Source organism: Paracoccus sp. IB05, assembly GCF_016405985.1.
GTDB lineage: Bacteria > Pseudomonadota > Alphaproteobacteria > Rhodobacterales > Rhodobacteraceae > Pseudogemmobacter.
The window spans coordinates 1-57,671 of the sequence record NZ_JAEFCF010000029.1; the positions used below are offsets into that span (position 1 = coordinate 1).

The following is a 57,671-nucleotide window of genomic DNA, read 5'->3' on the forward strand; positions in this document are numbered from 1 at the left end:
ACCCGCTGACTCACAAACATGAATCCGCAGATCAGAGGAATAGCGCAACAAAGCCCACTGGACCACACAAAGGGGGCGCTTGGTGCGGTTCCCATTGCCGCCCGCCCTATCCTTATCAAGCGAGACGGCAACCCGATTAGCTACCGCTACATGGCTGATTTGATGCTGAAAGAGCGCAAGCGGCTGGGGCTGGAAGCCTATGACCTTCACGCGCTGCGCTATCGCGGGGTGAAGGAATTGGCATGGGCCGGATGCGATGATGACGAAATCGCCGCATATTCCGGCCATGCCACCAAAGAGATGATTGCGAAGTACGCAGGCGAGGCCCGGCAGGAAATGCGGGCGCGTCAAGCGCGGGAGAAACGGCAATGAACAGAACAGGCACAGAACAGCAACCTGATACCCTGGGTGATACCCTCGGGCCGGTCATGTCTGCTAAGTCATTGAAAAATATGGAGGCGGGTACCGGAATCGAACCGGTCTTCACGGATTTGCAATCCCACAGCAAGCGTTGAAATATAAGGGAAACTCTTCAAAAGGCATGGTTTTTGTCATTCCAGAAATCAACGGCTTATCCCGTAGTTACAAAACGCGGACGCGCCTATACACTGTGAATGTAGTTCTGCGTCATTGGATGTCCCATCAAACGGCCTCTAGCTTTGTCTGACCAAGGCAGGTCGCGCATAGTAAGCAAGAAACACAGTGCTTCGACAGCGTGGATGACGCGAGCAAGATCGGCAAACTCTTCCTGACTGCGAACTTCAATGTGGTTGTGCGCCGCTTCTCCCCTCAATCCTTGGGATCGCTTAAGTTCTGCAACAAACTCATCTCTCGACTTTGACACGTGGTTGTTCGGCCAGACCAAAGAGACCAACCGCCGGAACCTCGCATCGTGAGATTCCTTTATGAGCGGTTTGAGAATGCCCCGGATTCGCCCCAAATCTACATTAAGCCCATTTTCAACACCCGCCACCCGGGCAGCGCCAGCCATCGCTTCGACAACTAAGTTATCAGTAACTAACTCAGGGATGGCGGTTGGTATTCGTTCAAGCCATTTGCAAGCTGACAGCAATCTTTCTGATGAAATCTCACGGTGCATTCGTAAGCAGCCCGCCATATGCACATAGGTGTTTTTCCAATCATCCAATCTATCCATCCACGCAACAAGGCACTTGGTAAGGTTGGAAATTTCGTCAGAGGAGTTCCCCCATGCGGGGCTTCCGTGAAAAGATATATGGCTTGGCGGGTCATCGAGGGGGTGACCGAGGCGTATCTCGTGATGTTCGTGAATTTCGGCGTGACTTTCAACCGATGCAATAAATTCTTCCTGAGTTTGCCTGCTTATTTTCCGATCAGTGTCATCCAGCAAGAAACCTAAGCAACCAGAAAAGAACCATTTGAGAATGCTTAAATATTCAAGATGCTCCCCAAGGGGAACGGCATCGTGAAACTCGATCTCAAATCCACAGTCAAAGTCTGTGTAGCCATCTCCCCATGCCATTCCCCTTGCGGTGTAGTAAGCTCGCAAGTTTGCCAGAGAGGCCGTTACTGAGAATATCTCGAAGCTCTCTTCGGTGCGCCTGCCTTGACTGAGGGATCTTAGTTTTTCGCCGTTCCAGAACATTCGCATTGCATTTGGCATCCTGAAGTTGACGCGCCTAATGCGATCAGTGGGTATCCACTCATTTGTTCCAATTATTGCGCAGTTGGAATATATTGGCAGCCAGAATGCTGTGGTTTGTGCGTTCGGCCCATTTCTTCGGCCCGGTCCGCCAATAATGTTGTTGTATAGAGAAATTACTTTCAGCTTTTCAGATAGAATAAAAACTGGCTGATCTTCTTTGACATGGGGGAAAATCATCAAATGTGTATATTGTCGCCAGAATTTCGCTAGAATCATATTTAAATGTGCAGGGGTGGCGTTTGCCACTCACAAGTTCGATGCACTGCACCGTTTCTTTAGGCTGAATGTCGAAGCTGCTTGTCAAGGTTATCCGCTCCCACCTCTTGGCTCCCTATTTTCGATAGCTCACGTTCGCAAGCCTCGCAACGCCTGTTAACTCCGCCGCGCGGCATCACAGCCCCGCGCCCCCTCATTGCCAGACCTGAACTGATCTGCCCCGATATTTGACATGGAGATAGGATATAATGCCGCCCGGCATCCGCCGGGCGAAGAGGGTGCGAGGCGAGAACGGGGCATTGTGGGGCAGATAATGCCTAGACGGGGCAGCCGTGGGGCAGTGTCAGGGGCAGGCTGAACTATAGTTTTCTGTTTTTTTATATATACTTATATGATCCTGGGGCAGATGGGGCAGTAAACCATAGCGGCCAACCAAAAAAATAGCGCAACTCGGTAAAACGCTAGAAGCTAATAGGGGGAAGTCGCTGCCCCATCTGCCCCGGATTCTCTTATCTTGTTGAATTGGCGTTATAAACCGGACTTTCGCATTGCCCCCCGACTGTCCCCGCCACGCCCCGGACTACGCTGCCCTTGCCCTGTTGCGGTAAGTGCCTGCCGCATCGCGCGGTGCCGATACGGCTCTTAAGGTTCCCTCCTGCATCTTGATCCGGTGGCAGTTGATTGCCGGGCCAGAGGGATGGGACCATGGAACAGATGCACGGCGGGGCGGCGCTACAGCGGGCAACCGGGTTGAACCGGACCCGGTTCAAGTCGCACCGCGAAGGCGCGGCAGCGCCGCTGTTCGTGGCGGCCAGTGTCGAGGGCATCGACCTTGCGCCCCTCATGCAGACGGATACGCCGCGTAACCAGTATTCGGCCGAGTTCGTGATGGTCGCGGCCATTGCCCGCCCTTTGCTGGACTGGGGTGTTTTGGCAGCCGATGCCTACCGCATCGGTATGAAGTTTGCCTTCAGTGCTTTGGGGGCCGAGGGCCACCCGCCGCGCTTCGACCCGCTCTATGATCTGGGCGAAACGCTGCTGATCCTGACCGATCCCCGGCCGTTCCGTGATGACCTGACCGCCCCCGGCGTGGATGGGTTCGCCATCGTGTCCGATCACTACGCGCCGGGGTTGGCCGCCGCTGCCATGCAAGCGCGCGGGGATGAAGCCGAGCCGGTGCTTATCGTCAACCTGTCGGCGCTTTGCCGCCGGGTTGCCGCCGTGCTGGGGCTGGACCCTGCAACCTTTTTGCGCCCGGTGGCGCAAGTGGCCGCGTGATGCTGGCCGCAGCAAATACCATTCGGGCGGTTCTTCAAGGGTGGCCGCCCGGATCAGCGCCAGCGGGGTTGTGGTGTCCCGCGCTGGTGTCGCGGGGGGGGGAAGGCCGGGCGAAAGGTCCGCGCCCGTGTCGTCGGGTGCGGCCCGGCCTTCCCGTTCCGCCCCTGACAGAAAGCGCCCTGGACTCGCCCCCACCCCCGTTAGGTTCTTCCCGGAAAAAGACATGTGGGGGTATTCGCGACCGCATGACTCGGGGCAATGTGAAGAATTTGCGTGGCGGGTTTTTGGGTTGGGGTTGTTGTTATGAAAGGGAAATTCGGATGCTGCGGCATGATGTGAACCAGAATACCCCACCCGGATTTATGGCGGTGGATCGGGCGGACGTGGTGGCGGCCTGTCTGGCCGTGCTGATCCGCGAATTGCATGGCCTCGGCCTGAAGCGCGAGGTTGCGCTGGCCGTGCTGCGCGATGCGGCCGACCGGATCAACGCCGCCCTGACCCGTGGGCCGCGCGCCCTTGTGCTTTACCGGCTGGACCGGAAGGCCCCGATTGGCATCGTCTCGGACGATGACGCCCGCCTCGCCACCTTCACCGCCGAGGCTGAAGCCTCGGGCACGGGTTTGATCGGGCTGAACCCCTATCGGGTCGCAGTGCTGGCCGCCAAGGCAAATTCCGAGGGTTGCGCCACGCTGAAGCAAGGGGGGCAGTATGACCGTGCGCTTCACTGATCCGGGCGCGGGTTCTGCCGGGGGCGTGGGGGCCGAAGATATGGCAACCCGCATCGGTGCGGCCGTTCTGGCTGAAGCCGAAGCTGGCGACGAGCGCAGCGTGGCGCTGTCATTTTCCTCGGAAGCGCCGGTGCTGCGCGATTACCACTTCGGCACCGGCTGGGAAGTCCTCGGCCATCTGCCCGCAGAGGTGGATCTGGCCCGCGTGGCGGCGAATGCCGTGCCCCTCTTGGCCGATCACCGCCGCAGCCTTGACGCGAAGCTGGGGTCCGTGACCTCGGCCCAGATCGTCGGGGCGCGGGGGCGGGCAGTAGTCCGCTTTGCGGAAACGCCCGAAGCCGATGCAATGCTTGCCCGCGTTCGCGCGGGCGAGGTGCAAAGCGTGTCTGTCGGATACGCGGCCCACGCCTTGGAGGTGGTGGGCGATCTGGACGGAATCCCGGTGGTCCGCGTGACCCGCTGGGAATTGTTGGAAATCTCTCTCGTCGCCACCCCGGCCGACCCTTCGGTGGGTATCGGCCGTTCACTTGCCCCCGCCCTGAAAGGACTGACCATGACTACCCCGAACCCCGCGCCGGTCACTCCGGCACCCGCCGCCCCGGCCACGGCCGTGATGGAAGCCACGCGCGCCGAACGCGCCCGTGTCCGCGAACTGCAAGCCGGTGCCCAGCGTTTCGACCTCCCCGCCGATATGTTGGCCGCCGCCATCGAAGACGGCACCACCGTTGGAGCCTTCCAGCGGCAGGTGCTGGAACACATCGGCTCGGACACGTCCACTGCCACCCGCCAGCGCATGAACGCCCCGGCAATTCGGCGCGGTGGCGAACGTGAATATTCGCTCCTGCGCGCTGTCGCCGCAGAGTATTCGGGCAACTGGTCGGAAGCCGGGTTCGAGCGTGAGGTGGCGCAGGAAACCACCCGTGCCGTGGGCAAGTCCGCGACGGGCTTCTATGTTCCCCCGGCGGTGCTGGGCCGCGCTGTCATCACCACCGCCACCGCGCCCTCGCTGATCGGCACCGATCAAATGGCATCCGCCTTCATCGACGCCCTGCGGCCCGAAGTGCAGGTGATGAGCCTTGGGGCCACGGTTCTGCCGGGGCTGGTGGAGAATGTGGCGGTGCCCCGCATGGTCTCGGGCACCGGGGCCGAGTGGGTGGCTGAAGGTGTGGCTTCGACCGAGTCCTCGCCTGTTTTCGACTCGGTGCCGCTGTCGCTGAAGCAACTTTCGGCCCGCAGCCAGCTTTCGCGGCGGCAACTGAAGCAGTCCCTGCCGGGGCTGGACGTTCTACTGAAGAACGACCTGCGCCGGTCAATCGGCATCGAACTGGACCGGGCGGCAATCTCGGGCGCGGGAACCGCGACCGTCCCGCGCGGCATCTTGAACACCGTGGGTATTGGCAGCGTGGCAATCGGCACGAATGGCGGCACCCCGCACTTCCCGTTCCTGACCCGGCTTATGGCCGAGGTGGAAGCCGACAACGTGGCGGGCACGTCCTATGGCTGGCTGACCAACCATTTCGTGAAAGGCTCGCTGCTTTCCACGCAGACGGCGGACGGTGCGCAACAGATGATCCTGCAACGGAACGGCACCGACTGGGCCATTGCCGGATACAAGGCCGCCTTCAGCAACCTTGTGCCCGCGAATGGCACTAAGGGCACCGGCACCAACCTGTCGACGCTGATCTTCGGCAATTGGTCGGACCTGCTGATCGGCCAATGGGGCGGCATCGACCTTGTGGTCGATGACATGACCGGGGCCGATACCGGCAACGTGCGGATCGTGGCCCATTCGGAATGGGACATTGCGGTGCGGCACCCCGAGTCCTTCGCTTCCATCCGCGATGCCGTAACCACGGCCGCCTGATCGGAGCTATCTGCCCGCCCCTAACCGGGGCGGGCTTTCCCCATTTCGGAAAGGGCCAGCTATGGCAATCATTCACGGCAAGGACGGGATTGTGAAGATCGGCGCGGCCGATTTCGGCCATGTCCAAAGCTGGAATCTGGACGTGACGGCCGATGTGGCCGAAGCCTATTCCATGGGCGAGGACTGGAAGGATGCCGGGGTGGGCGTGAAGGGCTGGTCCGGTTCGCTGGAATGCTATTTCGATCCGGCGGACGGCACCCAAGACGACATCGAGGTGGGCACCGTGGTGGCGCTGAACCTCTATCCGGGCGGCGATGACACAGGCGCGGCCTATTACAGCGGCAATGCCGTTGTGTCGGGCATCCCGCTGTCGGGGGCTAAGGACGGGTGGGTGGCAATCACCTTCAACTTCACGGGCAAGGGCGCGCTGGCGAAGGCTGTAGCCGCCTGATCGGCCGCCCTCGGCCTTCACCGCCTCTGTGCGGGAAGGTCAGGGCAAGGCGGGGAAGAAAAGGCGGACGGCCTTCTTCACATGGGCGCGGGGATAAGGGTTTCAGGGCGGCCGCCAAGTGGCCGCTTTGTCATTTCCGGCCTCGGCCGATCCGGCCGCAGGGCGCGCGCTTCCAGCGCCAATAGCGCGCGGGCATGTACAAGCTGCCCGGTGGCCCAGCCGATACCCTGCCGGGTGACGATATAGCGGCCGGGTGCCACCGGATGAATGAAGCCCTGCCGCAGCGCCATGCCCACGGCCATATCGAGGCCGTAGGGGTCAAGCCCTGCGGCGCGGGCCAGTGGGATTTTCGGGGCTTCCTGCACGGCCGCTACGGCACAGAGGAAGTCCAGAAGGTTCCGGTTGCTAAAGCCCCGGCGCTCACGCATCCAGACGCCCCACCTCTTCGCGCTTCTCTGCCTCTGCACCGGAACCGGGTACCACGCCGCCCCATGCGGTTAAACGCCAGATGCGTTCGCGATGCTGGCGGGCCTGATCCATCGTCATCACCTCGGCCCGGCCGAGGCGCAGCAAGGTCACTGCGGTGCGCAGGCGGCCCAAGGCCCCGCCGTTGCGGGTGGTGGCCGGATCGGCGGCAAGTTGGACGAAGACCTGTTCCGGGTCTTCCATGTTCACCGCTACGGTGAGCATTCCGCGCGCGGCACATTCCTGAAGCCCGGCCCATAGCTGCGCGGGCGTCAGGTTGTATTCGCCCGCCGCCTCGGCCAGATCTATCCATGCGGAAGCCTGCTGCATGTCCGCGACGGGTTCGCGGGCCGCCAAGCTGTCCATGGCCTCGGAGAAGTCGATAGACAGGGCGAAGACCCCGGCGGCCGCGTATTCGTTCAAGCTGATCCGGCGGCCGTCTGTCCCGGAAAGCCGGGCCTGCATTTCCGTATAGGCGCGGCGGTCAAACTGAAGCGTTTCCATGATATGCACCTTCCTTTCGCGTCTAGAAACCTAGCGGTCTAGCCGTCTATCCGATTATGGGCTATCATCACCACTACGGTGACAAATGCACTATGAAGGACATTTTCGTGGTGACAAGCGCACAAATTAGGGCCGCTAGGGGTCTTCTCAACTGGACCGTGCGCGATCTTGCCGAACGGTCGGGCGTTCACCGCAACACGGTGACGCGGGTTGAAACCGAAGCAACCGGGCCGGGCCATTCAATCGCAGCGATCCGGGTGGCGCTGGAAGCGGCCGGGGTGGAGTTCATCCCCGAGAATGGCGGGGGTGCCGGGGTGCGTCTTGCCAAGCCGGGCGGCGCGGGCGCGTAACAGGGCTTCCCTAAGATTGCCCTAGCGAAATCGCGGTGCGCGCTGGCGATTTCAGCCGATTTCCTTAACTGCACCTTGCCGAGTTCTGTTGCTTTTTAAGGGCATCAAGACGCTTGCAGGCGGGACGGTGCGATGCGGACGGCGGCACAACGGCAATCGACATTTCTTTTGCACGATGCGTCACTACCGGCGACCGGCACCCCTGCGTCGGAGGTGAATGCTCATGTTTGAATTGATTTCAGGCGAAGACCTTGCCCGGCAGATGCTGTTTTCCGGGGTCAATGGCGCTTTCCGCGACTGGTGCGCCCTTATGAAAATCCACCCGGTGCCGGGACGGCGCGGGGTATATGACCCGGCGCTGGTGCGGCTCAGGCTGGATGAAGCGCAGGGCCTTGCCACCGGCGACGGGGCGGCCTCGGGTGCGGGTCTGGTGGCCCAGCGGCGGGCGCGTCGTGGTGCGTAACCGCCAGCGCCTTCCCCCCGAAATCAACCGGGTGCGGGCCAAGCTGGCGGACGGCACGGTGCGCTATTACTTCTATCTGACCCACCGGAAGGGCGCGCGGTTCTGGGTTGATAGCCAGCCGTTCCCCACCGATCCCGCCTTCTTCGCCGCCTATGTCGCGGAACAGGAAAAGGGGCGGCCGAAGGTCGGGCACCTCGTGCCCGGCATGGTGGACGCCTATCTGTCTTCGGCCGAGTTCAAGGCCAAAAGTCCCCGCACCCAAGACGATTATCGCAAATGGGCGCTGCGCTTCGCGGCCGAGTTCAAGGACGATCCGGTGGCGATATTCGAGGAACCGGCATCGCGGGGCGAGGTGAACGAATGGCGGCAACAGTGGGCACATTCGGCCAAGCAATTTGACTATGCCGGAACGGTGGTCACGCTGATCCTGAATTGGGCGCGGGATGCCGGGAAGATCGCGGAGCATCATTGCGACCGCTTGCCCAAGGCATACAAGGCCGACCGGGCCGAGGTGGTCTGGACGGAAGCCGACCTTGCCACCTTCACCGCCCTTGCGCCGGAATGGGTCTCGCGCATCCTTCTGGCCGCCTGCGAAACCGGGTTGCGGCCGGGCGATCTTATCAAGCTGTCCCGCGCCCATATCGAAGAGACGCCGGGCGGGCGGCGCATCCGCATCAAGACGAACAAGCGCGGCCGGGTGGCGCATATCCCGGTGCTGCCCCGCATGGCCGCCATTTTGGACGCCACGCCCAAGGACCGGCTGTTGATCCTGACCAATGCCAACGGCCAGCCGCTGACCGAACACCGGGCTTCAGAAGGCGTCCGCCAGTGGCGTGACAAGGCCAAGCTGTCGGACACGCTGCGGCTTCAGGATGCCCGAGGCACGGCCGCCACGCGGCTGTTGAACGCGGGCCTTAGCCTTGCGCAGATCGCGGGCTTCATGGGCTGGGGGCTGCGCCATGCGCAGAACGTCATCGAGCATTATGCGCGCCTTGCGCCGGGCGAGTCCGACCGCATCCTTGAGGCCCTGACGGCGGCCAAACGGGGCGTAGCATGAACAGGTTTTCAAAACGCTTTTCAAAACAGGCCCCCGAAAGGGTCGCGCATTTCAGCTAAGTGTTTGAAAAGATTTGGAGGCGGGTACCGGAATCGAACCGGTCTTCACGGATTTGCAATCCGGTCAGAAAGCCAATGAAATCAAAGCCCCTCTGTTTCAAAACAGGCCCTGACAAATCAGGAACATAAAGCGAAAGTTTCAACGCCTGTCTTGGCACGAATCGTCGCCAAATCCGTGCGCGGAGAATGGGCGCCTGCCGGATACGTCGATCCGCATGCCGCCTTGCTTGCCATCAACTCATCCCGCCCCACCCGCCGGGATGCAGGGTTTTGCCGTCCCGCTCCACGCGCGGAAAGTAATCGCGTTTCGGGATCTCCAGTTGCAGATCCAGCGCGGCCAGCACGACCTGCGCCTGGGCATGCAGCCCGTCTGCGAGTGACTTGCTTGCGATCTTCGGGGCCAGGTCGGCAATCGCACGGACTGTAGCTGCGACAACCCTCAATCCCCGTTTGGTCGACGACTTCGCAAACCCGAGATCCGTCATCAGCGCAGCGAGCGCGTCCTGGTCAAAATCCTCGGCGAACCGGGCTTTGCCATGGTCGAACGAGAACTGGTGCGTGACTGTTGTGTCCATGAAGACAGGGACGACATCGTAGAGCGGTGCCAGCCAGATCCCCTGATCCTTGTAAAGCAGGCTCGCATTCTTGGCATGATTGTCCGTATTGCCAACCAACAGGTTGAAGATCGTATGTTCGAAGAACCCTTGGGTCATAATCCCGGGAACCGTCACTTGGCGCGCGATCTGCGCTACGGCGGCTGCCGAGAAACGATGTTGGGGGTTTGAGCTCTTGCGTTCGTATTTCAGCTCTGCCGCAAGACCCAGTGCCTGGCAGAAGTCCTCGGCATGGACCCGGCGGATCAGTTCCACCCCGTCTTCGAGCCGCTGCTCGCGATCGAAGCGCCGCGACTGGAGGGCGTTGATGTGTCGCCCATCGATATCGAAGGTCAGGGCCAGTGTGGCGGCGGTTTCGATATCTGCGGCCTGCGCGATGGCAAGCAGGGCCACCTCGTGCTTCGTGATCTCGGGATCGGCCTGTGGCGAGACTTTCAGGATATGCGTGGTCGGCGCTCGGGAGCCTTCGCGCGGTATGTAGAAATCATCCCCGTCAGCCACGACCGCGATCTTGCCCTGGACGCCCGCCACCGGCGAGGGATCCCGTTCGCCTTCCGGCATCCGGCGGTGCAGGTGCAGCGACAGCACGATCTCTTCGAGGCGCTTTCGGTTGAGAAGTTCGTAATCGCCAGGGAAACGACCCGGCATCTTGCCCGGCCCAGTCCCTTCTGGGGTGATCGAGATGGCGCCCGGGCAGTCAGCCCCGAGATGGAAGAGCAGCGCACCGTAGTCGTCACGGTCAACCTTGAAGCTGGAGAGCACGCGGTCGAGCTGCGGCCCCTCGAACAACAGATTGGCAAAATACCCTCGGCAATCGGCATCGCCATATGGCTCGGGCCGCACAGGAAGCGAGAGCGAGATTTGCCCGCCGTTGGCAGCCCCCTCCGTATAGGCGAAACTCAGGGTCTTGTCGTCGGCACGGGTCAGCACGCCGACGGGCGTCTCTCGCCCCTCGATCCAGACATCCATTCTCATCCCCGGCCCTCAGCGAGCAGGTCTATGCCAAGCGCCTGGCAGAGTCGCAGATAGGTGTCAAACTTGGCGGTGGCCGCTCCGCGCTCGATTTTCGAGAGGTTCGCCTGGGGGATTCCGGTGAGGGATGCGAGATCTTCCTGGGTCATGCCGACGGCGTTTCGCCGGTCACGAACGACCTGCCCCAGTTCGGCTTCAACGGTGATCTTCATCTTTGCCCTCAATCCAAACGTGCCGCGCGAACGCGCAGGATCCATGGTGATTTTGCCATATTATTGCGCAAGAATCGCTGCCAGGCAATCAGTATGGTAATTTTGCCATGCAACGGTGTGTAACGGGGCGCTCACAGTAAAATATGTCGAAGCCACCATATTCCTCCGGCAACGAGGCGGGCGGGCAAAAATGGCTGGCCAGATCATCTATGCCGGGCAGAGCCGCTGCAACTGCAGTGTCGGTCGGTGTCCGCCATCGGGTAGCAAAACGGCCTAACAACTGCCGCCGCCAAGTTGGTTGTCCCAAACGGTTAGACCCTAATGGCAGCTGCAAGGACGCGGATAATTAGGCATACTCCAACGCCCGTTGGTGGATTCGACCCGAACTGTAGCGTCTGGCAGCGAACTGCCGATGCACCGCACGCATAACCTATATGGGCTGGCAATGAATCCATGGGCAGGAGCAGTAACCCTGTGGCCACCATTTCGAACCAAGATCTGCTGCGTCTGATGGCCAACCCAGTCATCAATTATGCGGTAACTCTCATCGTTGTGACTCGAGGCGTGGTGCGGGGCGGTCACGATCAGATTTCTGTGGCTCGGCAAGCCTGTTGTGGGCTTAGCAAAAGGTGTGCCTTGGGTAGTGAGACGTGAATCGGCGGTGAAGAGCACCGCTGGCTCCTTTTCATCCTCATGACGGAGGAAGGCCAAGCACTGACGGTTCGCGCGCGATAGTGTCAAGGCGTAGAAAATCTGTTTCGGCGACACTACGCTTGGCACTGGCAGCACTTCAACCGCATTGACGGGCGTCAAGAATCCGTGATCCCCGCCACTCGCGCCGCCGCCCGCGTTCCTGCGGCCTTGCTCGAACTGTTCGAAATCGAACCAGCGGATTGGAATCCCGAAAGTAATGCAGCTTGCGACCGTCTGAGAGATCCGCTCATGCGTATCGAGCGCATCGTGTGCTAACTTCATCGCAAGGCCTTCGTCCGGATGCGCATTCGGCAGCTCGTCCCGCTCACGCAAGTCTATGGCCAAACTGGATGCCAAACATTCGTGGCTATTCCAGATCGGCGCGTTGCCCAAAAACACGCGCAGGAAGGCATCCGGGAAGACAGATGCATCCGGCCCTTCGACTTGAAATGCCTCTTCGCTGTGTCCGACCGGGCGCTCGTCCTCTCGAATCAGAAAAAAGTTGCTAAATAGGTCGCTTTGGGAAGCCGCGCGGCGAATGGCCTCTTCAAAGTGCTCATGGTCCCGATCTTCCGGTAACGGCACCCGATCGTGTGCTTTATTCCGCTCACCAGAAATTTCGTGCATGGCTTTCGCGATCTTCGGTGCCGCTTCGAATGCTCCTTTGACTATGCGGCTTCGAACCCACTTCGAACGGCGTGGCCCGGCGCCAGCCGGAGCCCATAATGCGGGCAGCCAAACCTCTTCGATACTGCGGCCAGTCTTCAACCAACTTGCTATGAACTGCGGCGCGCCCTCGCAATGATCCGCGTCTTCGTGGCTGAGGATCAGGCGATCGATCTTACGAAGATCCGGCATCATGCCAGTCAAAAAAACACAAAGTGAGTTGTCGAGATCCCCCTTCCCAAGGCGCCAACCTGTGTCGACCAGGACCGCCTTGTCACGGTTTTGGTGGGTTGTCCGCAGCAGGAAACTTTCTCCTTTGCGAGGTAGCGGGATCGCCAGAAACGTAGAAGCCATGGTTCCTCATAAGGAAATGCGTGGGCGGTGCCATCGGATCATAGTTTGGTGCCGGCTGAAAATTCTGATTATACGGTCTGATTGTAGCCGTCCTCCCTAGATGCGTATTTCGAAGACATCGCCCGAAGCAAGCATCATGTGATGTCGTCGCAAGCCATAAAAACCTTGCCGAGGGGCCATCGTCCTCGCACTACAAATTGACCCGCGACCGTAACCTATAGTCAAATCCTGTGTATGACTGGTAGGGTCACCTCAGGATTATTTGACTTGTCGACCACCTTTATCGTCGAGTTCCGAGCGGAGCGGTCAGGAGATAGAATGCAAAATCTTGACGTGACCGCCAACATCACACCAACAAGTATTGCCGCCGGATTCGGGCTGGCTGGTCGCCGCGAGATTTGTGGCTTGCTGGCACTACTCGAAATCGCGGGAACCACCGAGATCCTGAAAGGGCTTGCGGCAGCGGCTCAATCCAAACTGATCAAGGCGCAGGCAGCTGACAGTGACCGCTTGGCCCAGATCAGCGAGGCTTTGCTCGTTACAACGCGTTCCACTGACGCACTCCGACTCCAGCTTTGGTGCGAAGTTTCACAGATCTTGGGGCTTCCGGAGAGCATCCCGCTTTCTATGCGCAACATTCAAGGCGCAGCGGCTGCATTGGGTGTTCGAGCGGCCGAAATATTGAAACCATCGGTTCTTGCGGCGCGCGCGGCCGCTGCTGACGCGGGCACTGCTACAAAAGTCGGGCGGAAGTTTGTTAGGGCGCTTCCAAAACTTCAGCGCAATTCGCGTGATGAGGGGGTCAGCTTTCCGGATGTGGTTGCTTCGGAACTCATGGCGCTGATGGGCGGGTTGAGCCAGTTCGATCTGGCAGGGACCGTTGACCCTGATGTCGCCGCAGCGATTCAAAAGGGTCAGACAGCTATATCCGCTGCTGCGGTCGCCGGTGGTGGATGGGCGGCTTTCGCCACCGCCGTGGGGTCAGCGGGGTTCGCACCCTATATAGCCGCAGCGCAGCTCTCGGCGGTTGTGCCATTCGTCAGCGGACCGGCGCTGGTTTCCTTCCTTGCCGTCATGACCAACCCGATGACAGTCGTCGCCGGAACCGCTGCCTTGGGATATTGGGCCCTCAAAGGGCAGAGCGTATCGGCGAGAGAGACGGCCGCTGCCCGGGTTGCAATCCTGCTGGCCGTGGGAGGCATGCAAGATCAGAGCACAGGAGTGGAAACCCTCGCGTCCGTGCTCCGCCGCGGCCATCGGCTTAGTGAAGCGGAACTGAGCCACCTGAGCCAGAAGACGCGTGACGGACTGATCTTGCGCGGAGGCCAACTCGAACACCGCCTTTCCGGCGAGGTTCCGTCGCCAGCATCTTCGGCCCCGGGAGCTTGGGGTGTTCCCATAAAACATGCGCCTTTGCCCGCAGGAGCAGACGCAGCCGTGGTTGCGGGGTTGACCGCAGGCGACATGCTTTACCATGCAGCCGCAATTGACCCAGCGGTGCTGAGGGCAGCTGATTTTTCCCGGACAGTCGATCTTGACAGCCCGCTGGACCTGGCTGCCCACGTGGCCTCCTTTGCCACAAACGGAGCACAAATTGCGGTCCGGGGCTACGCCGCCGAACAACTCGTAATGGCCAGCCTGGTCGAGCAAGGGCATGTCGTTGAACTCGCCGCCAGCAGCACGATGCCGGGCTATGATCTGCTTATCGACGGCAATCCCGTGCAGGTGAAATGCGGAGCAAGCCTGTCCCTGCTGCAGGAGCACTTTTCGAAGTATCCCGATATTCCGGTGATTGCCAACGCTGACCTTGCCAGAATGGCTGAAGCGTCAAGTGAGCCATGGGCGCATATGGTGAGTTCGGTCGAGGGCTTCGACCTTGATTACGTTCAAAGTATTCTGGAAAGGTCATTGGATGCCGCAGAAGCGATGAGCGAGAGCATGGTGCCAGCCTATGCCATGATCGTAGGCGGTGTGCGGGCTGCACGTAAGGCCTGGACAGGAGAAATTCCGGTCGAAGATTTGCCAGCATGGCTGGTGATTGATCTCGCGATCCGGGGTGGGCTCTCGTCCGTCGGGCAAATCGGTGGTGCTTTTGTCGGCATGTTGGTGATTGGCCCTGCGGGCGCTCTCGTCCTTGGGCCAGCGGTAGGTATTGCGGCACTTTTTGGCACTGGCCAGTTGCACGGCCTGCTTGACCGGGCAATCCGCAACCCCTGGCACTCATCGGTCATGGAGGCGGCCGAGCGCCTGCGTCATGCCCTTGTGGCTTCCTGCAACCGGCGACTGGAGATGATGCTCGAACGACAACTCCGTCTGAGAGATTCCGCTGAAAGCTTGCCTGGGGAGTTGAGCGGTTGGCTCGACAGGCGCATGGCCGATGATGTCATACACGTCTGGGAAACGCTGGATGGATACGGGCCAGTTTCGACGATCCGCGATGCGATGGAACTCTTAATACACGCCTCCAAAGTTGGGATGGCAGACCCGGAGGTTCTTACGGCACGCAGGCACCTGACATCGCTCATCGAAGCAAAACCGTCGACTGTGGCCTCGCTGCGGCAGGTTGGTGAGAAGATTACTACGCTTGCTCAGACAGTTCCTCGACGCGGTTAGTTAGCGACACCCTCAAAGTTCATGACGGCTCAAGATTGAACAGATCGAGCAGAAGGTCTGGATTTGTCCCACGACCTTCTAACTCTTCCAACAACTGTAGCAAGATTGGTTTATATCGGGAAACTGCCGCAGTCTTTTGATGGTCGCGAAGCGATGTCTTGCCGAAATCCGCGAGAGTCCTATGAATTGCCTCAGCCAACTCATCGGCCAGAGCATCTCGCCCAACGACAAGTGCTCCGGGATATTTCATTCGCCAGCGCAGCAATCCGGCAAGCAAGAATGGTGCATATTGGAAACGAGTATACTTCGTCCCCAATTCCTGTCTGAACTCAATCAATACCCGTTTGCCCAGTAAATCTACATGCTTTCGTTCCAGCCGGAGTGGCGCAGTTTCAGACCGAGACAAAAGAAACGCGATCGCAGCGGTTTCACAACGATAGCTCCACTCTTTGATCGGGACTGAGAATAGCAGAGAAAATGCGCGACTTTCGTCCCGCTGTGAACGACAGGTCCGACCAAGCCCCTGAAAAATAAGAACCCAGTTCATCGAGTGTGTCACAAAGGGATGCCGAAACAGCGGATTGCGGGCTTCCCATGCATCCAGTAGAAGGCCGGGAAGCTCTGGTGGAGAACGTTTGAACTGCCAGGTCAAAAATTTCAGGGATTCATTATTCGCGACCGTCTTTCCGCTGATCCGATCTCGGATATGCAGCATCGCACGTTCCGTCATCTTATCAAGCAGTTGAGTGGTGTCGTCGGGCAGCCCTTCCGGAATTCCTCCATCGCTGGAGATACAATACTCCCGGTTCGGGCGCGATGCGATGCGAGCCGCAAGACTGGCCCAGTCGACGGTCTCCTTGTCATCATTTTCCCGCAGGAGAGTGTAGAGGCCAGAGGCGCGTGTGCTATCCTCCCACGCCCCCAAACCACAGGGCAGAACCATCCGGTTCGGAATGGTTGCAGGGGCTGTGCCCAATTCCGCGATGAGATCATCCCATGGCTTTTGCACCTCTTCGGCGCTATTCCAGTCGATGGTGAACTGGCGGGAAATCGTGGGGGCGTCGATGATCAGCCTCGCACGTCCGGCCGCAGGCATCTGCTCAACTCTCAGTTCAACCTGAACTGCGGTTGGCACACTTGAGCCAATCTCAACCCGCGCCTTGCGCGGCCAAGGTTCAAGATCCTTGCACAAATGCACGCTGAACTCTGATTGATTGGGCTGGATTGCAAACCGTGCCGGGCGTGGGGATCGATAGATTCGCCCGGCGGGAAGCGTCTCGGTGCTCTCGACGAGATCATAGTTTGCCGCCCCATCCTGACCAAGGACAATGGTCGAGATGCCCGGGAGAAAGTCAAAATAGACCGGCTCACCCGCAGCATATCGCTTTGCAGCCTCGAGTGCGCCGTTGGCTACATTCGCAGAATCCGGGATAATAAGGGGACACGAAACCATGTCGCGCAGATCCTGCGCAATGGCAGCTCTGATCTCGCCCGTTGTCAAGGTTTCGAGAATGACGAAATCACAGCCTTCAAGTGTATTCAGATCGCTTGCGTTGAAATCCACTGCATCAAGGACAATGTCGGAGTTCATGGCGACCTGAGAAAACCCACCCCGCGCGTTCCGGATCAGTTCCGGCTCGCAATCCGCATCAAATGCCCAGGCCGATGGAGAGCGCGCGTGTTCTTTCCAGCCTGGATCGGGGGCGGAGCCTGATGTCTGAAGTTGACTTCCGATACGGGAAAGCAGGCCAGCATAGCCAAGGCAGGAATTCAGCAGCGTTGCCGCCTGCTGTCGCTCGGGCGCGAAGACCGACAACCGTGCTTCAGCTTCAAGGCGCAATGTCAGCTTCTGGATTGTAAAACCTTCACCAACGTGGCCAAGGACACCAATTTTCAGACCGTCCTTGGGTTTCACTTGGTCTGGCATGGTGGTCAGCCAACCCAGAACACTGAGCACAGAGCGCCAGACCAGCAAACCCCGCCCGAGCCGGGCGGAAGCGACTGCCGAAAGCAGGCGTTCTTGCAGTTGTTCGCCAGTGCCGGGGTGATCGTCAATCGAGATCGCACAGTATTTCGCACCATGCGCATGCCCTGACAGTGCTGCCGCCAGAGCTGTGACCGGGGTTGCGTGATCCGCCAGCATTGCCCGCACCAAACGTCTGCGATCAGATGCGCCGACATCTCCCCAGCCGCCACCGCGACCATGGGGCGCAAGCGCTGCTTGTGAGCCACCAATCCAGCTTTCGCTGTGACCTGTGCCTATCCGAACAACCGCAGGATTGAGGATTGCCCCTCCAAGATGCTGCCCTTCGATGACCTCTTCGCCATCTTCCATGACTCGCCAGTTGCGAGCGGCACTGTCCTTCCAACCGTTGAGATCATACCCACAAAGTTTTCGCGACATCAGGTTGCTCCCCAGATGTCGCGCTGCAGGAATGCTCGGATAAAATTGCGCCCCGCATTGAGTGATGGCCCTGCAGCATCAAAGGCGATGGCCTGAACAAATGCTCCATTCCTATCCGCCTGTGCGGCCTGCGGTTGGTGGTGCCCGGGCGTAAGGATAAGACCGTGGCGGATGCGCTCCTGCTGGTTTGACACCTTCATGAGCTGAGAAACGCGCAGCCCGGCCTCCTCTGCTGCCGTTTCGAGGTCCAACCTGTCCATTGCGTGGGGGGTCCAAACCGCAACGCGATGAGGAAATGCGGTTGCATCGAAAGGGTTTGAAATGCGTAGTGCGACATGCGCACGCGCATGAGTCAACAAGGTTCCGGGAACCTCTGGTCTGGCCATGACTTCGACAACGCGGCCAAGAGACTTCACCCAGAAAACCGCAATCGGACGTTCCTGTTCAAACCAAATTCCGTTCGCTGCCTCATCCCGAAATTGGATTGGAGCCTGTGCAACGAGTTGAGCACCGTCCATCTCGCCTAATGCCAGGACCATCGCCAAAACTGTAAAATCCGTCCATGTCTGCGCTTGCCAGGCCCAGAGCTCGTCCAGCGCCTTTTCGCGCCGCAACAGCGCTTCCCATGCTTCGCGTATCTCGCGGTAAACCCTGTCCTCAAGCAGGACATAGTTTGGAGTCATATCAGCCGAAGAAATGCCGACACCGAGTTGGACAAGCTCTGCTGCAAGGCTTTTGCACAGCTTCACATAGCTCAGCACTGCCTGATAGCGACTGCTGCCCTGCGCCTTGGGATGTTCGCGTATCCATTCGCGGCCAACATCGCCTGCCAATCGCAGATAGGCATGGGTCACGCGGTTTTCGAGCGTATCGAAATTCTCGTGTCGGACAACCGCCAAGATGCGCTGTGCTGCACCTGCACGTTCTGCAGTTGATCGTCCCGGCTGTCGTGAAAGCCATTGCATGGAGCCGCGGTCCATCTCCTGCACGCGATCAAGAGGTGTCAACTCGCGGTTTCGCCTCAGAACGCGACGGATGCGCTCCCGAAATTGCTTGAGAACGGGTGACATCTCTCGTGCCTGCCGCACAATTTCGGCCATACGAGGGTCTTCTTCCCGTTCCGCCCGGTCCCAGGCCGCAGCAAGGTGCCGCCAAAGAGTAGAAGGATCATCAAGTGCTTCGCCAAGTTCCTGCACGCGGGCGGTGACCTCGTTCATTCGGGCCAGAGCCGCAAATGCATCAGGATCGGCTTCTTCTCCGGCTTTTCCGCGCGGTCGAAGCGGGAACCCCTCACGAGTTGGCGCTTTGGAGGAGTGCCTTTTCGGATAGGGATGCTGGAGCAGATCTCGCCGGCGCTCACCGATCTTGCCGCGCATGATGACGACATGTTCGCCAGCCGACTCGACGCCATCACTCTCGGACAATAGACAATGGGAACGTCCGAAGGACTCGGCGTCCGGCAGTGACGCGTCCGACCAAGGCCGCTGCAGCCGAAGCATCAGCGAATAACCCCTTTCCAGACGAATTGCCCGGTTCCTTCTGCGGCATCAACCGATTGCCGGATAGCGTCCGCAAGCGGCTCATCCCCCAAGTCCTCGGAGAGTTTGCGCAGACGTTCAAAGTTCTGGCTCATATCCTCCACGTCGACCCCCCGGAGCTTGGGAAGCAGCCGCATCTCGATCTGATCAGCAAGTGCAACAGAAATCCGATCCGAAACTCCCTCCACTTCGGGATAGGCCACGGTGAATGCAAGGATGGCCCGGCCAAGCCGATGGCCAAAAGGCTTGCCAAAATCCTGCATCATAGCGAGCATCTCTTCGATCCGCCCCTGGGCTCGGTTCAGATCGGCAGGTGGAAGGCCGCGGGCACACCAGCGATCCCATTGCCTACGGCTGAGCGCGCGCTCTTCGGGGGGCTGGCTCGTCACATTGGCCTGAACCAGATGCCGGGGCGCCCCGAAGCGCATCACATTGGCACGGTCGACGACCTTGTCTGACAGGGATTGCGTGCTTTCATCCTCGTTCATCGTGCCTGCAAACAGCAGATTATAACCCGGAAAAATGCGCTGCTGTGCCTTGGGGATTTCCAATTCGATTTCTGCGTCCTTGCGCAGGTTCGCATCGGACTCGCGCCCCTTTGCAGGACGGCTTTCAAGACGACTGAGGAAATCAGAGAAATAGTATTCGACGCGCGCCAGATTCATCTCATCGAGAAGGATCATCAACATACGGTCTTTGATCGCGGCCTCATTATTCTGCTCATCAAGCGCAAAAAGAGCGCGGGCCATGTCCGTGGGACGGAAACGCCCTTCGATATAGTTGTAAAAGCCCATCAGATCCTGAGGGCTGTCCCATCGGGGTTGAACAGGAACCTGCAAAAACCCGATCCCCATGCCAGCAGCATATTGGCGAGGCAGCTGGCTTTTCCCCGTGCCGGAAATACCCGCAAGGACGGCCATCTGTGTGGTGTCGTTCACCTTCATGGCGGTGTGGAAAGCGTGCAGAATCCGGTCTGGATAGGTCAGGCCGAAAGCCTTGAAGCGGTCCTTCACGCGTTTCAGCGCATCGCCTTCGTTCATGGCCTCTGCCTGCCGCCAGGACATCAGGCCGGTCACGACTTGGGGTGCTTGCTTCAGCTCACGTAGCGGATCGGCCTCGCCCGCTCCCCCTGCGGTGAGGCCGCGCGCCTTTTCGATGTCGCGCTCAAGGCTGGCCTTGCGGGCTTCGAGAGCGTTGATCCGATCTCCTGCTGCTGCCTGTTCCTGCGCGAGATCGTTGCTGCGCTGCCGTGCAGCGGCAAGCCCAGCTGCAAGCCGCTCGGATTCATCGCGCTGAGTTCCCAGATTGGCGCGAGAAGCCGAAAGCCGCTCCTCAACTTCGCTAAGCTCAGCTGATTTTGCTGCAAGTCGCCCTGTCAAAGTAGCAGTTTCTGCCTCCAGTTGACGTGCTTCCTCGGCCAACGATGCCACCCGCGCCTCTGCCGCCTGCAAAGTCTGCAATCTGTCGCGGAGCTCATTGACCTGTGCATCAAGCCTGTCGCGTTCCTGGTTGAGAGCTTCAATTCGATGATCGATCGCTTCGGCCTTGGCCAGCCTGTCCTTCACCTCATCGTAATCGGCTCTTGCCGTAGCCAGCGAGGCATCTGCTTCAAGCTTTTCTGTCCGGGCAGCTTCTGTCTCATGGCGGATGGCTTCAACCTCCGCCCGCCGGGCTTCGGATTGGCTCCACTCCGCCAGCAAGTCATCGCGCTTCCGCTCCAGCGCATCAACTTCGGCACCAATCTCGGCGACATGGGCAAGTGCCTGACGGCGCTTCTCCAACTCCGCCTCGATATCTGAGATGGTTTTGCGTTTCTCTTCGATACGGGCAGCGACCGCCCGCTCTTCCTCCAATGGCCCAGCCAGTGCCACGGCCTTGTCATGTTGGGTGGCCAGAAAAACCGTGACCAGAGCCAGGACAACAAGTGCCACCGCAAGTGCAAGAAAAACAAACATGTTTGCTGTAAACATCTGTCCCGCCTCAATCGTTCGTTTCGCCGGGCGCAGACGCCGGATCGTTCACTGGTGTCGGAGTTTCACCATTTGCCGCCGGGAGCACGCTGGAGGACTCCGCCGCAGCAATCTGGGCCTGCAGCATGGAGAGCCGCGCTTCCAGCGCAACAACTTCTGGTGTCAGAGCGGCACGCCGTGTTTCCAATCCTTGGACTTCGGCATCCAACTGGTCCTTTGATGTCTTGCGCAGGGTGATTGCCTGACGAACGGTGACCTCGGCAGCTCTCGCATCGGAGAGGCGCCCTGCCGCCGTGGAAATATCAGCCTCAACGGAAGCAAGGCTGACGCGGGCAGTTTCAAGCGCCGTGGTCCGCTCTGCCAATTCCGCAGCCACGGCCGAACTCCGGGCCTCAAGCGCAGATATTTGCTGCTCGGCGTCGACTATCCGTGCGAGGATGGCACCTCTGTTGGCAATCTCAAGCGAAAGCCGCGAAATCTCATCCCGCGCCGCATCCCGTTCAGTCACAGCACCTGCGGCCTCCTGACGTGCAGTGGCAAGAGCTTGTTGTTGCTGGGTGATGCGGGAGGTCAGATCATCCAATCGAGTTTGAAGCGTATCACCCTCTCTGCCGAGCTCGGCGACACGCGCTTCTGCCATGCCAACATCGGCAGCCAGACGTTCACGCTGCGATGCGAGCCCCGATATTGCTTCCACAAGACTGGTGCGATTCGCACTGGATTGGCCAATCTCTGTTCGCAGGGGGCCGATTTCACCTTGAAGGCGTGCGAGTTCGGCCTCCATGGCCGCAACCTCTTGCTGTCGCGCAGCAAGCCTCGCCTCGATGCCATCCAACTCTTCGGCGCGGGCAGCCAAGGCGGTCATGCGAACGGTGAGTGCATCAAACTCTGATCTCAGTGCTGTCAGCTCGGTTCTTCTGGCCGCAATTTCGGAATCCAGGCTCGCGCGTTCATCCCGCAGACCAGCGATTTCCTGGGTCAGCCCATCGCGCGAAGATATCTGATCAGAAACGGCACGCTGAAGCGTGTCCCGCTCGGACGTCAGGACGGCTATGCGTTGCTCAAGCTCACGCACAGATCGTTCCAACGTTGTGATTTCTCCTGTGAGACCGGCTGCTTGCGCGATGGTTTCGTTGGCCTGGGCAAGCCGTGCAGCAAGGGCATCAATCTCGGCAACCGAGGTATCACGCCGCGCGACTGCTCCGTCACGCTCTGCAGATATGCGCGCCGCATCCTGTGTAAGGCCACGCAGTTCGTCTTGCCGCGCCGACAGGTCGCCCTCGATTGTCGCCCGATCCGCCAGCAGGGCATCACGACTGGTGCGAAGCCTGTCACGCTCACCAGAAAAATAGTCGATATCACCGGCGATTTCGCCATAGCGCTGATGGAGGGCGTTGGTTTGGAACCCGAGCCAGCCAACCCCGCCGATTGCAAGAACCGCAAGCACCGTCGCCACGGTCGTATGGGTGCGCTGCCTACGCGAGGTCTCGTTCGATGAGGTCAAGACATGCCTCCATATCCTTGGCTAATTCATCCACCCAGAACCTACGCACGCGCCAGCCGAGTGATTTCAGTTGATGGTCACGCCAATGGTCGGACAGCTTCCGTCCACCGTCTGTGCCTTCGTGAAAAAGGCGGCCGTCCACTTCAAGGTCGAGCTTGATGTCACCGGCGCCAAAAAGCGCGAAATCGAGTCTTCGGCCTGCAATTTCGTATTGCGGCTTCGGAGAAAGACCGCGCCCCAGAAGGGCATGATAGAGCCTGCGCTCCCAATCACTGTCAAAGACGCCTTCTCCGCTACGTTTTCGGGGTTCGGTCGCTGCGGCTGCAAGCGCCGCAAGAGTTCGGACCTTGCCGCTGCGGGCATAGTCGAGATCACCAAAAACATGGGCAACCGCCCTTGCGCGCGAAATGGCAACATTCAAACGCCGATGGTCTTTTTGCAAGAATGTCACGGCTGACACCCGGCTGCCCGCCCCGAGAGTCGGAGAAAACAACATGACATCGCGTTCCTGGCCTTGAAAACCATCCACCGTCGCCACGCGGAACTCAGCTGCCTCGAGTTTGTGGGCGGGGATCTTGCTCCGAACGGCCTGCTCGATCGCATGCACCTGGCCCCTGAAGGGGGAAGTCACACCTACGGTTCCGTCATAACCTTCGCGCAGCAGGAGAGCCTCAAGATGACTGACGATGGCTGCAACCTCGGCCGAATTAACATTGCTCGCGTCCATCGCCATCGGTGCGAGAACATGCGTCCAATCCAATCCCGGCTTGCACCCCTTCGGTGGACGGATCGTCGCCGGGTCATACGCGGTCCGCAGTGCCTGACCGTAGAACTCCCGGCTGATATAGTCGACGATCGGACCTGCGGAGCGATATTGCTGCCGAAGCAGAATCCGTTCGCACCCCGGCACTCGCCGCGCAAAGTCGAACAGGGAATTGCGGCTTTGGGCGTAACGGCTCATACGGGTGACCGGCAAACCTTGCGCCTGCATAAGATTGCGATCCTGTGCCTGTCCCAATTGGGCAATAAAGCTGAGCTGTCTATTGTCACCAACAACAACCGCACGGCGCGCCCTTGCAAAAAGCGGCAGGGCAGATGCGATGTCACACTGGCTGGCCTCGTCGAAGATAACCAGATCGAACAGACCGTCATCCAGCGGAATACGTTTTGGTGTGCCCAGAACGGAAGCCAGCCACAGCGGCCGATGCTGAACGACGGCCTGGGTGAGATCACTGGGCAGCGGCCCCTTGGCCCCGTGAAAATCGAGATCAGCCTTTGCATGGTCAAGCTGCTCGCGCTTTTCCGAGGAAACAGCAGTGCGTCCTTTCAGAACAACCGGCAGAAGTTTCTTTGCCAGTTCGGCGATGGAACTGCTGAGCGCCACCGTGTCACCCGGTATGGAAAGGCCGTCTCTTTCTCCTCGCCGGAATGACAGTTCCCGCACGATATCAACGCCTTCTGACGCGGGATGGGTGTTTCTTGCGCTTTGACGGAGGAAAAGTCGACGTAACCAGGCGATCAGTTTTGCTATGCCCCGGACTGTCTGGGGGGCATCGCGGCCGCGGTCTGCGATGTCGTCCGACTGCAGATGCTTGATGCGGGCCTCGAGGCGCTCGATAAGGTCCGCGATTTCGCATTCAAGCGCAGCCCGCTGTGTCATGATGTCCAAAGCGGTGCCGCGGTCTTCGGCCATTTGGCAAAGCCGGGCGAAAAGCGCTTCGTCATATGGGCGTGCAGAACCATCCTGTCCTGCGATGATTTCAGCAAGAACAGACAAGAACGACCTGTCGATATCGCGCGCCGGATCGAGCGTGCGGACCAGGAATGGTGTATCCGATGCAAGCGCGCCGATCCTGTCCTCAACGGCATCAAGTGCCTGGTGATTTTTTGAGGCGACCAGAACCGATCCGCCCGCAAAGAGCACGGAAGCTGCAATGGACACGATGGCTTGCGATTTACCGGTCCCTGGAGGGCCAGTGACGACGGTCAACGCGTTGTGGCACGCTGATCTGACCGCAGCGATCTGTTCGGCATTGACCTGACCAACGTTGATCGCAGGAAATGGTTTTTCTGACGCTGGCGCAGAGAGGCCAAGCACGGGGCCGAGGGCGGTGCGGGCAAGCCGCTCATGTGGCCAGGCTGCGATCTGGTCGAGGTCACGAACCGCACCTGCCGTAAAGCTGCTGTCATCCGGCAGGAAAAGTGCTGTCGCATCATAGATGCCCTGGCTGTCCGCGTCGACTTCCGATGCGGCCCATTCTCCCGTGACCTTCATGCGGATCTGACCTGCGGCGGCATCACCAAGCCGCGACAGGAAATCTTCCCCCATGAGGCCGACGCCATCGCTTTGAACAAAGACCTCAGCCAGATCCTTTGCCCGCCAGCCTGTCATGCGAGCGGCACCTTTCAGCCAGTCGGGATTGACCAGAACGTCATTTGCAGCGATCTCGACATGCAATTGCCCATCGGCGCGTCGCCATTCTGCGGCTATCAGACCGACAGGCCAGATTGCGGGCACGCCTGATCTGCGCCCGATCGCGATAGGCCACCCGATCGCAAGAGCGTTTTCGTTGGCCTCTCGCCGCAGGAGGGCAGCCCGGAAGTCCGATGACAATGCATCGAGATCAATTGTCAGGATCGTTGTCTTCCCCTTCTCGGGGAGAATGGGACCCCGACCTGCCACCAGATGCCAGGCGCTGCCGTGACGATCTGGGGCTTCTGTAGTCGCACCACGCGGATCGGCACGCAAGGCAGAGCGCCAATAGCGCAACAGCGCCTGTGGCTCGATCTGGCTGTCCGCCTCACCGTCTGATAGATCCTCTGCCTCTACGATATCCCGGACAGAACGGCTGAATGGAGCTGCGACGAGCGTGGACCTCTCACCTGGGGCTCCATTGTCTTGCAGGCGCGGTTCCTTCAGATTCTTCAGTGTCGGCGGAGCAACGGGTATCCATTTTCCATCGCTACGGCGACGGATGGCGCCATTGGCGGACAGATGCTCCAACTCGGCAATAACTGCCATACGCCCATCGTGCTGAAATGCCGTGCCCAGAAGGACTTGAAGCTCCTCGACAGTTCGTCCGCGCGGGAACGCCTGAATTGTGCGCAATACGGCTGACATTAATTCTCGTTGACCCGGATAATATTGTGAGCATCTCGGCCACGCTGTAGTTCCCCCTCGAGGCTTTCGGCGCAGACGGATCCATATTCGTCAATAGGTTGCACGTCCGCGTTACTTTCTCAACGAGAATGAGGCGCTGAGCCTGAAAAGCGGTGCCGCCTGAGCATACATGTTTCCAAGCTCGATGCCCCCGGAGCCACGGTATTTCGTTAATTCTTCAGGTCATCGGCACATCCGCGCAAGACCTCGCCCCGCAGTTCCGGCTCAGCACTCACTTGATTTCACAGCACAAGTCATCGAGATCCTGGCTGCGATCGGCCAGCGACACTGCTGCCCGATGTCGTCAAGCACAAAGGCATCGGGCTGGATGTCCGGTCTGGCACTGGCAAACGCATGAGGTGCCATGGAAATCTACCAGATTCGGCCCTTCCATACCGCAAAATTGTCCAGTCCGACGAAGGCGGTATCCTTGGATACGAGCGGGCACGCCATTTCGATGGCTGTTGCCGCGATCATGCGGTCGAACGGGTCCGGGTGATCCCACTCCATTGACCCGGACAACATTGCCATCCGGGCCGTATAGGGGGCGATGCGGAACCCCTGGGTGGAGCACAGGCTGTCGAGGCTGCCCGCATATGGCAACATCTCATCCCACTTGCCTTTCCGCACCTTCAGCGCAATCTCATGGAGGGCGCAGGGCGGAACATGGATCGTTGCACCGCTTTCGAGCAGGGTTCTGACCCCGGTCGACAGGAATGACGGCGCAACCAACGACCAGGCCAGCACATGGGTATCAATGACGGCATGGCTCAACCGCCCCACTCCGCAAGGTCTTCTTCGCTCATGGGCTCCAGAAAGTCGGGAATGGACCCGGGGCTGACGACGCCTTCCAGAAGGCCCAGCCGCACGCCTGTCCTGGCCACCGGCACAAGCCGCGCGGCAGGAACGCCGCCCCGGGCGATAATCACCTCCTCACCCGCATCCACCGCAGCAAGAAGCTCTGACAGCTTCGCCTTCGCTTCGGCGACATTCATCTGCACAGTCATGGCGAACCTCCATGATTTCATATGGACCAAGCATGGTCTATGCGGGGTGCGGAGTCAATCTGAAGCGCATGATGGGTTCTTGCGGGAACGATCCTGATCCGGTTTAGTGCCCGGCACATACCCTGTGGCCGAGATGGACCCGATGGAGCGAGCGATCATGCCTCGACAATCGGCCGCAGGCCTATCTGTAGCCGCTCAAGATCGAGACCCTCATGGTCAGCCTTCAACCGTGACAATAGCGTCATAAGATCGTCCTGCCGAGGCTGTCCGAAAGCCAGGCGGTAAAGCGCAACTGAGCGTTTCAGCCAGCCAAGCAAAGCAGCTTCCTTGCTGAATGGCAGCGTCAGGGTAAAACGCTCGACGCTTGTGCTTCCCTCAAGGAGCCAGAATGGCTCCAGATCACCCGGCCTTGCAGCCATTTGATGGGCTCTCGTGAACATTTGCGCCCAAGGGTCCGACTGCGGATCAGCCTGCCTCAGCCACCCTGCCTCCTGTTTGGCCAGATTCAGCCGCACGGCGTGGTTTTTGTATCGATGAACGCGGCCTTCACGCTGCTCCATATCAACAGGGTTGGTTGGCAGGTTCCAATGCACCAACCTATGGCAATAGGGGTGAAAATCGAGGCCTTCCTGCCCGATCGAAGTCGAAGCCAGAACGAACGGCCTGAAGGGAGAATTGAAAGAGGATCTGACGGTGTCTGTCCTTTGTGCCGCCCCTCCCTCCTGGGCTTTTTGCAAAAGACGTGTCGCGAAACGGCCGCGCATGTGGAATGTGTCCGTGATCTGCAGGCGATCCGCGCGCGCCTTATAGGTGCGAAGGCTGATCGTGGCCGGTCGCAAAGAAATCGCCTCTTCAATGGCTTCTGCGATGCGGGTGACCACCTTGTCAGGGCCGGTATCGGCAAGGCCCTCTGCTTCCAGCAGGATGTGAACATATTCGTCCAGAACCGATTGAAGATCATGGTCCTGGCTATAGCGCAGGACAGAACGCCAATAGACGCCGCTGCCGTCGCCGCGTAAAAGAGATTGGCTCTCGGGTTGGTTGAAAAGCCCCCGGAAAGCCATTCCAACCTTGCCCGCCGCGCTTAGAAGCACAGGGTTGTTCAGCTCCATATCTGGCGCAACGCGATGCAAGGCCCGCAGCGCACAGGTGGCAGGGCTGCCAAGAGCAAGGTCTGTCAGGTGATCGAGAAGCGTGTTCCTTTGTGGATCTCCGATCAGGTGATCCGCGCCCGCGGCATTGGCCAGCGCCACTGTGTGATCCGACCAGGCCTCTTGTCCATCATCCCTAAGCCCCCCCTGCAATCCGGCCCCCGTCCGTAACCACGCGAGATAGCCAGGCGTCTCTCTGTCAGCCCAGGCGGCGGCGGCCCAATCCCAGGTTTCGACCCGGGCGCCATCGCTATCGTCGTCAGAGGGGAAATCCCTGTCAGCCGTCCTCTGTGGCATGGGCCGCTGAGCAAAGAGAATATGATCTGCGATGGGCTCCAGATATTGCCGGGCCGCAGCCCGCATCGCGCCATGATCTTGCAATGGCCCCTGCCTGCGCCAGATATCAAGGGGATCCACGGCAGCGGCCAAAGCTGGCGACGGGATGACCAGCGGCAGTGCCCGCAACCCGGTTAACCTGTCACGGGTGTGGCGGAAGTTCAGCAATTGCGTCTGCTTGGCGAAAGCCTTTGAATAGGGATGGCCTTGCTTCGCCATGCCCATTGCCCGTTCGCTTTCAAAAGACAAGATCGCAGCTACGGCATCGGGCACCATCGCCCATTGCGAGAACAGCAGGAGTTTGCTGGCAGCAATACGATCACCAAAGTAGGGCAAGCTGGGCGGAATCCACAACCGCGTCGCGAGGTCGTTCTCAAAGGCAAGCTTGCAAAGCGCGCGCATGCGGCCATTGGGGATCGCAAGGGGCTTGTATTCCTCGATGCTGTTCAGATCGATCTGGACGTTTTTCGCCTGACGGATCGCAGACAAAAGTGCATCGGAGGGGTTATCCTTCTGGGCTTCAAGCTTCTGGCCCAATTTGTAATCGCGAAGGAAGCTGAGCAGGTATGGGGCGGATTTCCAGTATTCCACGGTGCCGGGTGCATCCGCAGCCTCGGCAACCCTTGCGACAGCCACGGCTTCGAGAAGGTCACCCGGCTCGACAGTGACTGGAATATCAATGTCGCGCATCATCGCATCGCGGTCCTCCGTCTCTGCCACACGCTCGGTGCGGGCGATGACCTGACGCAAAGTGCCTTCGATCATGGTTTTGAGGGACAGCGCATCGTCAAAGCCATTCGGCAGGGTTTGAAGCGCCTGACGGAAGCGCCGCATTTCACCTTCGAGCTCGGCACGGATGTCCGCTCCCTTCTCATCAAAGAGAAAGTCGATGACATCCAGAAACTCCTTGTAATGGTCGCCGGCATCCGCCTCGTCATCGCGCAATGACAGCATGCGGTATGGCGTCGCCGAGAGCAGAAGTATCCTTGGCAGGCGACCGTTCGACCCGGCGGCGTTAAACAGTCGGCGCGCCAGTTCGGCCGCTTCACCATCCCCCTGCATCACCTCGGTAAAGCGCTGGAACTCATCCAGCACAATCAGATCTGGCTCAAGGGCCTCGGCGCTCTCACGGGCGAGAATGCTGCGAAACTCCCCCACAATCGCTTCACGGCGGCGGTTAAGATCACGGCTATTTCCGCGCAGCCCTTTGTAGGCTTGTGCGCAGTTCTCAAGCTCGGCCAACAAATCCGGGCGTTTTGAGGTGGCCGCAGCAAATCTAGAGATGATGGATTCTTCCAACTCCTGCTGGTCAATCCAGTTCCGCGTTGTGCGCCAGCCATCCGCGCCGGCATAACCTTGCAACATCTTTGCCACGGCGCGGCGGTCATCCAGATGCTCCCAGAGCAGGCGCAAAATCAGTGCGCGCTCTTCTTTCATGCCCCCGCCGCTTTTGAGATCCAAAGAGGTGCCAGGGGTCAGGCTGAAGAAATTGACGCCCTCTTGCTTGATCCCGCCTGCCTTGGCCAGTTCAATTGCCAGCATGGTGAGCCGTGTCGGCAAAACGCGTGCCTGCGTTTCGCCCATCACATTCAGCCGCGTGACGTTCTGACGGGCAATCGCGCCGTTCGAGCAAATATAGACAATGTCGATGCGTTTGACGCTGGTTTGCAGCGCCTCGATCGTTCGGGCGATGACCCCACGCGCGATCATTGTTTTGCCAAGCCCGACCTCGTCGGCCACGAGAAAGTGCCGCACGGGATCCGGGTCAGACAGCAAGCGCCGTGAAACATAATCCACAGTGGCGCGCTGGAAGGCCTTGAGGCGGCGCAAGGCGGGTTCAGCGGTGAAGCGCTCGGTCATTATTTCTTACCATTTGCTTTTGGCATCACGGCCTGAAAAGAGGCCCAGAGCTTGCGGAACTCAGGTGGGATCAGCGGGCCGTCCGGCCCCTCGGCATCCCCGAGGCGTGTGATCAGCCGATCGACATCTCGCAGTTGCCGCCCATCGCCCGAAAGCGCACGCACGAGATCTTCAAGTATGGGGGCGTCTTGCGCGATCCCGTCCCCCCAGTCAGCACCACCACCGGCTCCTGCGGCGAGGAGCGTCTTAACGGCGTCAGAGACATCGCCCAAAAGCAAACGTATATAGCGCAGGAATGCTTCCCGGTTCTCGATGATGGCGCGCAGGATTTCCTCGGTTCGGTTCTCTGGCAGATCGATCAACTCCGATCCCAGAGTGATGTCGCGGCAAAAACCGGTTTCCCTGTCCTGAAGCCGGAGCCCGATCCAGCGGGTCACATCCCGCAGGGCGTGGCGCCCCAGCAATATCTCCTTTTGCGAAAGAAAGGTGATATCGACGCCCCAGGATTCTCCCGGAACCAAAGGCCATGCGCGCAAACCAAGAGCTTCAGGCACCTTCACCGCCTCCTTCACCGACAGGTAAAGCGTGACGGAGTTTTCTGGGCCAACCTCACAGCGAAGCCGGGGCGAAGATCTCGCGATCTGACGCAACAGCTCATCGACGCGCCGCTCGGCCTGCTGCTCCAATTCTGTGACATCAGGGGCATGAGGCACGAAATCGCGCAAAAAGCGCCCAAGGTTTTCCGGTGACATTTGCGCCTCAACCGAGCCGATATCCCGGGTATAGCCAGAGAGTGTTGCAAAGACCTCGACATTGGCGCCGCTCAGCAATGCCGCCGATGTGGCATTCCCCGAGCCCATCGTGATTTCTGTGCTCGAGTAATGCTCGGTTACAAAGGCTTTGGCATGCAGGCCCCGAACAGGCCCCTGATTATGCGCAGTCTCCGAAGCATCCTCGCCGTCCTCGGTTTCCGCCATTTCATCCAAAACCCGGATATGGCCAAACTTTTCGAGGGTTTCGCCCGAAAGCCCCGCCAGTTCCTCCGAACGCCCGAGGAGCCAGGCGTTTTCGGCGGTCACTTTTCCGAGCAGCGCCCCAAGGGCCGCATCGGTCACAAAGGGCGAAATGACCCCGAGTTTTGCACCAATCTTCGGGCGCCAGACTGTCTCGCCAAGGCCATTCACCGCGAAGCTGACGCGTCGCATGGTCGGCGGACAGATCCACTTTGCGCATTCGAGATCTTTCGCCAGCGAGGTCAACATGGTCCGAACATGCTTTGGCGGCTTCTGGCCGGACGCCATATTGGGAAGCGCACGAAGCAGCCCAACAATCGGCGCATTCGTGCGATCTGCCTCCGCCCCGATTGTGCCGTCGAGCGCCAAAGACAGATCCCATGACATATCGGTTGTCAGGTTGCGCGACAAAATCGCAAGCCTTAGCCGTGGCTCCTCCCGTCCAGAGATCGAAGTGAAGCGCAAGAGCCAGAGCTTGGGATGAAAGGCACCGCCGCGCGGGGCCACGACCTCGGTCACCGTATCTTCCAGCAGTGCCGTCAGCCTGTTTGCACCGCGCGGGATCCCGGCAATACGCCCGCCTTCGCAGAAGATTGCCACCTTCTTCGCGACACGCTCCAGCCCCTCCAGAAGTGCGAGCGGCGTATCGAGTGTCTGCTTGCGGTTTTCTGCCGCGTGGAATGCAAGGGTTGCCGGGATGACCAAGGCCGTCTCGAAATCGAGCGAATAGGTCGTCGCCACGGCTGCGTCCAACTCATAACCAGGTGGCGCACGCAGTATTTCGCCATAGAGCACGCGGTTTTCAGGGTCGAGCGCGATATTATCCGGCACGATGAAGGTCCTCCAGATGGCTTTGGGCGATGCTCCATCGGAAGTTCAGCTCTCCGAGGCCAGATGCGCCGCCCCACCGCGCCAGTGCTGCCTCGTTACGAAAGCGCGACTTACCCTTCTTGAGAAAAATCTCGCGCTCGCGAACCAGCTGACGCGCCTGATCGTCAGCACCTACCTTCATCTTGCTGCGGCGCACCGCGTCGAGCCAGGCCGCGATGAAGTCTCGGGTCCGGGGCGAGATACGATGCACGGTGGCCGCTGTCAGATCCCAAAGCTCGGCAAGCAACCAGCCGTCAAACAGCCCCTGGGGCGTATCGTCGGCCCATGTCTTGAGCCGCGCGTCATAGTCCGCGCGCCGATCATGCCAGGCGCTGGCATCTGCGCCATGTCGCTTGACCGCCTCTTCACAGAGGAGAAGATTGTAAAGCAACGACGCTCCATGCATCAACCGTGAGAAGCGTTCTGCATGCAAAACAAGGGATTGCAGGTCGGCAGGCCAGTTTTTTCGGTCAGGATGCAGCCAGATGAATTTGCAGTCGACGGTTTTCTGCACGCGAGACAGTAGCGTAAACAGACTGACGGGTGCCTCTTTTACGAGCCGATCACGCAGGAAATCAGCCTCTTGCGGGGTCATTTGGAAATCGACCTTGAAACCCGGATCTTGCAAAAAACCATCAGGTGCCGCGGGCAGCCCTGCGCTCCAAAGCTGATGAGCCTCACCGGGGGAGGCCTCGAGGCAGGCATTTCTGCTGCCATCAAACTGCCGAATGCCGAGGCTGCGCAGGCCCGCCCAATAGACATCGCTGGGCAGGCGTTTCAGGCTCTCGCGTGCTTCGCTCCCAATTACCCCTTTACTCTCGCCGCCCCGATCCAAAGCGTCGATCAATCGGATCTCCAAGGCGCGGGCGTAATCCCTTCGGGAAGCCACAGACCCCTTTCCTTGCCCGGCAATCTGATAGATCCAGGGCACAAACATCATATAACGTAGCCGCGTCTGGATGGTTGATGTGCCAGGAAACAGCAGATCCGCCACAGCATCACGGATGGCTCCAAGACCGAGTTCGTCGCGACTGTCCTCGGCGCCGAACAGATCCATGATGCGCCGCGTTCGGTCGCGATCCGCCTGATCAAAATCAACCCATCCGAAAAATGACACGTCCAACCTCGGTTTCTGCAATATGTTATGCGATCAAAAAGAACCGCGAGAATAGCCTTCGGCGAACGCCTCACGCCCTGCAAACTGGCGCTGGATCGAAGGACGGAGCGTGGCCGGTCAACTGGTTTCGGCTTGCGTGAGGTGATCAGACGGCATGACGCCCCTGGCCAGCTCCAGCCGCCCATGATCAACCCAAAATACTGCCACCCCATGCAGCGGATGCTGCGGGAACAGGCGGGCAACCAGCCCGGCATAGGAAGAAAGCTGCGGCCAATAGGGGCCGAAGCCCGCTCCGTCCCCGCCAGATTTATGGTCGATCAGCAGCGCACCCTTGGGGCCGACGGCCATAAGGTCGATGGTTCCGGGGATCTCGGCGCCATCGGGCGTATGGCTGAGGACGGGGATTTCGGCCCTGAGATCGGTATAGCCCTCGGCCTTGAGCCATTCCTTCAGCGCTTCGGCACGGTTCGACACGAGTGTCAGCGTGGCCTCGTCCAGCCCGGTTGCGCGGAGCAGCGCCGGGGAAAGATCCGGGCGGGTCAGACAGGTGCGCAGAGCCAGGTGCAAGGCAGTGCCGCGTGCGGCGTCATTGATGGCTTCGGGCCACGCCGCGCCAAGGGAGATACTTTGTGTGGCGGGCGCTGCGGCAGTGACCCGCGCCTGCGAGGGTTGTAGCCGCCAGGGCGTCAGGGTCGTTGGGGGCAATGGCATGGCATGGCCGAAGCGGGCGGTATCGGCGTCGCCACCGGTTGTATACTGGGTCAGTCCCGCCTGTTCGGGCAGCTGCAAGATCTGTGCCGGACACAGGGCGGTGCCTATGCGCAAAGTGCCGTTGTCGATCTTTGGGGCACAGCAATCGTTGAAAATGTGGAAGAGGTTTTTTGCCTCGGGTGCGTCCTCATCGCGGTCCTTGAGGAAGCCGGGCCACTCCAGCACCAGCCGGTCGCGGGCGCGGGTCAGTGCTACATAAAGCAGGTTTTTCGCATTGGCCTCGAAGGCCTCGCGTCGGTCCTCGATGAAGCGGCGCTCGGCCTCGGGCGCGGAAAAGCCCGGGGTGTGGATCAAAGCCGCTGATCCCAGCACCACGGCCATATCATCGATCCGGTCCAGGGCATCGAAGCGGGTTGCTGTTGAGCCAGGCCATTCCTCAATGCCATGGTCGAATTCGGCTACAACCGTGATCGGCCATTCCCGACCCTTGGAGGCGTGCCAGGTGACGATCTCGACCGCCTCGGCGCTGTTGGCCGATGGGTCGGGGTGGCGGTCGAAATCGCGCTCGCCTGCACGGGCGTCCAGCCAGCCAAGGAAAACCTTGGCCGTTTCGCCATGGAAGCCCGAGGCTGCCTTGAGGTCGCGGTGGGCCGCCTCGAACTCCGCCGCCTCAGACTCCAGCCGCAACAGATCGGCGCGTGATTGGGCCGCGTCAGGTTGGCGATCCGCCCAAAGGCGCAGACCGGCTGCGTCAAGCACCAGATCGAGGCTCGCACCAACCGGCAAAAGCGCAAGCCGGTCGGAGAGGCCCGCAAGCCGCATCAACACCGGATCATCAGCCAGCCGTCCGTCGATCTGGGCCGAGAGCGCGTCCTGCAAAGGCAGCGGCTCGGGCCCCAGGGTGCGCAGCAAAAGCCCCGCATGGATATCTGCCGGATTGGCGGCAAAGGCGAGGCCCGCGCGGGCGGCCACGACCACCGTGCTTGCAGCCCAGCCGTCTTCATTGATGCGGACCGGCACGCCGCGCGCGCGCAACTCTTCTGCATAACGGGCGGCGGTGGAGTGACGGCAGACCAGCAGTGCGATGTCCGACGGGCGGACAGGACGTGCGGCCTTGCTGTGCCGGTCGGTGATGTTCTCTGTCCCGGTCAGGATCTGCGCGATACGTTCGGCGATATGCTCCGGAGGCTGAGAGTATTTCTGAGATCGCCGCCCTTGCGTGGCATTCAGCACCTCAATCGCCGGGCCGGGCACCGGGTCGCGGGTCGGGGCCAGCGGGTTGTAGCCCGCGCCAAAGAGGCCCGCCCCCATCGCATTGACGAATTCCATCACCGCAGGCGTCGAGCGCCAGTTGCGATCCAAGGGCTGCGTGGCATCCGGGTTGGCGGCCGCCAGAGCCTGCGACAGGCGCGGGTCGGCACCCTGAAAGCCCATGATCGACTGCTTGACATCGCCCACCAGAAGCGTGCGCGGCGCATGTGCGCCCAACTGCCAGAGCAGCGCGAATTGCACCGGGTTGGTATCCTGAAACTCGTCGATGATGACGCAGTCGATCTCGTCCAGCACAGCCTGACGCACCGCCGGGTCGGTCCGCAGCAGTCGTTCTGCGCCGGTGATCATATCGGCAAAGTCGATCAGGCCGAGCGATTTCTTGCGCGCCTCATAGGCCTCCATCACCTCTTGCGCGCAGGCGATCAGGCACGACAAATGCAGTTTTGCATCCGCCAGCGGGCCGGGATGTGCGGGCAGAGCATCGGCCGCCTCCATGATCGCTGTGGCAAGGTCGTCATAACCCGGGGGCGTTTTCGTGCGGCTGTTCGAGGTGAAAAGCCCGCGCAGCCCCTGCCAGACCGACCAGTCTCGGTTCAGCAGGTCCGGGGTTCGTGCCACGCGCTGGAACTGGGAAAGGTTCTTCTCCAGCGTCTCGCGCGGGCCTTTGGCGGTGACGGTGGCCATGCCGCCTTCGGGGAAAGCCGCCAGCATCGCCTGCACCGCTGCGCACAGCGCCTCGCCGGCGGCAGCAGGATCGGCCAACACCTCACCATAGACCGCATCAAGCCGGCCGAGTGCAGGCGCGATCAGGCCGGGGTCGCGCCCCTTGTCACCAAGTCCGCGCAACAGGTCGATCATCGCCAGCACGCGGGCGCGCAGGCTGTCTTCGACCGTCTCGCCCTTTTGCCAATTCGCCTCATAGCCGAAACGCTCCGGCTCGGCCTTTATCGGATCCAGCGACTTCGCATGGGCCAAAGCCTGCCGGATCAGCAGGTCACGCTCGGCATCACCCAGATGTCGCGGCTGCGGCGAGGCCCCCGCCGCCAGCGCATGTTCGGTCAGAAGACGCAGGCCAAGCCCGTGGATGGTCGAGACATAGGCGCGTTCAACCGCCATCGCCTCGGCAACCAGCCCATCGGCCAGCAGGCCCGCGCGGATCCTTTCGCGCAATTCGCCCGCTGCGGCCTCGGTAAAGGTCACGGCGAGGATACGCTCGGGCCGCACCACGCCGCGTTTTACCCAATCTGAGAGCTGGGTCTTGATGCGGTGGGTCTTGCCCGCGCCCGCACCGGCGGGGACGATGACCAGACCGTTTTCGGTGGGTGCCATGGTCATTCCTCCTCAACCTGACGGATGAACGCGGTGACGAGGGTTGAGCCGTCGGTCAGCGCATAGGGGGTGAAGCCCGCCTCTTTCTTAAAAAACGCCTCGTCCTGCGAGGTGTTCAGCACCACCTGACCCGCGCCAAGTTCCGCCAGCCGCTGGGCCAGCATCTCAACCGCGCCCGCATTCACCGCATCCCCCATGTCTCGGGCGGGAGACCCTTCAGGCAGCGCAAGGCCCGAGGTCAAGAGCCCGCCGTCATTCATCAGGTGATAGGCGACGGCGACCTTGCGCCCGACCAGCGGATCCATCCCGTCATCCTCGCGCCGATGCGGGCGGGCGATCATGTCCGCGTAAAGCCCGGCTTGCAGATCCCAGCCCGCCTCCATCCGCGCACGCCGCCCCTTGGTGCCGCTTTTCTTGTGGTCAACCACCAGGAGCGCACCGTCCGGCAGTTCGAGGATCGCATCGGCCTTGCCATGCAGGTTGATGCCATGCGCCTCACCCGCCAGCCAGATCTCATTGCCGATGATCTTCGCCCCAAGCGCCAGCAGATGTTCGCGCCAGCGCAGGGCGGCGGTCAGGATCTCGCGCTCCAGCCCGCGGCGCTCCATTTCCCATGAGGGGCTGCGCAGGAAACCGGCATGGCGGGTCAGCGCGCGGTCATAGGCCTCGGGGATCAGCGTGGCCAAAGCGTCTGGGTCGGGGATGCCAGCGTCTGCCGGGAAGACATGCTCGAACACCTCATGGGCGATATTGCCCTTGGCCATGACGTCAAGCTCCTCGGCGGACCAGGACATGTCTTCGGCCCCCACCTCGGCCAGAAGCCAGGCAAGGGGGCTGACCAGCAATGTCTCCAGCCGCGAGGGTGATTGCGGTTTCGCCGTCCCGTCATCACGTTTTCTGAGCGAGAGGAGGTCGAGGCCGGGGAAGGTCAGCGCCTCGGGAAGATCAGGCGGCTCGACCAAAGGCGGCAGGTGGTGATGCGCCACCGGCCAGTCTGCGGGGGCGATGCGCGACAGATCAAGGATCAGATCCGCCGCATCCTCAATCCCCTCGACGGCGCGGGCCACCAGCGACAGCCCGGCCGAGGGTTGCAGCCGTGCGCCCGCCAGATCACGCCAGGGGATCAGAAAGGTGACGCTGTCCGAGACCGCCTGCAACTGTTGATCGAAAAGCGAGATCCCCTGCGCCAGCCCCTCAGCCCGGCCACGCAGTTGCAGGCCGGTCCCCGCACGGATCGCCGTAATCTCGCTGTCGAGGAACAGCGGATTGGCGCGCGGGCGGGTCGGATACAGCCCGTCGGTGAAATCCGTGATGATCAGATGGGCGCAAGGACGCCAGGGGCTTTCATGCGCCGACCACAGGCTGACACCTTCCAGATTGCGGTCCGCATCGGGCATTGTCGGCGGCATGACCGGAATGGCGCGCAGGATCGCCTCCCAATCCGGCGTGCCGTCGCCCGGGGGGACGGCCAGACGGGCGCGAACCTCATCGCCACGCGTGATGTGCTCGCAGATGCGGTCCAGCAGGTAACGAAGCTGCGCAAGGCTGCCCGCCGAGGCGCGGATATTATCCCAAAGCTCTTTATGCGCGGGCGTGGCGGCAAGGATCGAACCCCGGAAATCGCCGCCCATCAGGCTTTCCGCCAGATCGCGCCCGGTTTGCGCACCCCAGGGCATCAAGGGCGACAGCGCAAGGCTGGCCAGCACCATCGCAGGCATCGGCGGGCGTTTCGCCAGTGCCAGATGCAGGGCGGTCTCGCCAATCACATCGCGCTCGGGCGCCCGGCCGGGCAGGCCAGAAAGCGGCACGCCCTGCGCTGCAAAAGCCCGGGCAAGCTGTCGCGCATCCCCTGCCGTCAGCACGGCGATCTGGCGTGCCGGGGTGCCGGATTCGATCAGGGCACGGGCGCGGGCGGCGGCAAAATCAGCACAGGCCGCAGGGTCGCGCAGGCCAAAAAAGGCAAGGCTGGGGTCTGTCGGTCCGGGCGTGATATCCGGCGCAGTCACTCCGCCTTGCAGCGCATTAAGCCGGCAACCCTGCGATGCGGCACGGGGCCTGTCAGAGGCCTGAACCGCACCGAATTCGTGTTTCAGCCGTTCATAAAGCGCCCGAAACACCGCCGGGGCCAGCGGATCAAGCGAGCCTTCGACCACCGGCAGCGGATCGAGAAACTGCCCCTGGGGCAAGGTCAGCACATGGCGCACCGGGGAAAGTCCCTCGGGCAGTGCCTCGCCCAATTTGCACCAAAGCCCGATCAGCGCGGACAGATGCCGTTTCGCGCGGCTGTCGGGCAAAGCATCGACATGCGGCACCGCCAGGTCCGGGGTGGCCAGAACCAGATCCGTCAGCGCGGCAGTCACCGCCGAAATCGTCTCGACCGGGGCATTGGCAAGGCTTTCGGCCCAGACCGGGTCCGGCACTTCGGCAATGGCACGCCCCGGCGCCCATTCCGGCGCAACCCTGGCCAGCGAAAGCTCGGCCAGAGTTGTGTCATTCGGGCGATATTGCAGGCCGGAACGGGGATCGGCGACGAGAAAGGGATAAAACATGAGCTGCCTGCAATTCTTGATTGTGAATACTTTGAGGGAGAGGCCGGGCAAGATCAACGTATCAGCGCCGATGTTTTACGGGCCGAGGGCCGTAAAAGCGCCAGAAAAAGACCCGATAACGTATAAGGATCATCGCGCAGGACCGGCTGACCCGCATCGGTTTGCACAAGCCCTTGTGCCACCAGCGCCGCTTGTGGTGCCAATGCGGCCCAGACATCGGCCTCGTCGAGATTGCAGCACCAGGCGAGGGCGGCCTCATCGGAAAGCCCGGTTTCCCGTCGCAACACCGCGGTGAAATCCGCGATCATCCTGCCGCGCTGTTGCAGCGCGAGGTGGCTCAGGATGACCGTCTCAGATGGGCCAAGGCCCAGATGTTCCGCGATGACACGCAGACGGGCGAGAGGCTGGTCATCGGGCACGACAGTATGCTGAAGGCGTGTCTGGAGATGAGCCGCTAACGCCCGCCAATCCTGCGCCTCAACTCCGGGCTTGTGACGCCCCACCGGGGAGATCGGGGGTAACGGCCCGAATATCTCGGGTCGACCGCCGAGCCAGCCTGCCAGTATCAGCGCCTCGGCCCGGTTCGCCGGGATAGCATCGACAAGCCGCGCCACTATGCCGTGGAGCATATAGGTTTCGATTGTGTTCATCCTGCCCTCGGTGGTTTGAGGGCAGGATGGAGGTGGGCTGCGTCAGATTCGGGCGGATCAGTTTAGTCGATGGTCAGTTTTACCATTTCGTCACCGACCTGCTTTATCTTCTTCATCTTGTCCGCATCGAGGGTCTCATAGTTGATGTTCACCTCTGTCGATGCAAAGAGGACGTAACATCCTTCATGGTCCTTCTCTCTGACCACGTTGCCGCCTTTTTGAATGGTGTCTACTGGAATATATTTTCCACCCGCGACATCGTATTTATCGACCCTGAGCGTGATGATGTTATCGACAATATCAACGGTAAATTCGAACTGATGCTTGCCGCTGTCAGCCGTGACGGCTTTCCAGAACATTTTTTCGTCCCAAATTATGACAGGGGTCATATGCTGCCACTCTATATATGCACGATCTTTCGGGATTGATTTAAAAGCAATATCCCACAGCTCACTCATGCGCCGAATGAAGTCCCTTCGCACATGCGCAGCAGCAACAAGTGCATCATTGAATTCCAGATACTGCTCGCTGCTTTCAGCCTCTATCGACTGCCTGCCAGACAACATGCTGATCAGGCCATCTATTGCCTGCCTGAACCTGTCGTCGTTGAAATATTTCCGGAGCGGGGGCGTGGTCATGTCTATTTCTTTTTTCCTTGCTTGAAGGCGCCAATTCGAGACCAGAGGTGGAAGAGGAAGTTCTGGAATGGCGGATCATCTGTCATTTCCATCTGGTTTAAATTCAGCCAGAAACGGTGCCATGAAATGAATCGCCACGATCGGCGCACAGAATATGGCAATTTCGAAAATTCATCTGGATTCAGGCCAATGACGACAAGGTCAAGATGGCATTCCGGAAGCTCATTCCTGATGAACTCATGGTATGAGTTTAGCTGACGCTCTGTAAGTTTATGGTTGAATTTTGTTTCGACAAGAAGAACATTCTTTCCGTTTTCACCCCAGCGACACAACAGGTCAATACGTTGTCTTCCTGCGAAAGACTCTGCTTCCGCCGTGAAGTCTGAAAGCTGAGCAAAATCCGGCGAAAATTCGCACCCCATGGCGCGAAGAAATGCCTGAGCGCGCGCCAGTCTCAACTGGTCATTGTCCGCGTCCAATAAGCTGCCAAGGGCTCCTGTTACCTGCGGCTCGCTCATATGCAATCCCCAGCTTAAGCGCGAATAATCGAATGGATGGCTTTTCTGGTGGAGTGCAAAGGTGCGTGACACCCCGCTGTCGTCATAAAGCAGATTGATGGCCCCTGCGGAAATTTCTTTGTTGATATTACTGGAGTATGTCAGAAATAGTCCTTTAAAATAATCTTGAATCCGATCCGACACGCCAGGGAAGTCCAGTTCAAGATTCCCGATATAACCAACTTCAATTTTTTCAGCTTTTTTTCTTCGGCTCACTTTATGCCGCCTTGTTTTTTTATACATGCTTAGCTTATAATCTCAACCATATCCCCCCACCTCGCCAGATACCATTCCATTTCCTGCCGTCCTCCAGCGCGGAAGCGGACGATCAGAGAGCCGTCTTCTTGTCGCTCCATGACCTGTTTGGGGTGGAATACATAGCCCGCCGCATCATCGGCAACATCGGGTAGAAACCGCCACTCCACATCCTGCGGTTCCTCGCGCCAGATACCGAAACTTTCTGACAGCCATTCTTGCAGATCAAATCCCTCGGGGCGGGTATAAATATCGGTCTCCAGCGAAACCCGTTCAAATCCAGCCAGTGAGAAAAGCCTCAGGTCATCCTGATATTCGCTCCAGGCCAGCAGATATTGACGACCTTGCCCAAGCAGCATGGCAATCGGGCCGAGGCGGGTATTGCGCGACAGTTTGCCAGAGCCGCGCGCCCGATGATCGGTCGAGACCATGACACCGGCCAGAATGGCTTCGCGCAATTGCGTCAGGATCTCGAGCGAGAGATTTTCACGCGGGCCGGGGCGAAAGGCAACGCCATCTGCCATCATTTGCGCCTCGAGATCAGGTTCCAACCTGCGCAGCCGGTCTGCCCGGAACATAGCCTTCACCTTGGCCAAAAGTCGCTCCAGCGCCTCGGCAGTCAGATCGTCGCCTTCCCGGCGCGCAATCGCCACGGCCCTATGGCCCGCCGTCAATTCGTCCAACGTGGGTTCGACCATCTTGCCCAGCGACCCCGGGGGAAACCGCCAGTATTTGCGCCCCATATCGCCTGCGATTTCCTCGATTTGCGGATAGGCGTTGCGCAGGGCATCGCGCATGCGCTCGGCCGTGCGGCGCGAGACCGCGAATTCGCGCTCGATATCCGTCAGGCAAATACCCTCGGCCGAGCCCTGCATCATCAAAGCCAGCTTTTGCAGATCTTCCTGACGGGCGTAACGCATAGGGCCTCCGGGCAATACTGCGCCACTTTTGCGGCGCGGTGTCAGCGCGTCAACGGCCAAAGCCGATCGGGCGTGCCGCCCCCTCTTTTGCCTCTGCCTCTCGGGTCAGCTCACGCAGGATCTCGTGCGGGCCTGTCTCACCAAGGGCACGCATCCTGCGGGCAACATTGGCGAAATCTCCTGGTGTCAGTCGGTCGGGCAGCAGAAGACCCACAGGCACCTCCGCCGCGAAATGGGCGCGCCAGGCATGCGTCAGCTGATCCCCCGTGAGGTAATCAAAACGGATGCGGAAGGTGAACCGGCGCTGCGTGGCAGGATCCAGGTTTTCGATCAGGTTCGTGGTGCAGACAAAGGGCAGCGGATGGCATTCCATCCAGGTCAGCATCTCGTTGACCTGGGCAACCTCCCACGAATGCCGGGCATTGCGGCGATCCGCCAGCAGGCTGTCGGCCTCATCAAAGATCAAAAGCGCACCATCTGCGCGTGCCTCGGCGAAGGCGCGTGCAATGTTCTGCTCGCTCTCGCCCACCCATTTCGAAATCAGATCGGAGGCGCGCTTTTCCAGCACAGGCATGCCGAGGATCCGGGCCAGATGGCGGGCCCATGCGCTTTTGCCGGTGCCCGCAGGGCCGTCGAGACAGAAACTGATCCGTCGGGGGGCGTCAGACGGGGCCAGCCGCGCCGCGATCAGGGCCAGGTCGGTGTCGGTATTGGCCAGATCCGCTTGCCAGGGCACTTCGGAATGGTGACGCGGCGGGGCATCAATGCCACCCCGGGCCAGCCGCGCCGCTGCATCCAGCACCTGACTGACCATGGTATCGCCGCCCTGACACAGCAGCGCCACCCGCATTGCGTCTGACACCAGCGCCGGCGCCTGATCGTGGCGTTCGGCCAGATGCGGCAGAGCCTCGGGGCCGAGGCCCGCACCGTGCCGCGCCTCCAGCCGTTGCCAGATCCGTGCGCGGACCCGACCAGAAGGCGGCCGCATCAGGGCGGAATAGCTCATCCGCCGCAGGAAGGCCGGATCGCAGGATTCGACCGAGTTCGTGGTCCATATTACAGGGATCGGGTTCGTTTCCAGCATCCGGTTCGCGTGAACCTTGGACGGGCGATCATGGCCGAAGAACGGGTTCGAGCCGCCAAAGAGATCCTCCATCTCGTCAAAGAGCAGGATCGTATCGGACCGCTCACCCAGCATCCGGCAGGCCATGCCCATCTCGGCCAGTCGTTCGCGGCGCGAGGGCTCGCCCCCGTCATCATCGTGCTCGCCAACGGCGCGCAGTTCGGCGCCGATCTCACGGGCCAGAACCTTGGCGAATTCTGTCTTGCCGGTGCCGGGCGGACCATAGAGCAGGATGTTCACCCCCGGAACGCGCTCAGCCAGGGCCCGCGTCATCAGGTCGCGCATCAGGGCCGCATCCTGACCCAATCCTTCGAAATCTTGCCATTCGGCATCGGGTTTCGGTGTGGCCGGAAACATCTGGCCGATCAGATCACCGACCCCGCCCACATCAGCCAGCAGCGCCATCAGCAGCCGCTCTGAAAGATCGAATGGTATCCGGTTGTGGCGCCGGCTGCGCATGCGCTGCACCAGGCCGGAGGTGACGAGTCGCCCCGATGGGCGCAGAGCCGCGCGGATCTCTGCCTCCTCCGTCCGGCAAAACCAGGACAACAACAGCGGAATCGTCACCTCTTTCGTTTCGACCGCACCATCGATGACATGCTCGAAACCGTCGAACTCTTTGTAAAGCGCGACAAAGGTCAGGATGCCGATCTCAACCTGCGACAGGCCGAAATGCCCGCCAAGAACGGTGCAGTTGCGCTCGAGGATTTCACCTTCGCCACCCCCCGCCTGCGGCACCAGCTCGCGGCTGAGGTGGCGGACCTTCTCCCACCAGATCGCACCGGGGCGGGAGGGTGGGCGCTCCGGGCATTCGACCTCGGTCAGATACTCCAGCCAGCCCGGCAGCTCTTTTGCCATGCGGCTGGCCGGGCCAAAGCGGCAGGCAAGGCGGGCAACCAGGTCGAGGGTGAGGTGGTGCTCGTGGCTCATGTCATTCTCCATCTGTTGGGGCAGAGATGACGGCACGATACGCCAGATATGGACGCATGCCTGTTGCGGGGTTGTGCAGGTGTGTAGGGGCCGCAATCCAGCATACGTCCGAATCTGTCGCATTGTCGGGCCAATGTGCTTTCTATTCTCTGCTTCAAAGCGAGGCTGAGAACAGGAAAGGACGAACATGATGCTGATTCCCGAATACCATTCGCTGAAGGCGGAGACCCACGAAGGAACGATCGAAGTCGCTGTCAGCATCGACGGCAGTTCCCGTCTGATGCCGAAAATCAGGATGGAGCCGCATGTCCTGGGCAGGCTTGTCGAAGCCTTTTTCTCCGGCGAGTTGAGCTTCATGTCGTTTGACGAACACCCCAAACGTCTGACTGGCATGAGCGTGACGCGCGTGGACAAGATTCCCGCAGTCAAGCTGACTGCGCGATCCCTTGGAGATGACGACCAGCTTCCAGCGGATTGGGAAAATTCCGATCCGCAGTTCTTTGGGGCGCTCCATGGAACGGACAGATGAAATGACCGGGCCTTCGCTTGTCGTCCTCACCGGTGCTGGCATTTCGGCAGAGAGCGGGCTTGGGACTTTTCGCTCGCGCGACGGGATCTGGGCCAAATACGATCTTTACAAGGTCGCGACACCGCAGGCCTTCGCATCGGATCCGGCCATGGTGCATGATTTCTACAATTTGCGGCGTAAAGCGTGCCTGAAAGCCAATCCGCATGCCGGGCATACGGCGCTCGCCTGCCTGCAACGGGAATGGCGTGGAGAGTTTCAATTGATCACGCAGAATGTGGATGACCTGCATGAGCGCGCAGGCAGCGAGAATGTCCTCCATATGCACGGCGAGCTTCTGCGTGCCCGATGCCATTCATGCGGTCATCGTTGGCCCGCACCGCGTCGGATGGATCCCAAGGACGAATGCCCCAAGTGTTTTCGGGCGGCGACGCGGCCCGATGTGGTCTGGTTCGGCGAGGAACCCTATCACATGGATGAAATATACCGCCTTACCCGCTTGGCGGAGGTGTTTGTTGTGATCGGCAGTTCAGGTCAGGTCTATCCCGCAGCAGATCTGGCGGACATCGCAATGGGGCGCGGCGCGAAAACATATGAGCTAAATATTGAGCCGACTGGTGGCCCATTTATTTCGGGGATTTATGGGCCAGCCAGTGAAACCCTGCCTGAATGGGTGGATCGACTTATCGGTGCCCAGTAGCCCTTGGATTCACCATTATGGGGATGTCATGAGCGCGTGATGCGTTCCTTTAAGAGGCAGTGACTGATCGCTGGGAAGAGAGCGCCGGCTGCGGCTATTGACTGCATCCGGTGCTTGTCGGGGTAAGCTGATCTGATGTAGGCAATGCGGGCACCTCGACCTGATTGGCCAGTTCTCTCGCATTGTGCGATCGATTTTGCGTTTGGTGGGACGATGCGAACGGTCCGATCGCCACACTGTGTAACCATCTGCGCTCCAGGTCTTCATGCTCGCAGGTTCTATCTTGCCACATTCCAGCCCGCGGCACCTCAGACACGTTCGGCCGAAAGAACCCGTTTCACCGGTTCGGAGCCTGATTTTCGGCATTTGTAACGTATGGGGAAGGCGTTGAAACGCCCAAAGTTACAGTTAACATACTGTTTTACATGAAAAATAGTGAATTGTAACCGCTTGGCCGCTGTAACGCCCCGCAAATATATATTTATGCATGGGTGCGAGCGTGCGTGCGTATACACGTATATATATTTATTTCTATTTATAGATACACAGTTACATACATACTCTTTGTTGAATAAAATCAGACGGTTGCGATGTAACCGGGGGTGTAACCGAGCCGCAACCAAGCGGCGGACTTCGTTACGCCTTTGTTTTTGCTTGATTTATGATGACATCCTATCGGCGATGACGCCTCATCGCGGTCAATTCTCCGGCTGTTTGCGGTGGAATGGGTGAGGATCGGCTTGGCGGGGATCACGGCAGAGATGGTCCAACCCGCGATTTGAGTGCCGGACGTTGGCAGTATTGAAGAGTTGCGCTGCCGGTCGTCATTCAACACGACTTCCGTCTTGCTCTGTGGGGCAATAGCCGGGCCACCCGCACGGGTCTTCTCCGGTTCTCCACAAAAATCGCATCCGCCTGCGTTGTCAGACGCCCCTGCGCTGCCTAAGAATACGGGTAGCCCCCAGGCGCGGTCCGGTTTTCCGCGCAAAATCCGTATTTTACCGCAAGGCACGTCCCCGAATGACCGACGAACAGAAACGTAAGCTCGAGCAGAAGCTCTGGGACATCGCCAACACGCTGCGCGGCAAGATGGGGGCAGACGAGTTCCGCGATTACATCCTAGGCTTCATCTTCTACAAATACCTGTCCGAGCGGATGCACGGCTACGCCGACCGGATCCTCGGCGACGATGGCATGGCCTATACCGACATCCCCGAGGGCACGCCGCAGGGTGAGGAGTTCCTGTCCGCCGTGCGTGACGCCTCGCTGGAGGCGCTTGGCTATTTCCTACGCCCGTCGGAACTCTTCACGGCCATCGCCCGGCGGGGTGCCGAGTGGGCGTTTATCCTGGGCGACCTCAAGACCATCCTCAACAATATCGAACGCTCGACCATGGGCACGGAATCCGAGGAGGATTTCGACCATCTGTTCGAGGATCTCGACCTGTCCTCGACCAAGCTTGGCCGCACCGAAGAGGCCAAGAACGAGTTGATCAGCCGCGTTCTGACCCATCTCGACGCCATCGACTTCGCGCTGGACGATGCCGACAGCGATGTTCTGGGCGACGCCTACGAATATCTGATCGGCCAGTTCGCGTCCGGGGCGGGCAAGAAGGCAGGCGAGTTCTACACCCCGCAAGAGGTCTCGACGATCCTTGCGCGCATCGTCACCACCGGCAAAACGCGGCTGCGCTCGGTCTATGACCCGACCTGTGGCTCGGGCTCGCTCCTCCTCCGGGTCGCGCGTGAGGTTGCGCAGGTCGATGACTTCTTCGGGCAGGAGATGAACCGCACCACATACAACCTCGCGCGGATGAACATGATCCTGCACGGGGTATCCTACCGCAATTTCAACCTGCGGCAGGAGGATACGCTGGAACACCCCCAGCATGAGGGGCAGTTGTTCGAGGCCATCGTCGCCAACCCGCCGTTTTCGGCGAAATGGTCGGCGCGGCCGCTGTTCCTGACCGATGACCGTTTCGCGCAATATGGGCGGCTGGCCCCGGCGTCCAAGGCCGATTTCGCCTTTGTCCAGCACATGCTGGCGCATCTGGATGACAACGGCGCCATGGCGGTGGTGCTGCCGCATGGCGCGCTGTTCCGGGGCGGGGCCGAAGGGGCGATCCGCGAATTCATCATTCGTGAGAAGAACTGGCTGGATGCGGTGATCGGCCTGCCGGCGAACATCTTCTACGGCACCGGCATTCCAACCTGCATCATGGTGTTCAAGAAATGCCGCGAGACCGAGGATGTGCTGTTTGTCGACGCTTCAAACTGTTTCGAGAAAGCGACCAACCAAAACTACCTGGGAGCGCGAGACATTGACCGGATTGTGAAGGCCTTCCGCTCACGTGAAGAGGAGCCGCGTTTCTCCCACAAAGCCAGCCGAGAAGAGATTGCGGCGAACGGTTGGAACTTGAACATTCCCCGCTACGTGGAGACTTTTGAAGCCGAACCGGAAATTGATCTAACGGCAGTGGTCGCGGGGATTCGGCAGATTGACGCGGAAATGGTCGGGATTGATGCCCGAATTCGTGCCTTCTGTGCAGAACTCGGGCTGGAGGCGCCAGTATGAGCGAGGGAGTGAATGCTGGGGGACTGGTCACCTTCAAGGCCGGCTTGATGCAGAAGTTGTTCTCCGGGAAGTTACGTTTCGCCCGTGTAGATGGAAGACAATTCCCAGATTGGGTGGAAATTTCTCTGGGGGAGGCTTTTGAAAATCGGGTGGAGAAGGACACCTCCGGACTTCCGATCTATGCCGTTACTCAAAGGGACGGTATGGTTCCTCGTGAAAGCTTGGACCGCGATTTCGGGGGAAGCGAAGAGGTCACGGGCTATCGGCGGGCAAACGCAGGAGATCTGGTCTACAATACAATGAGGATGTGGCAAGGTGCCGTTGCAATTGCGCCGGTGGACTGTGCCGTAAGCCCTGCTTATGTAATTCTTAATCCCAGGGCGGGCATCGTTTCCGAGTTCTTTGCATATTGGCTGAAAGAACCGGGGATGGTTCGGAGGCTAAAAAATCAATCCTATGGCCTGACCGAAGACCGACTGCGCCTCTATTATCACGATTTTGCCAATATCCGTGTATTGCTTCCTCATTCTGATGAGCAACGCAAGATTGCTGACGCGCTGCTGACTATTGACGGCAAAATCGCCGCTTTGACTAAGAAGCTCGGTGTTCTCGAAAAGTTCCGGGGGGGGTAATGCATAAACTGTTCTCTGGCAAGATAAAATTTTTCAAATCGAATGGTGAGGCCTTCCCCGATTGGCAAAAGATGCAATTCAGGGAAGTCGCGATGCGTTCAACGGAAAGGGCAGATCCTCGGCGCACTCCTCTCGGCGATCAAGTGATCGATTTGGAGAACATCGAGACCGGCAGCGGTCGTATCTTGCACTTGGGAGCGGTTGAGGACAGTGTCAGCCTTAAGATTGCATTCAAAGCGGGCGACGTCCTGTTCGGAAAGCTGCGCCCCTATCTCCGCAAATTTGCGCGTCCAGATTTCGATGGCTGCTGCTCATCTGAGATCTGGGTCTTGCGGGGTAAGAAGGTTCTGAACGAATTTCTGTTCTATCTGGTTCAAAGCTCTCGATTTATAGAACTGGCCACAATCTCTTCCGGATCGAAGATGCCGCGGGCTGATTGGTCGATCATTGCGAGTGCAGAGTTTGAAATTCCCCACCCCGACGAACAATGCAAGATCGCCGATGCCCTCTCGGCCATGGACATCAAAATCGCCGCCGTAGCCGATCAGATTGCCCATATGGAGACCTTCAAGAAGGGCCTCCTGCAACAGATGTTAGTGTGAGCCCCATGGATTACATCAAGGAAGATCTCAGCATTCCCGACCAGCACCAGCGCATTGCCCTCTGGGCCTGGGAAAATTTTGAACGCCCTGTGCGCCATGATGAGCTCGGCATCGACGAGATCGACAACCCGGTTGCTTTCGCGCTGAAGCTGCAGGCCGATCCCGAACGGGCCTGTGACCTCTGGGCGCGGATGATCCGCCACGCCTATCGGCGAGCCGGAATCTTCCGCAATGAGATCATCATCATGAAAGAGGTCGGTCGGGCCTATCCCAAGGATTTTGACCGTTTCGAGCCGACACCCGGCGAGGTTATCACCGGGTCGATCCTCTCGATCTGGCCCCGGTTCATGGGGCACGAGGTCGTTCTTTGCCTTTTCGACGGGATGAACCCTCGCGATGGTCTGATGATCCTCGACGGTGATCCGGAGGCGACAGCACTTTTGCGGCAGATCAGCGATGCTACTCTCCACAGGATTTTCAACGCCATTCTCGCTGGGCATGAGCGTTCCGGCAGCCACTGGCTCCGGGCCTTGTGCGAAACCGAACCGCTGACGGATGAGCGCGCCGATGCCATCCGCGCGGAGCTCGACCATTCCGGCCAAGCCCGTGATCTGATCGCCATGATCCGGGCTTGCCAGGCGGGAAAGTGGAGCGTCAGCCCGATCAGCCCGGCCTATGTTCGCGACAAGCTGGCCGCGATCAGGGAGGCGATATGACCCGCCATCCCGCCTTTGCTTCAGTCGTCAAGCATTCCTTAACAACTGCCGGACACCAGAACGGGCAACCTGTAAGGAACGCTTACAGGTTCGTGCCCGCAATACGATGAAAGCCTGACGCATGACCGTGCAGACCGAATCCCAGCTTGAATCCGCCCTTGTCACCCGCTTGCAGGGCAAGGGCTGGGAGCCGGTGCGGCTGGCATCCGAGGCCGAGCTTTGGGCGAACCTTCGCGGGCAGCTTGGGTTGCACAACGGCACGGTATTCTCGGACGGCGAATTCGCCCGCATCCGCAACCATCTGGAAAAGGGCAACCCGTTCGAGAAGGCGCATACTCTGCGCGACCGGTTTCACCTGACCCGCGACGATGGCACCTCCTTCTACGTCCAGTTCTTCAACACGGAATTTTGGTGCCGCAACCAGTATCAGGTTGCGACCCAGATCGGCCTGACCGGCGCCCGCAAGAACCGTTATGATGTCACGCTGCTGGTCAACGGGTTGCCTCTGGCCCAGATCGAACTGAAGCGACGCGGCGGGGATCTGAAACAGGCCTTCAACCAGATCAACCGCTATCAAAAAGACAGCTTCGCCGCCGCCGGCGGGCTGTTCCAGTTTGTCCAGATCTTCGTCATCTCGAACGGTGTCGATACCCGCTATTACGCCAACAACCGCCACCAGAGCTTTGAGCAGACCTTTGCCTGGGCCGGAATCGACAACAAGCCGATCAACCGGCTGGACGCCTTCGCCGATATCTTCCTCGAGAAGTGCCAGCTCTCCAAGATGATCGCCAAATATGTCGTGCTGCACCAAAGCGACAAGGTGATGATGGTGCTGCGCAGCTACCAGTATTACGCCGCCGAGGCGATCCTCGACCGCGTGGCGCATCACAAGGGCAACGGCTATGTCTGGCACACCACCGGATCCGGCAAGACGCTGACCAGCTTCAAGGCGGCGCAGAACCTGGTGGCGCTGCCCAAGGTGGAAAAGGTGGTCTTCGTGGTCGACCGAGCCGATCTGGACGACCAGACGGTGCGCGAATTCAACGCCTTCAAGGAGGATTCGGTCGATCAGACCGACAACACCCACCATCTGGTGCGCCAGCTGGCCGACCCGACCGCGCGGCTGGTGATCACAACGATCCAGAAGCTGAACAACGCGATCTCGGGCGAGCGTTATGCCGGGCGGCTTGAGGGGATCCGCGAAGGCCGCGTAGTCTTCATTTTTGACGAATGCCACCGCAGCCAGTTCGGCGAGACCCATCGCCGGATCGTCGATTTCTTCCCGCGTGCGCAGCTCTTCGGTTTCACCGGCACGCCGATCCTGGTGCCGAACGCCATTGGTCGGCGCACTACGGCGGATCTGTTCGGCGACCGGCTGCACACCTATGTCATCACCGATGCCATCCGCGACCGCAACGTGCTGCGCTTTTCGGTCGAATATATGGGGGTGGAGCCGCCGAAACCCGAAGAGACCGGCGACAAGGAGGAGGATCGCCGCCGCCGGAAACTGTCCGATCGGCTCTATTCCTCACGCGCCTTCTTCGATCATCCGGATCGGATCGACGCGATCACGGATTGGGTGATTGCCAACCACGACACCAAGACCCGGGGCCGCCAGTTCGGTGCGATCATGGCGGTGCCCTCGGTTGACGCGCTGATCCAATATTACGAGACGTTTGACGCCAAGCGCCGCGCCGGTTTGCACGACCTGAAGATTGCCACCATCTTCACCTATGCCGCGAATCCTGATGATGTCGAGGCCGATGGGCTTTTGCCCGACACCGGCTTTCCTGACAGCGTAGCGCCGCGGGACGCGCCCAAGCGCGACAAGCTGGCGGAGTTCGTGGCGCACTACAACGAGACCTATGGCACCAATGAATCCGTGTCGGACGGCAAGGGCTTCTACACCTATTATCGGTCGCTGGCGAAACGGGTGAAATCTCGCGACCGCAAGCCGTTCGATGCGGGTCAGGGCGTCGATATCCTGCTGGTCGTCAACATGTTCCTGACCGGGTTCGATGCCCGCACGGTCAACACGCTTTACGTCGACAAGAACCTGCGCTGGCATGGGTTGATCCAAGCGTTTTCGCGCACCAACCGCGTGCTGAACGCAGAGAAATCGCAGGGCAATATCGTCTGCTTCCGCGACCTGAAGGAAAACACCGACGAGGCCATCGCGCTTTTCGCCGACAAGAACGCCCGCGAGGTGATCCTGATCGGCAGCTATGAGGAGCATCTCGCCCGCCATGCCGTGGCGGTGCAGGCGCTGCTGGAGATCACCCCCAACGCCGACGCCGTAGACGATCTTGTCGACGAGGAGGAGCAGGCTGCCTTCGTCAAGGCGTTCCGCGATGTGATCCGGGTGAACAACGTGCTGGCAAGCTTTGCCGAGTTCCAGCCCGACGACCTGACTCTGCCCGCCCAGGATTTCGAGGATTTCAAGAGCAAGTATCTGGATCTGTCGCAGCGCGGCAAAGGCGGGGGCGAAGGCGATCCCACTCCCGGCGCTCTGGAAGATATCGACTTCGAGCTGGAACTCCTGCGCCGCGACGACATCAACGTGGCCTATATTCTTGCGCTTCTGACCTCGCTCAGCGCGGCGGAAAAGGGCGGCAAGGCCAGCCGGAAATCGCGCGAGATGCGGCGGCGGATTTTTGAACTTCTGCTTTCGGAGGTGCAACTGCGCGACAAGCGTGAGCTGATCGAGGCCTTCATCGACCAGAAGATGCCGATGCTCGGGCCCGAGGACGATGTCCGCGCCGCCTTCGCCGCCTTCTGGGCCGAGGAGCGCGCCAAGGCCTTTGCCGGGCTGATCGAGGCAGAGCATCTCGACCCGGCAGGCTTCGAGATCCTGACCCGCGAAATGCTGATCACCGGCAAACGCCCCGCCCACGACGCGGTGGTGGCGATCATGACCCAGAAACCCGGCATCCTCGCCCGCAAGGCGGCCATCGCTCGTGTCCTCGACGGTATCGAGACGCTGCTGGCGACATTCGATGATGGGGTTGGCGAGCTGGATGGGGCGTGAGGTCAGCGTAGTATGACGGGGCAAACCGCAGCCGGGATCGCATCGGAATTTTTCGTTGAGGATGAACCAGGTGCGCTGGTGTCTGCCAGCCGTCTGGGCGCCATTATCGGCCGGATACATGCCGGGCAGTCTCTTTCGAGTCTTCAGGAAAAATTCCTCGAAGATCGAGGCTACCATGCGCTTCTCGGCTTGGCTCGAGGTGACCTGGATCCCGCCACGTTTGCCGCTGCCTCCGGGGCGGAGCAGGCGGCACGGGCCGCTGAAAAATCGGCTCTCGCCCATCGTGTCGAAGAAGAGGCTCGCCTACGACAGGCGGAAACCGACAGGAATAACGCCAGATTTTTTGCGGCAGCCGAGCAGAAGCGGGCCAAACGCAAGCTCTTTGACGACTTCGACATAGGATATGTCGAGCACAAAAATTTTGCCCGGGTGCGGCAGATATTGCTTCAGGTTGTCGGCGGGACTGCCGTTTCCACGGTGGATCTCACCTGGTTGGCGGCCGCGGGCCGGCAATACTGGACCGATCCCCTGCGCCGCGCCCATCACAGAATATTGGCGCAGGAACTGACCCAGGAATGGCGGGAGACCGGCGACCTGCGGAAGGCCGTCAATGCCTGCGCCCAATGGCGAAAAGCGGATAAACCAGCCGAGGGACTGGAAATCATTCAAGCTGCTTTGAAAAAAGGCACGTCACCCAAGCTTCGCTCAGCCCTGCTGACCACTGGCGGCGGCGCATTCCGGGATCTGGGTCAGTTTGACGATGCCATCCGGAACGGCACTGAAGCGCATGGTTTGACCCCGGATGATTTTCGGCCCTGCACCTTGCTGGGCGCCGTGCATATCGAGATGGGCGACTATGCCGAGGGGGCGGCCTGGTATGAAAAGGCGGAAGCCCGGGGCGCGGAGCGCGATCTGATCGACCGGGAAATCCACGCCATCCTGGTCGCCGCGAAACCTGAGGATCGGAATGCGATACGCGCGGCGCTGAAGAAGCACAATGCCATGCGATTTAAGCATTTTTAGTCGGAATCGTGTCATGGTGACATTGGCGGTTGGAGTCGGATGCCTCAGTTGCTTGCGCCAATCCGGTCGATTGTGCGGCTTGCCCTACGACGCCGAGGTCACTATGCATATGCGTGAGATGAGGGCGCGGGATTTACCAGTTACCCCGGATCATCTCGTGAAGCCCGCCCCTGAACGGCGGGCTTATTACTTCCTTGACCACAGGTTCTCTCCGGCGTGTCTGATCAGTGCGAAAGTCGGCAGGCTTTCGGCGGCATGGGGCCTGCGGAATAAAAACCGTGACCTTAACGCATACAGTTCATTCGCCAGAAACCATCGCAGAAAAAATGACACGAACAGCTCCCGGCCGGCCGCTCGAAGGTGTCCGAAACCTGAACGATTCGTCTCGTGAGGCGGTGAGCATTGGGTTTTCGGCGCGCTTGTCCGACCGAGGCCCGAGCGCCGACCAGATTTCTTACCCGCAAAAAAAATGAACCGACCTGGCGGCTAAAGGGCCTTCCTGTAATAGGAAACGCCAGAAATCAGAGGCCGGAAAAAATACAACCACTTGAAAACGCTTTATTTTATGTCTTGCGTGACTGCAGGCGCGATGCCTATCTAAGTTTTGCGCTCCCCGTGGCGCGCCGAAACACCCTGATCTGCACCACCACCGCGCAGCGGTTGTCGGGCTTATGCCCGCTGATCGCGCACGCCCTCGCTACAGGTGAACCCGATGGCCCCTATCGTCGACGCACTCGATCTCTTGATCTGGATGCCGGGTCAGCGTCAGCCCGTCGTTGCCGGGCAGGTGGTGGACAAGACGAATGTGGTCTCCTTCCGCTATGAGGCCGGCTACCTTGAGCAACCGGACGCGATCAGCCTCTTCGACCTCGATCTGCCGCTTGGCGATGGACAGCAGCTGCCGCAGGATCCGCACAGGATCTCGCCTTCGCTGCGCGACGCATTGCCGGACAGGTGGGGGCGGCGTGTCATTGCTGCCGGGCTGCGCGCCGATGGCATCTGGTGCGGGGCCGAGGACGAGATCGACGACATCACCCTGATGCTGCGCACTGGTCTAGACCGGATCGGCGCGCTCGGTTTCTGTCGCCCCGGCACAGTTCTGTCCAACACAGAAACGGCCTCGCCGCCGCTGGAGGAGTTGGTCCGGCTCGTCGACATCATCGACGATGGAGAACCGGTGCCATCGGAACTCCGTCCTCTGTTGCCACATTGCGCCTCTGTCGGCGGCGCCCGGCCTAAAGCGCTGTTCAGCGACGCCCAGGGGCGGAGGTTCATCGCCAAGTTCGGGATGGCGGACGATTATCCGGTCGTGCAGGGCGAGTTTGTCGCCATGCGGCTCGCGGAACATGCCGGGATCAGCGTTGCCCCTGCTCGGATCGAGCAGGTCGACGGGCGCCCGGTGCTGCTGGTCAGGCGCTTTGACCGACAGCCCCATCCCGCGGGCGGAGAGATGCGGCATCACATGGTTTCGGCGCTGACCTGGATGCAGGTTGGTGAGATGTCGGCGCGGCACATCACCTATCCGCAGCTGGCCGCCATCATGGAAGCCAGTTTTGCCGATCCGGTGAGGGACAAGGCCGAGATGTTCGCCCGGATCCTGTTCAATATCCTTGTGGGCAACACCGACGACCACGCGCGCAACCATGCCGCATTCTGGGACGGCGAGGCGCTGCGTCTCACGCCGGCCTACGACATCTCTCCGCAGCGGCGCAGCACGCGCACGGCAAATCTCGCGATGGCGCTGGCAGACGGATCCCGCGCGGCGACACTGGCCAACGCGGCGGCCGTCGCCCCGGCATTCGGGATTTCCGATGCGGCGTTCCGGCAGATCGTCGACAGGCTGGTGGGCACCATCACCAGCCACTGGTCCGCCGTATGTCACGAGGCTGGCCTTTCGCGGTCTGAGCGCGAGAGGCTGTCCGGGTGTCAATTCCTGAATGAATATGCATTCGAAGGGATGGGGCGCACCCCGCGACTTCAATGACGGGCCTCTGCCAGCCCGTTGATTATCTTTGGAGATGCCGATGCCGAGTATGATCGCCGTAGCCGCCGCCGAGGCGCAGACGGATCCCACGCCAGAGATTCTGGCTGACGCGCCCCTCCTGTGCAACTGGCTCGCCGCGATCGATTTCGCAGGTGTGCTATGCCTAGCGGGAACCGTCAGTGGTCACCCGAGGCTGGAAGATGGCAAGCGGATTTTCACTTCGGTGCTGGTTGCGCTCGATCCTGGCGGGGCATGGGCCCGTAGTCGCAGCAGATGGTATCGACTGGACACCGAATGGCCGACGGCTGGCCCGCCCGAGGAAGTCACCCTTCGCGGCTACACCTGGCTGCGTCGGGATGACGCCGTCCATCTCGCCAAAAGCTTGCGTTTCTCGGTCCTTAACCGTCACGGTCGGCAATTCGATGCCTGACAAGAAGGGTGTTCGGATGGCGAAAAAGAAAGCAACACTCGCCCACCTCTCGTCGGCACTGGCAGACGCCACCGATGATGCGGCTGTTGTCGAGGACATCCTGGTGCTGATGCATCTGGCGGGCGCAGCGCTCGAGCCGGCGACCGCAGGCGCCGTGTCGAGCGGTGCGATTATCGCCCGTCAGCACATGGCAAGTCTGCGCGACAATCTGCATGCCGCACGGCGCGAACTGGCCAGGCTGCGGCATAAAGATCGGCCCAAGGAGCACAGCACGTGACGACATGGTTCACTGCAGACCAGCATCTCAGCCATGAGAACATCATCGCGTTCTGTGGGCGGCCGTTTCCGGACGCGACAGCTATGGATGCTGCAATCATCGCCGAACTGCAGGCGCGAGTCCGCGACGAGGATGATCTTTGGATTTTGGGGGATTTCGCGGTCAGCAAGGCGACCGGTGCGCAGCGTGCCGCCGTGCGCGCGATGTTCGACGCGATCCCGGGCCACAAGCATTTGGTGGTCGGGAACCACGACAGGGCATGGATCCGCGATCTGCCCTGGGACAGCATTGCGCCGATGGCCGATATTCTCGTCGAGGGGCGCCGCTTGTGCCTTTGCCACTATCCGATGATCACCTGGCCAGGGGCCCGCAGAGGTGCCCTACAACTGTTCGGCCATGTCCATCAAAACTGGCGGGGCACCCGCAATAGCGTCAATGTAGGTGTCGATATGTGGGACTTCCGCCCGGTGCCCCTGCCGGAGATCGAAGCGCGCGCGGCGTGCCTTCCAATCAATCGGCACTGGGACCAGGTGGAACCTGGCTGCTCCTTTCCGACTGTGCTTTGCGTCGGCTGCCATACAGTTCTGGATCCGCAGCCTCCCTCCGGCCACGCCGTCATGCGCGGCGAGAGCATTGTTGTCTGGGATGATGGCGAGATCATCGCCAGCCTAACCGCAGACTTCCCGGCATCGTTCAGTGATGGCGATCACCTTTGCGCGCAGTGCATCGGCGGCCATCTTTCCGTCCGCAACCTGACCATCGCGGAAGGCTTCCGCTACGACGAGAGAATCAACCGGAGCTACCCGGATGCATGATCCTGATCATCGTGCTGCAGTCCGCGCCGTGGCGTTCGATTGCTTCGGCACCCTGCTGAGGATCACTGAGCCGACAAATCCGTGGCGATCCCTGTTGGCGGAGGTTCGTCGCCACCCCGGGGCGCAGGCGCTTGACCCGCGGCGCGAGCCGATCTTGACCATCGAAGAATTCGCTGCGGCTTGTGGTGTGCCGTTCCGCGCGCAATGGCGCGTCGATCTGGATCGGGAAATCGCCAGCATAGAGGTGATGCCTGACG

46 protein-coding genes and 1 tRNA gene (1 of these 47 running past the window's edge) are annotated in these 57,671 nt (G+C 60.2%); 23 read left to right on the top strand and 24 right to left on the bottom strand.

The genetic code is table 11. From position 1 onward, the window contains the following. The first annotated feature begins 18 nt into the window (after positions 1-18). Together JC607_RS17320 and JC607_RS17325 are read left to right on the top strand one after the other, a co-directional pair. Entirely contained in the window at positions 19-372 is a 354-nt protein-coding gene (locus tag JC607_RS17320) for a hypothetical protein (RefSeq protein ID WP_198838148.1), read from the top strand. Then, positions 369-515, top strand: coding sequence for a hypothetical protein (locus JC607_RS17325; protein ID WP_198838149.1), 147 nt, complete (start codon positions 369-371; stop codon positions 513-515). Before JC607_RS17320 ends, JC607_RS17325 begins: the two co-directional genes overlap by 4 nt. A gap of 86 nt (positions 516-601) precedes the next feature. Here JC607_RS17325 and JC607_RS17330 read toward each other — a convergent pair whose 3' ends face one another. Then, positions 602-1,930, bottom strand: coding sequence for a hypothetical protein (locus JC607_RS17330; RefSeq protein WP_198838150.1), 1,329 nt, complete (start codon positions 1,928-1,930; stop codon positions 602-604). A gap of 675 nt (positions 1,931-2,605) precedes the next feature. Between JC607_RS17330 and JC607_RS17335 the strand changes: the two genes are divergently transcribed. From JC607_RS17335 to JC607_RS17350, 4 genes are all read left to right on the top strand, one after another. Continuing rightward, positions 2,606-3,178: a hypothetical protein gene (locus tag JC607_RS17335; RefSeq protein ID WP_198838151.1), complete on the top strand. Its 573-nt coding sequence runs from the start codon at positions 2,606-2,608 to the stop codon at positions 3,176-3,178. Positions 3,179-3,498: 320 nt separating this feature from the next. After that, entirely contained in the window at positions 3,499-3,906 is a 408-nt protein-coding gene (locus JC607_RS17340; RefSeq protein WP_198838152.1) for a hypothetical protein, read from the top strand. Then, on the top strand, positions 3,887-5,770 hold the full coding sequence (locus JC607_RS17345) for a phage major capsid protein (RefSeq protein ID WP_198838153.1): 1,884 nt from the start codon (positions 3,887-3,889) through the stop codon (positions 5,768-5,770). The genes JC607_RS17340 and JC607_RS17345 overlap by 20 nt, the downstream gene beginning before the upstream one ends. Positions 5,771-5,831: 61 nt before the next feature. Next, a complete protein-coding gene (locus JC607_RS17350; RefSeq protein WP_198838154.1) occupies positions 5,832-6,221 on the top strand; it encodes a hypothetical protein in 390 nt (129 codons plus the stop codon). Between the two features lie 77 nt (positions 6,222-6,298). Here JC607_RS17350 and JC607_RS17355 read toward each other — a convergent pair whose 3' ends face one another. Further along, positions 6,299-6,649 carry a hypothetical protein gene (locus JC607_RS17355; RefSeq protein WP_198838155.1) on the bottom strand — a complete coding sequence of 117 codons (351 nt, stop codon included), beginning with the start codon at positions 6,647-6,649 and terminating at the stop codon, positions 6,299-6,301. Beyond that, positions 6,642-7,190, bottom strand: coding sequence for a hypothetical protein (locus tag JC607_RS17360; protein WP_198838156.1), 549 nt, complete (start codon positions 7,188-7,190; stop codon positions 6,642-6,644). The genes JC607_RS17355 and JC607_RS17360 overlap by 8 nt, the downstream gene beginning before the upstream one ends. A 92-nt stretch (positions 7,191-7,282) precedes the next feature. On the opposite strand from JC607_RS17360, the gene JC607_RS17365 reads away from it, so the two are divergent. The 3 genes from JC607_RS17365 (at position 7,283) to JC607_RS17375 (ending at position 9,060) form a co-directional block, all read left to right on the top strand. Continuing rightward, positions 7,283-7,540 carry a helix-turn-helix domain-containing protein gene (locus JC607_RS17365; RefSeq protein WP_198838157.1) on the top strand — a complete coding sequence of 86 codons (258 nt, stop codon included), beginning with the start codon at positions 7,283-7,285 and terminating at the stop codon, positions 7,538-7,540. A 223-nt stretch (positions 7,541-7,763) separates the two neighbouring features. Continuing rightward, the gene (locus JC607_RS17370) at positions 7,764-8,003 is read left to right on the top strand and encodes a hypothetical protein (protein WP_198838158.1); all 240 of its coding nucleotides are present in this window, start codon (positions 7,764-7,766) and stop codon (positions 8,001-8,003) included. Then, positions 7,993-9,060, top strand: a complete 1,068-nt coding sequence (locus JC607_RS17375; protein WP_370584858.1) for a tyrosine-type recombinase/integrase — start codon at positions 7,993-7,995, stop codon at positions 9,058-9,060. Before JC607_RS17370 ends, JC607_RS17375 begins: the two co-directional genes overlap by 11 nt. Positions 9,061-9,134: 74 nt before the next feature. Here the strand turns inward: JC607_RS17375 and JC607_RS17380 are convergent. The 4 genes from JC607_RS17380 to JC607_RS17395 form a co-directional block, all read right to left on the bottom strand. Beyond that, positions 9,135-9,208: transfer RNA gene (locus JC607_RS17380), tRNA-Ser, on the bottom strand. A gap of 144 nt (positions 9,209-9,352) precedes the next feature. Further along, complete coding sequence (locus JC607_RS17385) at positions 9,353-10,702, bottom strand: HipA domain-containing protein (RefSeq protein ID WP_233092972.1); 1,350 nt, start codon at positions 10,700-10,702, stop codon at positions 9,353-9,355. 2 nt (positions 10,703-10,704) lie between these two features. Further along, on the bottom strand, positions 10,705-10,917 hold the full coding sequence (locus JC607_RS17390) for a helix-turn-helix domain-containing protein (protein WP_198838161.1): 213 nt from the start codon (positions 10,915-10,917) through the stop codon (positions 10,705-10,707). A 318-nt stretch (positions 10,918-11,235) separates the two neighbouring features. After that, positions 11,236-12,630: an MBL fold metallo-hydrolase gene (locus tag JC607_RS17395; RefSeq protein WP_198838162.1), complete on the bottom strand. Its 1,395-nt coding sequence runs from the start codon at positions 12,628-12,630 to the stop codon at positions 11,236-11,238. A 318-nt stretch (positions 12,631-12,948) separates the two neighbouring features. Between JC607_RS17395 and JC607_RS17400 the strand changes: the two genes are divergently transcribed. Next, complete coding sequence (locus JC607_RS17400; protein WP_198838163.1) at positions 12,949-15,243, top strand: hypothetical protein; 2,295 nt, start codon at positions 12,949-12,951, stop codon at positions 15,241-15,243. Positions 15,244-15,262: 19 nt separating this feature from the next. On the opposite strand, the gene JC607_RS17405 is transcribed toward JC607_RS17400, so the two are convergent. The 17 genes from JC607_RS17405 to JC607_RS17485 all read right to left on the bottom strand — a co-directional run bounded on the left by JC607_RS17405 (position 15,263) and on the right by JC607_RS17485 (position 44,107). After that, positions 15,263-17,647 (bottom strand): hypothetical protein, encoded by a 2,385-nt coding sequence (locus tag JC607_RS17405; protein WP_198838164.1) that lies wholly within the window; start codon positions 17,645-17,647, stop codon positions 15,263-15,265. After that, positions 17,647-19,023 carry a hypothetical protein gene (locus JC607_RS17410; RefSeq protein WP_198838165.1) on the bottom strand — a complete coding sequence of 459 codons (1,377 nt, stop codon included), beginning with the start codon at positions 19,021-19,023 and terminating at the stop codon, positions 17,647-17,649. The genes JC607_RS17405 and JC607_RS17410 overlap by 1 nt, the downstream gene beginning before the upstream one ends. Before the next feature lie 122 nt (positions 19,024-19,145). Next, a complete protein-coding gene (locus JC607_RS17415; protein ID WP_198838166.1) occupies positions 19,146-21,155 on the bottom strand; it encodes an McrB family protein in 2,010 nt (669 codons plus the stop codon). Between the two features lie 10 nt (positions 21,156-21,165). Continuing rightward, on the bottom strand, positions 21,166-22,659 hold the full coding sequence (locus JC607_RS17420) for a glycosyltransferase (RefSeq protein ID WP_198838167.1): 1,494 nt from the start codon (positions 22,657-22,659) through the stop codon (positions 21,166-21,168). Beyond that, positions 22,631-25,681 (bottom strand): AAA domain-containing protein, encoded by a 3,051-nt coding sequence (locus JC607_RS17425; RefSeq protein WP_198838168.1) that lies wholly within the window; start codon positions 25,679-25,681, stop codon positions 22,631-22,633. The genes JC607_RS17420 and JC607_RS17425 overlap by 29 nt, the downstream gene beginning before the upstream one ends. A gap of 510 nt (positions 25,682-26,191) precedes the next feature. Beyond that, on the bottom strand, positions 26,192-26,593 hold the full coding sequence (locus tag JC607_RS17430; protein WP_198838169.1) for a type II toxin-antitoxin system VapC family toxin: 402 nt from the start codon (positions 26,591-26,593) through the stop codon (positions 26,192-26,194). Continuing rightward, positions 26,590-26,826, bottom strand: a complete 237-nt coding sequence (locus JC607_RS17435; RefSeq protein ID WP_233092973.1) for a type II toxin-antitoxin system Phd/YefM family antitoxin — start codon at positions 26,824-26,826, stop codon at positions 26,590-26,592. The genes JC607_RS17430 and JC607_RS17435 overlap by 4 nt, the downstream gene beginning before the upstream one ends. A gap of 155 nt (positions 26,827-26,981) precedes the next feature. Continuing rightward, positions 26,982-30,173: a helicase-related protein gene (locus JC607_RS17440; protein ID WP_198838170.1), complete on the bottom strand. Its 3,192-nt coding sequence runs from the start codon at positions 30,171-30,173 to the stop codon at positions 26,982-26,984. Continuing rightward, a complete protein-coding gene (locus JC607_RS17445) occupies positions 30,173-32,017 on the bottom strand; it encodes a phospholipase D family protein (protein WP_198838171.1) in 1,845 nt (614 codons plus the stop codon). Before JC607_RS17445 ends, JC607_RS17440 begins: the two co-directional genes overlap by 1 nt. Further along, positions 32,007-33,173 (bottom strand): DUF6361 family protein, encoded by a 1,167-nt coding sequence (locus tag JC607_RS17450; protein ID WP_198838172.1) that lies wholly within the window; start codon positions 33,171-33,173, stop codon positions 32,007-32,009. Before JC607_RS17450 ends, JC607_RS17445 begins: the two co-directional genes overlap by 11 nt. A 117-nt stretch (positions 33,174-33,290) precedes the next feature. Then, a complete protein-coding gene (locus tag JC607_RS17455; RefSeq protein ID WP_233092974.1) occupies positions 33,291-36,485 on the bottom strand; it encodes an exodeoxyribonuclease V subunit beta in 3,195 nt (1,064 codons plus the stop codon). Positions 36,486-36,487: 2 nt separating this feature from the next. Further along, entirely contained in the window at positions 36,488-39,034 is a 2,547-nt protein-coding gene (locus JC607_RS17460) for a PD-(D/E)XK nuclease family protein (RefSeq protein ID WP_198838174.1), read from the bottom strand. Positions 39,035-39,087: 53 nt separating this feature from the next. Further along, positions 39,088-39,684 (bottom strand): hypothetical protein, encoded by a 597-nt coding sequence (locus JC607_RS17465; protein ID WP_198838175.1) that lies wholly within the window; start codon positions 39,682-39,684, stop codon positions 39,088-39,090. 62 nt (positions 39,685-39,746) lie between these two features. Next, on the bottom strand, positions 39,747-40,322 hold the full coding sequence (locus JC607_RS17470; RefSeq protein ID WP_198838176.1) for a hypothetical protein: 576 nt from the start codon (positions 40,320-40,322) through the stop codon (positions 39,747-39,749). 2 nt (positions 40,323-40,324) lie between these two features. Then, positions 40,325-41,122 carry a PD-(D/E)XK nuclease family protein gene (locus JC607_RS17475; RefSeq protein WP_198838177.1) on the bottom strand — a complete coding sequence of 266 codons (798 nt, stop codon included), beginning with the start codon at positions 41,120-41,122 and terminating at the stop codon, positions 40,325-40,327. A gap of 2 nt (positions 41,123-41,124) precedes the next feature. Then, positions 41,125-42,054 carry a YafY family protein gene (locus JC607_RS17480; RefSeq protein WP_198838178.1) on the bottom strand — a complete coding sequence of 310 codons (930 nt, stop codon included), beginning with the start codon at positions 42,052-42,054 and terminating at the stop codon, positions 41,125-41,127. A 49-nt stretch (positions 42,055-42,103) separates the two neighbouring features. Then, positions 42,104-44,107, bottom strand: coding sequence for an AAA family ATPase (locus JC607_RS17485; protein WP_198838179.1), 2,004 nt, complete (start codon positions 44,105-44,107; stop codon positions 42,104-42,106). A gap of 187 nt (positions 44,108-44,294) precedes the next feature. Between JC607_RS17485 and JC607_RS17490 the strand changes: the two genes are divergently transcribed. The 13 genes from JC607_RS17490 to JC607_RS17550 form a co-directional block, all read left to right on the top strand. Then, positions 44,295-44,636, top strand: coding sequence for a hypothetical protein (locus tag JC607_RS17490; protein ID WP_198838180.1), 342 nt, complete (start codon positions 44,295-44,297; stop codon positions 44,634-44,636). Next, positions 44,620-45,333 (top strand): NAD-dependent deacylase, encoded by a 714-nt coding sequence (locus tag JC607_RS17495; protein ID WP_233092975.1) that lies wholly within the window; start codon positions 44,620-44,622, stop codon positions 45,331-45,333. Before JC607_RS17490 ends, JC607_RS17495 begins: the two co-directional genes overlap by 17 nt. A 1,020-nt stretch (positions 45,334-46,353) precedes the next feature. After that, on the top strand, positions 46,354-47,907 hold the full coding sequence (locus JC607_RS17500; RefSeq protein ID WP_198838181.1) for a type I restriction-modification system subunit M: 1,554 nt from the start codon (positions 46,354-46,356) through the stop codon (positions 47,905-47,907). Next, positions 47,904-48,539: a restriction endonuclease subunit S gene (locus JC607_RS17505; protein WP_198838182.1), complete on the top strand. Its 636-nt coding sequence runs from the start codon at positions 47,904-47,906 to the stop codon at positions 48,537-48,539. The genes JC607_RS17500 and JC607_RS17505 overlap by 4 nt, the downstream gene beginning before the upstream one ends. Then, positions 48,539-49,141, top strand: coding sequence for a restriction endonuclease subunit S (locus JC607_RS17510; RefSeq protein WP_198838183.1), 603 nt, complete (start codon positions 48,539-48,541; stop codon positions 49,139-49,141). Before JC607_RS17505 ends, JC607_RS17510 begins: the two co-directional genes overlap by 1 nt. A 5-nt stretch (positions 49,142-49,146) precedes the next feature. After that, complete coding sequence (locus JC607_RS17515; protein WP_198838184.1) at positions 49,147-49,857, top strand: hypothetical protein; 711 nt, start codon at positions 49,147-49,149, stop codon at positions 49,855-49,857. 121 nt (positions 49,858-49,978) lie between these two features. Beyond that, positions 49,979-52,885, top strand: a complete 2,907-nt coding sequence (locus tag JC607_RS17520; RefSeq protein ID WP_198838185.1) for a type I restriction endonuclease subunit R — start codon at positions 49,979-49,981, stop codon at positions 52,883-52,885. A 12-nt stretch (positions 52,886-52,897) separates the two neighbouring features. After that, entirely contained in the window at positions 52,898-53,908 is a 1,011-nt protein-coding gene (locus JC607_RS17525; RefSeq protein ID WP_198838186.1) for a hypothetical protein, read from the top strand. 712 nt (positions 53,909-54,620) lie between these two features. Next, positions 54,621-55,892: a type II toxin-antitoxin system HipA family toxin gene (locus JC607_RS17530; protein ID WP_198838187.1), complete on the top strand. Its 1,272-nt coding sequence runs from the start codon at positions 54,621-54,623 to the stop codon at positions 55,890-55,892. Between the two features lie 40 nt (positions 55,893-55,932). Then, on the top strand, positions 55,933-56,322 hold the full coding sequence (locus JC607_RS17535) for a DUF6634 family protein (RefSeq protein ID WP_198838188.1): 390 nt from the start codon (positions 55,933-55,935) through the stop codon (positions 56,320-56,322). Between the two features lie 16 nt (positions 56,323-56,338). Then, positions 56,339-56,599, top strand: coding sequence for a hypothetical protein (locus JC607_RS17540; RefSeq protein WP_198838189.1), 261 nt, complete (start codon positions 56,339-56,341; stop codon positions 56,597-56,599). Then, entirely contained in the window at positions 56,596-57,414 is an 819-nt protein-coding gene (locus JC607_RS17545) for a phosphoesterase (protein WP_198838190.1), read from the top strand. The genes JC607_RS17540 and JC607_RS17545 overlap by 4 nt, the downstream gene beginning before the upstream one ends. Continuing rightward, on the top strand, positions 57,407-57,671 hold the 5' portion of the coding sequence (locus JC607_RS17550; RefSeq protein WP_370584860.1) for an HAD family hydrolase. 365 nt of this gene lie beyond the right edge of the window; the window shows 265 of its 630 coding nt (coding positions 1-265); the start codon lies at positions 57,407-57,409; its stop codon lies beyond the right edge, outside the window. Before JC607_RS17545 ends, JC607_RS17550 begins: the two co-directional genes overlap by 8 nt.

Excerpts from the sequence above, each read along its gene's own strand:
- JC607_RS17320 (WP_198838148.1), top strand. The coding sequence starts at position 19 with ATGAATCCGCAGATCAGAGGAATAGCGCAACAAAGCCCACTGGACCAC.
- JC607_RS17325 (WP_198838149.1), top strand. The coding sequence starts at position 369 with ATGAACAGAACAGGCACAGAACAGCAACCTGATACCCTGGGTGATACC.
- JC607_RS17335 (WP_198838151.1), top strand. The coding sequence starts at position 2,606 with ATGGAACAGATGCACGGCGGGGCGGCGCTACAGCGGGCAACCGGGTTG.
- JC607_RS17340 (WP_198838152.1), top strand. The coding sequence starts at position 3,499 with ATGCTGCGGCATGATGTGAACCAGAATACCCCACCCGGATTTATGGCG.
- JC607_RS17345 (WP_198838153.1), top strand. The coding sequence starts at position 3,887 with ATGACCGTGCGCTTCACTGATCCGGGCGCGGGTTCTGCCGGGGGCGTG.
- JC607_RS17350 (WP_198838154.1), top strand. The coding sequence starts at position 5,832 with ATGGCAATCATTCACGGCAAGGACGGGATTGTGAAGATCGGCGCGGCC.
- JC607_RS17355 (WP_198838155.1), bottom strand. The coding sequence starts at position 6,649 with ATGCGTGAGCGCCGGGGCTTTAGCAACCGGAACCTTCTGGACTTCCTC.
- JC607_RS17360 (WP_198838156.1), bottom strand. The coding sequence starts at position 7,190 with ATGGAAACGCTTCAGTTTGACCGCCGCGCCTATACGGAAATGCAGGCC.
- JC607_RS17365 (WP_198838157.1), top strand. The coding sequence starts at position 7,283 with ATGAAGGACATTTTCGTGGTGACAAGCGCACAAATTAGGGCCGCTAGG.
- JC607_RS17370 (WP_198838158.1), top strand. The coding sequence starts at position 7,764 with ATGTTTGAATTGATTTCAGGCGAAGACCTTGCCCGGCAGATGCTGTTT.
- JC607_RS17385 (WP_233092972.1), bottom strand. The coding sequence starts at position 10,702 with ATGGATGTCTGGATCGAGGGGCGAGAGACGCCCGTCGGCGTGCTGACC.
- JC607_RS17390 (WP_198838161.1), bottom strand. The coding sequence starts at position 10,917 with ATGAAGATCACCGTTGAAGCCGAACTGGGGCAGGTCGTTCGTGACCGG.
- JC607_RS17395 (WP_198838162.1), bottom strand. The coding sequence starts at position 12,630 with ATGGCTTCTACGTTTCTGGCGATCCCGCTACCTCGCAAAGGAGAAAGT.
- JC607_RS17400 (WP_198838163.1), top strand. The coding sequence starts at position 12,949 with ATGCAAAATCTTGACGTGACCGCCAACATCACACCAACAAGTATTGCC.
- JC607_RS17405 (WP_198838164.1), bottom strand. The coding sequence starts at position 17,647 with ATGTCGCGAAAACTTTGTGGGTATGATCTCAACGGTTGGAAGGACAGT.
- JC607_RS17410 (WP_198838165.1), bottom strand. The coding sequence starts at position 19,023 with ATGCGCGGCAAGATCGGTGAGCGCCGGCGAGATCTGCTCCAGCATCCC.
- JC607_RS17415 (WP_198838166.1), bottom strand. The coding sequence starts at position 21,155 with ATGTTTACAGCAAACATGTTTGTTTTTCTTGCACTTGCGGTGGCACTT.
- JC607_RS17425 (WP_198838168.1), bottom strand. The coding sequence starts at position 25,681 with ATGGCAGTTATTGCCGAGTTGGAGCATCTGTCCGCCAATGGCGCCATC.
- JC607_RS17435 (WP_233092973.1), bottom strand. The coding sequence starts at position 26,826 with ATGACTGTGCAGATGAATGTCGCCGAAGCGAAGGCGAAGCTGTCAGAG.
- JC607_RS17440 (WP_198838170.1), bottom strand. The coding sequence starts at position 30,173 with ATGACCGAGCGCTTCACCGCTGAACCCGCCTTGCGCCGCCTCAAGGCC.
- JC607_RS17455 (WP_233092974.1), bottom strand. The coding sequence starts at position 36,485 with ATGGCACCCACCGAAAACGGTCTGGTCATCGTCCCCGCCGGTGCGGGC.
- JC607_RS17460 (WP_198838174.1), bottom strand. The coding sequence starts at position 39,034 with ATGTTTTATCCCTTTCTCGTCGCCGATCCCCGTTCCGGCCTGCAATAT.
- JC607_RS17465 (WP_198838175.1), bottom strand. The coding sequence starts at position 39,684 with ATGAACACAATCGAAACCTATATGCTCCACGGCATAGTGGCGCGGCTT.
- JC607_RS17470 (WP_198838176.1), bottom strand. The coding sequence starts at position 40,322 with ATGACCACGCCCCCGCTCCGGAAATATTTCAACGACGACAGGTTCAGG.
- JC607_RS17475 (WP_198838177.1), bottom strand. The coding sequence starts at position 41,122 with ATGTATAAAAAAACAAGGCGGCATAAAGTGAGCCGAAGAAAAAAAGCT.
- JC607_RS17480 (WP_198838178.1), bottom strand. The coding sequence starts at position 42,054 with ATGCGTTACGCCCGTCAGGAAGATCTGCAAAAGCTGGCTTTGATGATG.
- JC607_RS17485 (WP_198838179.1), bottom strand. The coding sequence starts at position 44,107 with ATGAGCCACGAGCACCACCTCACCCTCGACCTGGTTGCCCGCCTTGCC.
- JC607_RS17490 (WP_198838180.1), top strand. The coding sequence starts at position 44,295 with ATGATGCTGATTCCCGAATACCATTCGCTGAAGGCGGAGACCCACGAA.
- JC607_RS17495 (WP_233092975.1), top strand. The coding sequence starts at position 44,620 with ATGGAACGGACAGATGAAATGACCGGGCCTTCGCTTGTCGTCCTCACC.
- JC607_RS17500 (WP_198838181.1), top strand. The coding sequence starts at position 46,354 with ATGACCGACGAACAGAAACGTAAGCTCGAGCAGAAGCTCTGGGACATC.
- JC607_RS17505 (WP_198838182.1), top strand. The coding sequence starts at position 47,904 with ATGAGCGAGGGAGTGAATGCTGGGGGACTGGTCACCTTCAAGGCCGGC.
- JC607_RS17510 (WP_198838183.1), top strand. The coding sequence starts at position 48,539 with ATGCATAAACTGTTCTCTGGCAAGATAAAATTTTTCAAATCGAATGGT.
- JC607_RS17515 (WP_198838184.1), top strand. The coding sequence starts at position 49,147 with ATGGATTACATCAAGGAAGATCTCAGCATTCCCGACCAGCACCAGCGC.
- JC607_RS17520 (WP_198838185.1), top strand. The coding sequence starts at position 49,979 with ATGACCGTGCAGACCGAATCCCAGCTTGAATCCGCCCTTGTCACCCGC.
- JC607_RS17525 (WP_198838186.1), top strand. The coding sequence starts at position 52,898 with ATGACGGGGCAAACCGCAGCCGGGATCGCATCGGAATTTTTCGTTGAG.
- JC607_RS17530 (WP_198838187.1), top strand. The coding sequence starts at position 54,621 with ATGGCCCCTATCGTCGACGCACTCGATCTCTTGATCTGGATGCCGGGT.
- JC607_RS17535 (WP_198838188.1), top strand. The coding sequence starts at position 55,933 with ATGCCGAGTATGATCGCCGTAGCCGCCGCCGAGGCGCAGACGGATCCC.
- JC607_RS17540 (WP_198838189.1), top strand. The coding sequence starts at position 56,339 with ATGGCGAAAAAGAAAGCAACACTCGCCCACCTCTCGTCGGCACTGGCA.